Source organism: Pimelobacter sp. 30-1 (assembly GCF_018831735.1).
Taxonomy (GTDB): Bacteria; Actinomycetota; Actinomycetes; order Propionibacteriales; family Nocardioidaceae; genus Nocardioides.
Genome location: NZ_NHTS01000016.1, coordinates 167,470 through 222,767, shown reverse-complemented (window position 1 = coordinate 222,767; position 55,298 = coordinate 167,470). Strand labels below are relative to the sequence as shown.

The 55,298-nt window shown below is 73.2% G+C and carries 52 protein-coding genes (1 of these 52 running past the window's edge); 37 read left to right on the top strand and 15 right to left on the bottom strand.

Features of this window, described 5'->3' with window-relative positions; all coding sequences use genetic code 11:
- Positions 1-126: 126 nt before the first annotated feature.
- Positions 127-2,040, bottom strand: a complete 1,914-nt coding sequence (locus CCO04_RS27430; RefSeq protein WP_215817354.1) for a hypothetical protein — start codon at positions 2,038-2,040, stop codon at positions 127-129.
- 124 nt (positions 2,041-2,164) lie between these two features.
- Here CCO04_RS27430 and CCO04_RS30040 point away from each other — a divergent pair, with 124 nt between their 5' ends.
- Entirely contained in the window at positions 2,165-5,005 is a 2,841-nt protein-coding gene (locus CCO04_RS30040; RefSeq protein ID WP_215817353.1) for an AAA family ATPase, read from the top strand.
- On the opposite strand, the gene CCO04_RS27420 is transcribed toward CCO04_RS30040, so the two are convergent.
- Positions 4,995-5,300, bottom strand: coding sequence for a hypothetical protein (locus tag CCO04_RS27420; RefSeq protein WP_215817352.1), 306 nt, complete (start codon positions 5,298-5,300; stop codon positions 4,995-4,997). The two genes, CCO04_RS30040 and CCO04_RS27420, sit on opposite strands and share 11 nt — an antisense overlap.
- A gap of 125 nt (positions 5,301-5,425) precedes the next feature.
- Here CCO04_RS27420 and CCO04_RS27415 point away from each other — a divergent pair, with 125 nt between their 5' ends.
- Genes CCO04_RS27415 through CCO04_RS29015 form a run of 4 tightly spaced genes read left to right on the top strand, consistent with a single transcriptional unit; the run spans position 5,426 to position 9,832 of the window.
- Positions 5,426-6,505 (top strand): exo-alpha-sialidase, encoded by a 1,080-nt coding sequence (locus CCO04_RS27415; protein ID WP_215817351.1) that lies wholly within the window; start codon positions 5,426-5,428, stop codon positions 6,503-6,505.
- A gap of 25 nt (positions 6,506-6,530) precedes the next feature.
- Positions 6,531-6,977, top strand: a complete 447-nt coding sequence (locus CCO04_RS27410) for an SRPBCC family protein (protein ID WP_215817350.1) — start codon at positions 6,531-6,533, stop codon at positions 6,975-6,977.
- Between the two features lie 9 nt (positions 6,978-6,986).
- Positions 6,987-8,834, top strand: a complete 1,848-nt coding sequence (gene ilvD, locus CCO04_RS27405; protein ID WP_215817349.1) for a dihydroxy-acid dehydratase — start codon at positions 6,987-6,989, stop codon at positions 8,832-8,834.
- A 17-nt stretch (positions 8,835-8,851) separates the two neighbouring features.
- Positions 8,852-9,832, top strand: coding sequence for a pyridoxamine 5'-phosphate oxidase family protein (locus CCO04_RS29015; protein WP_252373960.1), 981 nt, complete (start codon positions 8,852-8,854; stop codon positions 9,830-9,832).
- Positions 9,833-9,990: 158 nt separating this feature from the next.
- Here the strand turns inward: CCO04_RS29015 and CCO04_RS27395 are convergent, their stop codons facing one another.
- Complete coding sequence (locus CCO04_RS27395; RefSeq protein WP_215817348.1) at positions 9,991-10,977, bottom strand: SGNH/GDSL hydrolase family protein; 987 nt, start codon at positions 10,975-10,977, stop codon at positions 9,991-9,993.
- 64 nt (positions 10,978-11,041) lie between these two features.
- On the opposite strand from CCO04_RS27395, the gene CCO04_RS27390 reads away from it, so the two are divergent.
- On the top strand, positions 11,042-11,764 hold the full coding sequence (locus tag CCO04_RS27390; protein WP_215817347.1) for a GNAT family N-acetyltransferase: 723 nt from the start codon (positions 11,042-11,044) through the stop codon (positions 11,762-11,764).
- Here CCO04_RS27390 and CCO04_RS27385 read toward each other — a convergent pair.
- Complete coding sequence (locus CCO04_RS27385; RefSeq protein WP_215817346.1) at positions 11,761-12,636, bottom strand: LysR family transcriptional regulator; 876 nt, start codon at positions 12,634-12,636, stop codon at positions 11,761-11,763. The genes CCO04_RS27390 and CCO04_RS27385 overlap by 4 nt on opposite strands.
- Before the next feature lie 106 nt (positions 12,637-12,742).
- Here CCO04_RS27385 and surE point away from each other — a divergent pair, with 106 nt between their 5' ends.
- From surE to ilvC, 6 genes are all read left to right on the top strand, one after another.
- Positions 12,743-13,792, top strand: coding sequence for a 5'/3'-nucleotidase SurE (gene surE / locus CCO04_RS27380; protein WP_215817345.1), 1,050 nt, complete (start codon positions 12,743-12,745; stop codon positions 13,790-13,792).
- Between the two features lie 32 nt (positions 13,793-13,824).
- Positions 13,825-14,640 carry a CHAD domain-containing protein gene (locus CCO04_RS27375; RefSeq protein WP_215817344.1) on the top strand — a complete coding sequence of 272 codons (816 nt, stop codon included), beginning with the start codon at positions 13,825-13,827 and terminating at the stop codon, positions 14,638-14,640.
- A 104-nt stretch (positions 14,641-14,744) separates the two neighbouring features.
- The gene (locus tag CCO04_RS27370) at positions 14,745-15,929 is read left to right on the top strand and encodes a hypothetical protein (RefSeq protein ID WP_215817343.1); all 1,185 of its coding nucleotides are present in this window, start codon (positions 14,745-14,747) and stop codon (positions 15,927-15,929) included.
- A 253-nt stretch (positions 15,930-16,182) separates the two neighbouring features.
- Positions 16,183-17,940, top strand: coding sequence for an acetolactate synthase large subunit (locus CCO04_RS27365; RefSeq protein WP_215817342.1), 1,758 nt, complete (start codon positions 16,183-16,185; stop codon positions 17,938-17,940).
- Entirely contained in the window at positions 17,940-18,479 is a 540-nt protein-coding gene (gene ilvN, locus CCO04_RS27360) for an acetolactate synthase small subunit (protein ID WP_215817341.1), read from the top strand. The genes CCO04_RS27365 and ilvN overlap by 1 nt, the downstream gene beginning before the upstream one ends.
- Positions 18,480-18,516: 37 nt before the next feature.
- Positions 18,517-19,542, top strand: coding sequence for a ketol-acid reductoisomerase (ilvC, locus tag CCO04_RS27355; RefSeq protein ID WP_215817340.1), 1,026 nt, complete (start codon positions 18,517-18,519; stop codon positions 19,540-19,542).
- A gap of 115 nt (positions 19,543-19,657) precedes the next feature.
- Here ilvC and CCO04_RS27350 read toward each other — a convergent pair whose 3' ends face one another.
- Positions 19,658-19,996, bottom strand: coding sequence for a hypothetical protein (locus CCO04_RS27350; RefSeq protein ID WP_215817339.1), 339 nt, complete (start codon positions 19,994-19,996; stop codon positions 19,658-19,660).
- Between the two features lie 167 nt (positions 19,997-20,163).
- Here CCO04_RS27350 and CCO04_RS27345 point away from each other — a divergent pair, with 167 nt between their 5' ends.
- Complete coding sequence (locus tag CCO04_RS27345) at positions 20,164-20,451, top strand: helix-turn-helix transcriptional regulator (RefSeq protein ID WP_308281580.1); 288 nt, start codon at positions 20,164-20,166, stop codon at positions 20,449-20,451.
- An 18-nt stretch (positions 20,452-20,469) separates the two neighbouring features.
- Here the strand turns inward: CCO04_RS27345 and CCO04_RS27340 are convergent, their stop codons facing one another.
- The 4 genes from CCO04_RS27340 to CCO04_RS27325 all read right to left on the bottom strand — a co-directional run bounded on the left by CCO04_RS27340 (position 20,470) and on the right by CCO04_RS27325 (position 25,712).
- Complete coding sequence (locus tag CCO04_RS27340; protein ID WP_252373959.1) at positions 20,470-20,910, bottom strand: EamA family transporter; 441 nt, start codon at positions 20,908-20,910, stop codon at positions 20,470-20,472.
- A gap of 42 nt (positions 20,911-20,952) precedes the next feature.
- Positions 20,953-23,832: a PKD domain-containing protein gene (locus CCO04_RS30035; RefSeq protein WP_215817337.1), complete on the bottom strand. Its 2,880-nt coding sequence runs from the start codon at positions 23,830-23,832 to the stop codon at positions 20,953-20,955.
- Between the two features lie 138 nt (positions 23,833-23,970).
- Positions 23,971-24,789, bottom strand: a complete 819-nt coding sequence (locus CCO04_RS27330) for an ABC transporter permease (RefSeq protein ID WP_215817336.1) — start codon at positions 24,787-24,789, stop codon at positions 23,971-23,973.
- Positions 24,786-25,712 carry an ABC transporter ATP-binding protein gene (locus tag CCO04_RS27325; protein WP_215817335.1) on the bottom strand — a complete coding sequence of 309 codons (927 nt, stop codon included), beginning with the start codon at positions 25,710-25,712 and terminating at the stop codon, positions 24,786-24,788. The genes CCO04_RS27330 and CCO04_RS27325 overlap by 4 nt, the downstream gene beginning before the upstream one ends.
- A gap of 131 nt (positions 25,713-25,843) precedes the next feature.
- On the opposite strand from CCO04_RS27325, the gene CCO04_RS27320 reads away from it, so the two are divergent.
- Positions 25,844-26,488 carry a DsbA family protein gene (locus CCO04_RS27320; protein ID WP_215817334.1) on the top strand — a complete coding sequence of 215 codons (645 nt, stop codon included), beginning with the start codon at positions 25,844-25,846 and terminating at the stop codon, positions 26,486-26,488.
- Between the two features lie 4 nt (positions 26,489-26,492).
- On the opposite strand, the gene CCO04_RS27315 is transcribed toward CCO04_RS27320, so the two are convergent.
- Positions 26,493-26,945: a MaoC family dehydratase gene (locus tag CCO04_RS27315; RefSeq protein ID WP_215817333.1), complete on the bottom strand. Its 453-nt coding sequence runs from the start codon at positions 26,943-26,945 to the stop codon at positions 26,493-26,495.
- A gap of 119 nt (positions 26,946-27,064) precedes the next feature.
- On the opposite strand from CCO04_RS27315, the gene CCO04_RS27310 reads away from it, so the two are divergent.
- Genes CCO04_RS27310 through efeB form a run of 4 tightly spaced genes read left to right on the top strand, consistent with a single transcriptional unit; the run spans position 27,065 to position 30,703 of the window.
- The gene (locus tag CCO04_RS27310; RefSeq protein WP_215817332.1) at positions 27,065-27,343 is read left to right on the top strand and encodes a hypothetical protein; all 279 of its coding nucleotides are present in this window, start codon (positions 27,065-27,067) and stop codon (positions 27,341-27,343) included.
- A 34-nt stretch (positions 27,344-27,377) separates the two neighbouring features.
- A complete protein-coding gene (gene efeU / locus CCO04_RS27305) occupies positions 27,378-28,244 on the top strand; it encodes an iron uptake transporter permease EfeU (protein ID WP_215817331.1) in 867 nt (288 codons plus the stop codon).
- Between the two features lie 3 nt (positions 28,245-28,247).
- Positions 28,248-29,438: an iron uptake system protein EfeO gene (gene efeO, locus CCO04_RS27300; RefSeq protein WP_215817330.1), complete on the top strand. Its 1,191-nt coding sequence runs from the start codon at positions 28,248-28,250 to the stop codon at positions 29,436-29,438.
- Between the two features lie 44 nt (positions 29,439-29,482).
- Positions 29,483-30,703, top strand: coding sequence for an iron uptake transporter deferrochelatase/peroxidase subunit (efeB, locus tag CCO04_RS27295; protein ID WP_308281577.1), 1,221 nt, complete (start codon positions 29,483-29,485; stop codon positions 30,701-30,703).
- Here the strand turns inward: efeB and CCO04_RS27290 are convergent.
- Positions 30,685-31,194, bottom strand: a complete 510-nt coding sequence (locus CCO04_RS27290) for a nuclear transport factor 2 family protein (RefSeq protein WP_215817368.1) — start codon at positions 31,192-31,194, stop codon at positions 30,685-30,687. The two genes, efeB and CCO04_RS27290, sit on opposite strands and share 19 nt — an antisense overlap.
- Before the next feature lie 130 nt (positions 31,195-31,324).
- Between CCO04_RS27290 and serA the strand changes: the two genes are divergently transcribed.
- Positions 31,325-32,914 carry a phosphoglycerate dehydrogenase gene (serA, locus tag CCO04_RS27285; protein ID WP_257751905.1) on the top strand — a complete coding sequence of 530 codons (1,590 nt, stop codon included), beginning with the start codon at positions 31,325-31,327 and terminating at the stop codon, positions 32,912-32,914.
- A gap of 11 nt (positions 32,915-32,925) precedes the next feature.
- On the opposite strand, the gene CCO04_RS30030 is transcribed toward serA, so the two are convergent.
- Together CCO04_RS30030 and CCO04_RS27275 are read right to left on the bottom strand one after the other, a co-directional pair.
- Positions 32,926-34,479, bottom strand: a complete 1,554-nt coding sequence (locus tag CCO04_RS30030) for a fibronectin type III domain-containing protein (protein ID WP_215817328.1) — start codon at positions 34,477-34,479, stop codon at positions 32,926-32,928.
- A 62-nt stretch (positions 34,480-34,541) separates the two neighbouring features.
- On the bottom strand, positions 34,542-35,987 hold the full coding sequence (locus tag CCO04_RS27275; RefSeq protein ID WP_215817327.1) for a PLP-dependent aminotransferase family protein: 1,446 nt from the start codon (positions 35,985-35,987) through the stop codon (positions 34,542-34,544).
- 62 nt (positions 35,988-36,049) lie between these two features.
- Here CCO04_RS27275 and CCO04_RS27270 point away from each other — a divergent pair, with 62 nt between their 5' ends.
- The 12 genes from CCO04_RS27270 to CCO04_RS27215 all read left to right on the top strand — a co-directional run bounded on the left by CCO04_RS27270 (position 36,050) and on the right by CCO04_RS27215 (position 49,705).
- The gene (locus CCO04_RS27270; RefSeq protein WP_215817326.1) at positions 36,050-36,736 is read left to right on the top strand and encodes a YitT family protein; all 687 of its coding nucleotides are present in this window, start codon (positions 36,050-36,052) and stop codon (positions 36,734-36,736) included.
- Positions 36,737-36,776: 40 nt separating this feature from the next.
- Positions 36,777-38,006 carry a toxic anion resistance protein gene (locus tag CCO04_RS27265; protein WP_215817325.1) on the top strand — a complete coding sequence of 410 codons (1,230 nt, stop codon included), beginning with the start codon at positions 36,777-36,779 and terminating at the stop codon, positions 38,004-38,006.
- A 13-nt stretch (positions 38,007-38,019) separates the two neighbouring features.
- Positions 38,020-38,541 carry a hypothetical protein gene (locus CCO04_RS27260; RefSeq protein WP_215817324.1) on the top strand — a complete coding sequence of 174 codons (522 nt, stop codon included), beginning with the start codon at positions 38,020-38,022 and terminating at the stop codon, positions 38,539-38,541.
- On the top strand, positions 38,538-40,073 hold the full coding sequence (locus CCO04_RS27255) for an AAA family ATPase (protein WP_215817323.1): 1,536 nt from the start codon (positions 38,538-38,540) through the stop codon (positions 40,071-40,073). The genes CCO04_RS27260 and CCO04_RS27255 overlap by 4 nt, the downstream gene beginning before the upstream one ends.
- Positions 40,070-41,362: a hypothetical protein gene (locus CCO04_RS27250; RefSeq protein WP_215817322.1), complete on the top strand. Its 1,293-nt coding sequence runs from the start codon at positions 40,070-40,072 to the stop codon at positions 41,360-41,362. Before CCO04_RS27255 ends, CCO04_RS27250 begins: the two co-directional genes overlap by 4 nt.
- Positions 41,359-42,306 carry a glutamate ABC transporter substrate-binding protein gene (locus CCO04_RS27245; RefSeq protein WP_215817321.1) on the top strand — a complete coding sequence of 316 codons (948 nt, stop codon included), beginning with the start codon at positions 41,359-41,361 and terminating at the stop codon, positions 42,304-42,306. Before CCO04_RS27250 ends, CCO04_RS27245 begins: the two co-directional genes overlap by 4 nt.
- A 17-nt stretch (positions 42,307-42,323) precedes the next feature.
- Positions 42,324-43,430 (top strand): hypothetical protein, encoded by a 1,107-nt coding sequence (locus CCO04_RS27240; protein WP_215817320.1) that lies wholly within the window; start codon positions 42,324-42,326, stop codon positions 43,428-43,430.
- A 163-nt stretch (positions 43,431-43,593) separates the two neighbouring features.
- A complete protein-coding gene (locus CCO04_RS27235) occupies positions 43,594-46,035 on the top strand; it encodes a serine/threonine-protein kinase (protein ID WP_215817319.1) in 2,442 nt (813 codons plus the stop codon).
- Positions 46,032-47,174, top strand: a complete 1,143-nt coding sequence (locus CCO04_RS27230) for a protein phosphatase 2C domain-containing protein (RefSeq protein WP_308281575.1) — start codon at positions 46,032-46,034, stop codon at positions 47,172-47,174. The genes CCO04_RS27235 and CCO04_RS27230 overlap by 4 nt, the downstream gene beginning before the upstream one ends.
- The gene (locus tag CCO04_RS27225) at positions 47,167-48,456 is read left to right on the top strand and encodes a VWA domain-containing protein (RefSeq protein WP_215817318.1); all 1,290 of its coding nucleotides are present in this window, start codon (positions 47,167-47,169) and stop codon (positions 48,454-48,456) included. The genes CCO04_RS27230 and CCO04_RS27225 overlap by 8 nt, the downstream gene beginning before the upstream one ends.
- Positions 48,453-49,238 (top strand): FHA domain-containing protein, encoded by a 786-nt coding sequence (locus CCO04_RS27220; RefSeq protein WP_215817317.1) that lies wholly within the window; start codon positions 48,453-48,455, stop codon positions 49,236-49,238. The genes CCO04_RS27225 and CCO04_RS27220 overlap by 4 nt, the downstream gene beginning before the upstream one ends.
- A 41-nt stretch (positions 49,239-49,279) precedes the next feature.
- On the top strand, positions 49,280-49,705 hold the full coding sequence (locus CCO04_RS27215; RefSeq protein ID WP_252373958.1) for a hemerythrin domain-containing protein: 426 nt from the start codon (positions 49,280-49,282) through the stop codon (positions 49,703-49,705).
- Between the two features lie 34 nt (positions 49,706-49,739).
- Here CCO04_RS27215 and CCO04_RS27210 read toward each other — a convergent pair whose 3' ends face one another.
- Positions 49,740-50,309 (bottom strand): O-methyltransferase, encoded by a 570-nt coding sequence (locus tag CCO04_RS27210; RefSeq protein ID WP_215817316.1) that lies wholly within the window; start codon positions 50,307-50,309, stop codon positions 49,740-49,742.
- Positions 50,310-50,747: 438 nt separating this feature from the next.
- Between CCO04_RS27210 and CCO04_RS27205 the strand changes: the two genes are divergently transcribed.
- The 4 genes from CCO04_RS27205 to CCO04_RS27190 all read left to right on the top strand — a co-directional run bounded on the left by CCO04_RS27205 (position 50,748) and on the right by CCO04_RS27190 (position 53,517).
- On the top strand, positions 50,748-50,930 hold the full coding sequence (locus CCO04_RS27205; protein WP_215817315.1) for a hypothetical protein: 183 nt from the start codon (positions 50,748-50,750) through the stop codon (positions 50,928-50,930).
- 10 nt (positions 50,931-50,940) lie between these two features.
- Positions 50,941-52,041: a 3-isopropylmalate dehydrogenase gene (locus CCO04_RS27200; protein WP_215817314.1), complete on the top strand. Its 1,101-nt coding sequence runs from the start codon at positions 50,941-50,943 to the stop codon at positions 52,039-52,041.
- A gap of 82 nt (positions 52,042-52,123) precedes the next feature.
- Positions 52,124-53,203 carry a branched-chain amino acid aminotransferase gene (locus tag CCO04_RS27195; RefSeq protein WP_215817363.1) on the top strand — a complete coding sequence of 360 codons (1,080 nt, stop codon included), beginning with the start codon at positions 52,124-52,126 and terminating at the stop codon, positions 53,201-53,203.
- 26 nt (positions 53,204-53,229) lie between these two features.
- A complete protein-coding gene (locus CCO04_RS27190; RefSeq protein WP_215817313.1) occupies positions 53,230-53,517 on the top strand; it encodes a hypothetical protein in 288 nt (95 codons plus the stop codon).
- A 3-nt stretch (positions 53,518-53,520) separates the two neighbouring features.
- On the opposite strand, the gene CCO04_RS27185 is transcribed toward CCO04_RS27190, so the two are convergent.
- The gene (locus CCO04_RS27185; RefSeq protein WP_215817312.1) at positions 53,521-54,306 is read right to left on the bottom strand and encodes an alpha/beta fold hydrolase; all 786 of its coding nucleotides are present in this window, start codon (positions 54,304-54,306) and stop codon (positions 53,521-53,523) included.
- Between the two features lie 28 nt (positions 54,307-54,334).
- Here CCO04_RS27185 and CCO04_RS27180 point away from each other — a divergent pair, with 28 nt between their 5' ends.
- Both CCO04_RS27180 and CCO04_RS27175 read left to right on the top strand, forming a co-directional pair.
- Complete coding sequence (locus tag CCO04_RS27180) at positions 54,335-54,736, top strand: MmcQ/YjbR family DNA-binding protein (protein ID WP_215817311.1); 402 nt, start codon at positions 54,335-54,337, stop codon at positions 54,734-54,736.
- Between the two features lie 9 nt (positions 54,737-54,745).
- A protein-coding gene (locus CCO04_RS27175; RefSeq protein ID WP_215817310.1) for a serine/threonine-protein kinase crosses the window boundary here: on the top strand, positions 54,746-55,298 show its 5' end (the start). The gene runs 1,208 nt beyond the window's last position; 553 of the gene's 1,761 nt are visible here — the first part of the coding sequence; the start codon lies at positions 54,746-54,748; its stop codon lies beyond the right edge, outside the window.

The window sequence follows — 55,298 nt, the reverse complement described above, 5'->3', positions numbered from 1 at the left end:
CCGGCGCCGAGCTGGACCGAGCAGATGCCGAGGATGACGAGACCGACCGCCACACCCAGCGGGGGGCCGTGGGTGGGGCGGTCGGTCTGCACGGGCTCACGGTAAGGGGCGGCCCGGGGTGGAGTGCTACTTGGCGACGACCACGCCGTCGATCATGATCTTGCGGCCGGTCTTGCTGACCACCTTGATCTTGAGGGTGCCGCCCTGGACGCTGCCGAAGGTGGCGATCGGGAGGACGACCTTGGCGCCCTTGCCCTTGAGGCTGATCCGGCGCACGACCTTGCCGTTCCAGATCACCGCGACCTTGCCGCCCTTGGCCGACCGGCCGGCGACGAGGGCGAGGCGCCGGGCCTGGACGCCCTTGAGCTTGAGCACCCGGCCGCGCTTCTTGGTGACCGAGAGCGTGCCGTCGTAGTGACCGGCATTGGCCGCCCGGCTCCAGCCGTGGCCGGCCAGGGCCCGGTCGTCGAGCGGGACGCTCGTGCACCGCTCGGCCGAGCGCAGGCCGAGGTTGGCGAGCTTGTCGACCGACTGCACCGCGAAGCAGTACGTCGACCCGCGGGTGCCGGAGAACTGCGTCGCCGAGCCGGTCAGGTCGTTGCCGCCGACCTGCGCGGTGCCGAGCGCCTGGGCGTTCCAGGCGGCCGAGCGGACCAGGAGGTCGGTGGTCTTGACCCCGGCCAGCGCGTCGGTCGCGGACCAGGTCACGGCGAACGACGGGGCCAGGACCTGCGGCCCGGGGCCGGTCACGGTGCCGCTCGGTCCGGCCAGGTCGAGGAAGTCGGCCTGCACGTAGGAGGACAGCCCGTTCTCGACGACACCGACGGTGACCACGTTGCCCTCGCGGTCCATGTCGGCCGCGATCGGGCCGTCGGCCGCGCCGCCCGGGTAGCCGCTGAAGAGGTGGATCGGGTTGGTCCGGTAGCGCAGCACGAGGTCGTCGTCGCCGTTGTGCGCGACGACCTGGGCGCCGCGGTCGGAGACCAGCGCGACGTGGCGCGCCTGGCTGGCGGTGTCGGGGTCGACGATGCCGGCCGGGCCGAACCCGGCGTCGGGCTTGGCGAGCGCGCCGCGCAGCAGGTAGTCGTTGCCGTCGAAGTCCGACCAGGTCGCCCAGGTCGTGCCGTTCGGGCTCACCGCGAGGCTGCGCTGGGCGGCGGAGGCGCCGGGGCCGGAGAGGATGCTCGGGGCGCCGGGCAGCCCGGTGCCGCCGACCTTGGCCACCGAGGCCCGGTAGACGCCGTCGTCCTGGCCCGCGAAGGCGACCGCGCCCCGGCCGTCGTCGGCGATGCCCACCTCGCTCTCCTGCTGCACCGAGCCGCTCCAGGCGACGGCGACCGAGGTGGACCACGAGGTGGTCGGGGTGCGGCGGGTGACCATGACGTCGCCGCCGTTGTTCGGGCTGTAGTACGACAGCAGCGCGGTGCCGGCCGGGTTCACGGCGAGCGACGGCGCGAACGCGTGGTCGTCGATCGTGGCGAACAGCGGACCGCCGCCCCGGGGCCACAGCGCGGTCTGCACCCGGTCGACGCCCTGGGTGCTGGTCGCGGTGGCGACGTGCACCCGGCCGGCGGCGTCCATGGCGACGTCGGTGGCCTGGACGCTGTCGGTCTGCACGTTGAGCGGCGTCGAGCCGTCCCAGGTGCCGTTGCCGAGGTAGCGCGTGCCGCGGACCCGCTCGTCACCGAGGATCGTCTCGCTCCAGACCACGGCGATGTCGCCCTTGTCGTTGGCCGCGACGTGGACGTCGTTGCCGTCGGTGACCGCGGTCGCGGTGACCGCCTTGGGGGAGGACCAGACGCCGTTGGTCGCGACCGCGGCATAGACCTTGTCGCCGCCGGGGACCGGGCGCACCCAGGCCGCGACGGCGTCGCCCGGGCCGGTACTGACGACGTCGACCGACTCCGGGACGTCGCCGCTGGTGCTGATGTTGCCGCTGTCGATCCCGCCGGCCGCCGTGGCGGGGGCGCCGGCCAGGCCGGCGGTCAGGGTGCCGGCGGCGAGAGCCGCGGCGGTCAGTCCGAGAAGCTGGGTGCGCATCGTGGTGCCTTTCGTGGTTCCTTGGGGTGGCACCACGCTCGCCGGGAGCGGGGGTGCCTGACATCCGCGCACACCACCGAGCCAACGCCCGGCGGCACGGAACCAAGAGATCTACGATGCCGAGGTGCGTTCCCCCCGGCTCGTGTCCCGCACTGCCGAGCGCGCGCGCCTGCACACCGCCCTCGACGGGCTGCGCGCGGGGCACGGCGGTCTCTGGGTGCTGCGCGGCGATCCCGGGGTGGGCAAGTCGCGGCTGGCCGGAGCGCTCGCCGCCGAGGCCGCGGACGCCGGGCTGGAGGTGCTCTCGGGCCGCGCCGTCCCCTCCGGTACGCCGACCCCGCTGCGCCCGCTCGGCGAGGCCCTGCTCGCGTGGCTGCGCACCCACGAGGTGCCCGACGACCGGCTGCTGGCGCCCTACCTGCCCACGCTGGCCCGGCTGGCTCCCCAGCTCGGCGCGGTCGCCCCCGACGGCGCGTCCTCGGTGATGCTGCTCGGCGAGGGCCTGCTCCGGCTCGCCCGGGCGGTCGAGGCGCCCGGGATGCTGCTGGTGATCGAGGACCTGCACTGGGCCGACCCCGAGACGCTGGCGCTGGTGGAGTACCTCGGCGACAACGCCCGGGAGGTGCCGCTGGCCGTCGTCACCACCTGCCGGCTGCACGAGTCGCCGGCGGCCAACGAGCTCGTCACCGCGCTGGAGTGGCGCCGCTCGGCCGAGCTCGTCGAGATCGCCCCGCTGGCCGACGAGGACGTCGCCGCGGTCGCGACCGCGTGCCTCGGGAGCGCGCCGCCGGCCGAGGTGGTCGCCTGGTTGCAGCGCTACAGCGCCGGCTACCCGCTGCTGGTCGAGGAGATGCTCGCCGACCTGCACGACGCCGGGGTGCTCGCGCAGGCTCCCGGCGAGGGTGCCTGGACGCTGGCCGGGCCGCTGCCGGTGCTCGTGCCGCGCCCGTTCGTGCGCTCGGTCGAGGGGCGGTTGGCCGAGGTCGGCGAGCACGCCCGCCAGGTCGCCACGGCTGCCGCGATGCTGGGCCCCGAGCTCGACTGGCGGCTGCTCGCCGCGGCGCTGGACCTGTCCGGGACCGAGGTGGCGGCGGCGCTGCACGAGCTGCGGGGCCAGCGGCTCGTCGTACCGGTGACGGCGGAGCGGTTCGCCTTCCGGCACGCGCTCACCCGCGAGGCCGTGCTGACCGGACTCCTCGCACCCGAGCGCGCCCGCCTCGCGGGGCTGCTGGCCGCGGCGCTGGCCGAGGGGGCCGAGGGCGCCGAGGACCACCTGCGCCTCGCCGAGCTGTACGAGGCGGCCGGCGACGACGAGCGCGCGGTCGCGCTGTGGCTGGCCACCGCCCGGGACGCGATCGGCCGCGGGGCCCTGGTCAGCGCCGGTGAGGCCCTGGGCCGGGCGCTGGCCCGGTGCGAGCCCGGCAGCCCGCTGGAGACCGAGGTCCGCGAGGCCGAGGTCGAGGTGCACGCCCTCGCCGGTGACGTCCCGCAGGCGCTGGCGGCCGGGGAGGTGCTGACCGCGGAGCTCGCCGGTGCGCCGGGCCGGCTGGCCGCCGTACGGCTGCGACTGGCGCGGGCGCTGCTGGCCGGGGGTCGCTGGGACGAGGCCGAGGCGATGCTCGCCGCGGCCGCGGGCCACGACCCGGCCGCGGAGGAGGTCCTCGCCGCCCGGCTCGCCCTGGGCCGCGAGGACGACGTCGCGGCCGCCGAGCGGGCCTCGGCCGCGCTCGCCGCCGTGGGGGAGGACCGCCCCGAGATCGCCTGCGAGGCGTGGGAGGTGCTCGGCCGGGCGGCCCGGGCCTGCGACTACGTCGCCGCCGAGGACGCCTTCGAGGCGGGCTTCCGGCTCGCCGACGCCCACGACCTGGCGCTGTGGCGCTGCCGCCTGCTCGCGGCGCTCGGCTCGCTCGACCTCGCCGCGCGCCGGCCGGTCGAGGACCGGCTCGTGGCGGCCCGGCGGGCCGCGCTCGACGCGGGTGCCATCGCGACCGCGGCCCGGATCGAGATCGAGCTCAACCTGGTCCGGATCCGCTACCTCGACCTCGACGAGGCGATGGCGGCGGTCGACAACGCGATCACGATGATGACCCGGCTGCGGCTGCCGGACCTCGCCACGGCGTACCTGCTACGGGCGGCGACGCACGGCCTGGCCGCGCGCACCGACGCGATGGAGGCCGACGTCGCCGTGGCGCTCGGTCTGCCGATGGACGAGGGGGTGCGCGCGGTCGGGGTCCCGGGCCACATCCGCTCGTTCGTCGCCCTCGCCCATGCCCGGTACGACGAGGCGCGGGCCCAGCTCGGCCTCGCGATGACCCACCACCGGCGCTCGCCGAGCATGCCGTTCTCGCTGCGCGGGTTCTGGGCGCTGCTGGAGACCGCCCTCACCGGTGACGGTGCCGCCGCCCGCGAGGAGGTCCGCACCGGCCCGCAGGCCAACAGCCCGCACAACTGGTTCGCGCTCCGGTACGCCGACGCGATCGCGCTCGGCCGGTCCGGGGACGCGGCCGAGGCGGAGCGGGTCTTCGCCGACGCCGAGTGGGGACTGCCCGGCCGCGAGCCCTGGCCCGAGCTCCACGCCCGGTTCCTCGTCGCCGTGGCCGCCGCCCGCGACGGTTGGGGGACGCCGGAGGCGTGGTTCCGCCACGTGCTCGACGGCCTGGTCGGCTACGGCCTGACCGAGGCGGCGTCGGCCTGCCGGGTGGCGATGCGCGAGGCCGGCTTCGCGGTGCCGCGCAAGTCCGCCGGTGCGGAGCGGCTCCCGCCCCACCTGCAGCGGCTCGGCGTCACCGCCCGCGAGCGCGACGTCCTCGTGCTGGTCGCCGAGGGGCTGCAGAACAAGCAGATCGCCGACCGGCTCTACCTCTCCGTGCGCACCGTCGAGACCCACGTCGCCCGGCTCCTCCAGCGCACCGGCGCCGCCGAGCGCGGCGAGCTGGCCGCGCACCTGGTGCCCCCTACGGCGTGACGCTCGGCCGGACGGCCAGACCCAGGTCCGCGACCGGCTCCAGCCGCTCGCACCACCACGAGCGGGCCCGGTCGCGGGTGCCGGGCCGCAGCGCCGCCTCGAGCTCGGGGACGGCGTCGGTGCCGTCGAGGTCGAGCACCACCGTGCAGCGGTCGTGCTCCGGGCTCAGCAGCCAGCGGCTGGTGACGAACCCCGGCAGCCGGCGCAGCCACGGCGCGACCTCGCCGCGCAGCCGGCCCAGCACCTCGTCGCTGCGGTCGGGGACCAGCACCAGGGTGACCAGCAGCGTCGTCATGGCGCCAGCGTGGGGGAGGCGCGGCCGGCGTACATCCGTGGTCGCCACGGATTCAACGTCCGGGCGATGACTTTTGCCCGCCCCCGGGGTCACAGTGGACAAGGCACCCCGGACGAGGAGGAACCATGACCACGATCCTGATGGTGGGCACCCGCAAGGGCCTGTGGGTCGGTACGTCGGCCGACCGGGTGGACTGGACGTTCACCGGGCCGCACCACGACATGGAGGAGGTCTACTCCTGCCTCGTCGACACCCGCGGCGCCACGCCCCGGCTGTTCGCGGGCGCCTCGTCGAGCTGGCTCGGGCCGCAGCTGCGCTGGTCCGACGACCTCGGCGCGACCTGGCAGGAGACCCCCAACGGCGCGATCCGCTTCCCCGAGGGCGCCGGGGCGACCGTGGAGCGGATCTGGCAGCTTGTGCCGGGGGTCGGCGAGGGCGTGCTCCACGCCGGCACCGAGCCGGGCGCGGTCTTCACCTCGACCGACGGCGGCGCGTCGTTCCGGCTCGAGGAGGGCCTCTGGAACCACCCGCACCGCCCCGAGTGGGACGCCGGCTTCGGCGGCCAGGCCTTCCACACCGTGCTCCCGCACCCCACCGACGGGCGCTCGCTCACCGCGGCGCTCTCGACCGGCGGGGTCTACCAGACGCGCGACGGCGGGCAGTCCTGGGCGCCGCGCAACCACGGCATCCGTGCGGACTTCCTGCCCGAGGACCAGCGCTACCCGGAGTTCGGCCAGTGCGTGCACAAGGTCACCCGGCACCCCTCGCGCCCCGAGCGGCTCTACGCCCAGAACCACGGCGGCGTCTACCGCTCCGACGACGAGGGCGGCTCGTGGACCTCGATCGGCGACAGCCTGCCCAGCGACTTCGGCTTCCCGATCGTCGTGCACCCCCACCGGCCCGACACCGTGTGGGTCTTCCCGCTCGGCGGCGGCGACCGCCGCTACCCGCCCGAGGCGCAGCCCCGGGTCTGGCGCTCCGACGACGCCGGAGAGACCTGGACCGCCTACGGCACCGGCCTGCCCGACGCCTTCTACGTCGGGGTCATGCGCGACGCGATGTGCGCCGACAGCCACGACCCGGCCGGGCTCTACCTCGGCGCCCGCAACGGCTCGGTCTGGGCCTCCGCGGACGACGGCGAGACCTGGCGCCAGATCGCGGCCGACCTGCCCGACGTCATGTCGGTCAAGGTCGGTGTCGCGTAGCACCCGGCGGTCCTAGGCTGCCGTCATGCCCGCTTTCGCGCAGACCCACGAGACGACGATCGCCGCGCCGGCCGCGACCGTCCACGCGCTCGTCGACGACTTCCACGAGTGGATCAAGTGGTCCCCCTGGGAGGGCCTCGACCCCGACCTGCGCCGCACGTACGACGGCGCGGGCGTCGGGGCGTCGTACGCCTGGGAGGGGAACAAGAAGGCCGGCGAGGGCCGGATGACGTTCACCTCGATCACGCCCCAGCAGGTCGTCGTCGACCTCGAGTTCCTCAAGCCGTTCAAGGCGCAGAACGTGGTGACCTTCGACCTCACCCCCGCCGGTGACGGCACCCACGTGGCATGGACGATGAGCGGTCAGCGCAACCTCGCCTTCGCGATCATGGGCCGGCTGTTCTTCGACAAGGCGATCGCCAAGGATTTCACCAGGGGACTCGCGTCCTTGAAGGCTGCGGCCGAGGCGTAGCCTTGGACCATGCCCACCCTCCGCTCAGCGACGTCCACCTCGGGCCGCAACATGGCCGGCGCGCGTGCCCTCTGGCGCGCCACCGGCATGACCGACTCGGACTTCGGCAAGCCGATCATCGCCATCGCCAACTCGTTCACCGAGTTCGTTCCCGGTCACGTCCACCTTCGTGACCTCGGCAAGATCGTCGCGGAGTCGGTCGTAGCGTCCGGCGGCGTCGCCAAGGAGTTCAACACGATCGCCGTCGACGACGGCATCGCGATGGGCCACGGCGGCATGCTCTACTCGCTGCCCAGCCGCGAGCTGATCGCGGACGCCGTGGAGTACATGGTCCAGGCCCACTGCGCCGACGCCATCGTGTGCATCTCCAACTGCGACAAGATCACCCCCGGCATGCTGCTCGCCGCGCTGCGGCTCAACATCCCGGTCGTGTTCGTCTCCGGCGGCCCGATGGAGGCCGGCAAGACGACGGCGATCGAGGGCATCGTGCACAGCAAGCTCGACCTGGTCGACGCGATGTCGGCCTCGGCCAACGACGCGGTCACCGACGAGCAGCTCGACACCATCGAGCGCTCCGCGTGCCCGACCTGCGGCTCGTGCTCGGGCATGTTCACCGCCAACTCGATGAACTGCCTCACCGAGGCGATCGGCCTGTCCCTGCCCGGCAACGGCTCGACGCTGGCCACGCACGCCAAGCGCCGCGCGCTGTTCGAGGAGGCCGGCCGGGTCGTCATGGACCTGTGCCGCGCCTACTACGAGAACGACGACGAGTCGGTGCTGCCGCGCAACATCGCCAGCCGCGAGGCGTTCGAGAACGCGGTCGCGCTCGACGTCGCGATGGGCGGCTCGACCAACACCGTGCTGCACCTGCTGGCCGCGGCCCGCGAGGCCGAGCTCGACTTCGACGTGCACCACATCGACGCGATCTCGCGCCGGGTGCCGTGCCTGTCCAAGGTCGCCCCCAACTCGCCGAAGTTCCACATGGAGGACGTCCACCGGGCCGGCGGCATCCCCGCCCTGCTCGGTGAGCTGCGCCGCGGCGGCGCGCTCCACGAGAACGTCCACTCGGTCCACTCCGCCGACCTCGACTCGTGGCTCGGCGCCTGGGACATCCGGGGCGAGAACCCGTCGGCCGAGGCGCTCGAGCTGTTCCAGGCCGCGCCGGGCGGCGTCCGCACGACCGAGCCGTTCTCGACCGAGAACCGCTGGGGCGAGCTCGACACCGACGCCGCCGAGGGCTGCATCCGCGACTTCGAGCACGCCTACAGCGCCGACGGCGGCCTGGCGATCCTGACCGGCAACATCGCCGTCGACGGCTGCGTGGTCAAGACCGCCGGCGTCGCCGAGGAGGCGCTGGTCTTCCACGGGACGGCGATCGTCTTCGAGTCCCAGGACGCCGCGGTCGAGGGCATCCTCGGCAAGAAGGTCGAGGCCGGCCACGTCGTGGTGATCCGCTACGAGGGTCCCAAGGGCGGGCCGGGCATGCAGGAGATGCTCTACCCGACCGCCTTCCTCAAGGGCCGTGGCCTGGGCGCGAAGTGCGCGCTGATCACCGACGGCCGCTTCTCCGGCGGCACGAGCGGGCTCTCCATCGGGCACGTCTCGCCCGAGGCGGCCGGCGGCGGGCTGATCGCGCTCATCGAGGACGGCGACCCGATCTCGATCGACATCCCGAACCGCACGATCCACCTCGACGTCGACGATCACACGCTGTTCGAGCGCAAGATCCTCCAGGAGAAGCGCGACAAGCCCTACACCCCGCTCGACCGGGAGCGCCCGGTCTCGGCGGCCCTGCGGGCCTACGCGTCGATGGCCACTGCGGCCTCCGACGGCGCCTACCGCCGCGTCCCGGACTGATCGGGAGGGCCGGGCGGATGGGCAAGGTCCACGCACGCGTCGACGGGCGCCTGCGCGCGTTCGTCGAGCGCCAGCAGGTGTTCTTCGTCGGTACCGCGCCGCTGTCCGGTGAGGGGCACGTCAACGTCTCGCCGCGCGGCATCCCGGGCACGTTCGGCCTGCTCGACGAGCGGACCTTCGCCTGGGTCGACACCTCGGGCAGCGGCAGCGAGACCATCGCCCACGTGCGCGAGAACGGCCGCATCGTGGTGATGTTCTGCGCCTTCGACGGCGCCCCGAACATCGTCCGCTTCCACGGCCGCGGCCGCGTGGTGACCCGCTACGACGAGGCCTACGCCGAGCTCGCCGGGCACTTCGAGGACGTACCGGGGGCGCGGGCGGTGATCGTCGTCGACATCGAGCGGATCTCCGACGCCTGCGGCTACGGCGTCCCGCTGATGGACTACGTCGGCGAGCGCGACCTGCTGCCGCGCTACTTCGGCCGCAAGGGCGTCGAGGGCTCCGCCGACTACCGGCGCCGCAAGAACCGCACGAGCATCGACGGCCTGCCCGCCTTCGACTTCGACCCGCTCGACGAGTGGACCACCCTGGCCGGCCTGGGCCGGATCCGGGTGCGCCTGGGCGAGCAGATCGAGGGCTGGCAGCAGCCGGCCGGCTACGGCCTCGCGCTCGACGGCGAGCCCGGCTACGTCAACGCCCCCGGCGGCATGCACGGCCTGCCGGCCGTCGTCCTGGCGACGGTGCTCAAGCACGACGGCACCACCGCCACCCTCGACGTGACGCCCCAGCAGCTCGACGAGGCGATCACCGCGCTCTCCCCGGCCGAGGCCTGCACCGAGGTCGACCACCCGAACCTGTGGGCCTGGCAGGCGCTGCGCGAGCGGTTGCGCGCCCAGGACGGCCGGGGCCGGCTGAGCGCCGTGTTCGTGCGCGACGTGGCCGACCCGGTCTCGTCCGAGGACGACGCCGCCCTGCGGGCCGCCTGGGACGCCTCCTAGGGCGCGTCTCTCAAGCCCCCGCCTGCTGCGCGGTGTTTGCGACTCGATCTGGCGGCGTTGTCGCAGACTCGACGGGCCTCCGGCCCGCCTTCGCTGCTCCGCCTTGCCAGATCGGCCGCAAACCCCGCTCGCGACGGCGCGGACTTGAGAGACGCTCCCTAGCGGCTGCGCACCACCCGCAGCACCGACGCCGCCTGCGCCCGCGCCCCGGCGGCGTTGGGGTGCGCCGGTACGGCGACCGCGAGGTCGTTGACGGAGACCACGCCGAGCCCCTCGACGTAGCGGGTCCGGGGGCCGGTGCAGACGCCGTGCCCGCGGCTGAGCGGGTGGGTGTCGACGAGCTCGGCGCCGCCGCGGCGCGCGGCCCGGGCGAGCATCGCGTTGAGCTTGACGAAGACGCCGTGCAGGTAGGCCATGTCGGGATTCGTGATCGGCACGATCGGCCAGCACCCCTTGGCCGGGATCGCGTCGAGGTAGTTGACGAGCAGCACCCGCGCCCGCGGCGAGCGCCGGTGGATCTCCTGGAGCGCCCGCACGACCTTGATCTCGGAGCGGGCGACGTTCTGGGCCAGCCGGTCCACCCCACCCTTGGTGAAGCGCTCCTTGCAGCCGCCCAGCGGCAGCTGACCCACGTCGATCAGGGGCAGCACGTCGGGCAGCGGGAGCCGGGGGAGCGGGACGCCGACCGGCAGCGCCGAGATGCACGACATCGCGCCGCTCGCGACGCCGGCGTCGTTGCCCCCGATGCCGACGGTGACCAGGTCCGTCGTCCTCGTGAGCCGGTCGAATTGGGGCCGGTTGACCCCGCCGAGCGGCAGCTTCTGGGGCTGGGTGAAGTGGTCGGTGGTCGCCGAGCCGCAGGTGGCGTCGCGGAACCTCGTCACGCCCAGCTGCTTCGCGACGAGCTTGGGGTAGTCGCGGTGCGACTGCGCGCAGTCGATCGGCACGTGGGTCCGGTCCGGCAGCCCGTCCTTGTCGAAGAACACGACGTCGGCCGACCACGAGTCGCCGAGCGCGACGTACTCGCGGTAGCGCGGCGGCGCCGCCGCCCCGGCGCTCGGCGAGGGGGCCGTCACCGCCACGGCGAGCGCGGGGGCGGCGAGGGCGAGGAGGCTCGCGACGACGGACGTACGACGGAGGCGCATGTCCTGCTCAACGAGCGGAGGTGACGCCGGTCACAGTCGACCGGCCGCGTGCTAGAACGGGCGGGTGCCCGAGACCAACCCCCACGGTCAGCAGGTCGGCGCCGTCGTGCCCGGCTGGACCCCGCGCCCGGCCCCGCAGGGCGTGCGGCTCGTGGGCCGCTACGTCACCGTCGAGCCCCTCGCCGACGCGCACGCCCCCGCGCTCCACGCGGCGCTGTGCGCCCCCGAGGACGCCCCGCTGTGGACCTACCGCCCCCAGGACGCCCCGGCGACCGTCGCGGCCATGCGCGAGCTCGTCGCGGCCCACGTCGCCGCCGTCGAGGCGGCCCCGCCGATGCTGACCTGGGCGCTGGTCCCGGCCGGCCGCGGCGCCGAGGGCATCGCGTCGTACATGAGGATCGAGCCGGGCCACGGCCAGGTCGAGGTGGCCGGCGTCCTCTACGCCCGCACGCTCCAGCGCACGCCCGCGGCGACCGAGGCGATCCACCTGCTGCTGCGCTACGCGTTCGACGAGCTCGGCTACCGCCGCTTCGAGTGGAAGTGCGACAGCCTCAACGAGCCCTCGCGGCGGGCGGCGGCGCGGCTGGGGTTCCGCTACGAGGGGCGGTTCCGCAACCACATGGTCACCAAGGGCCGCAACCGCGACACCGACTGGTTCTCGATCACCGACACCGAGTGGCCCGCCGTACGGGCGGCGCACGAGCGGTGGCTCGACCCGGCCAACTTCGCCCCCGACGGCACCCAGCGCACGTCGTTGAGCGCGCTCACCGTGCGGGACCGGGCCTAGCCCGACAGCAGCCCGCCCACCCGCCGCAGCACCTCCAGCAGGTGCCGCGGCAGCGGCGTCTCGTCGTCCGCCCGGTGCAGCGCGGTCAGCGTCCGGTGGATCGGCGGGTCGAAGCCGCGGGCCACGACGCCCGGGAGCGGTACGCGCGGGGTCTCGACGCTGTGCCACAGGCAGGAGGCGATGCCGTGGGTGACGGCGGCGAGCCAGGCGTGGCGCTCGTCGGTCTCGACGGCGACCTCGGGGGTGATGCCGCAGCCGGCGAAGAAGGCGTCGAGGGTGGCGCGGCGGGCGCTGCCGGCGGTGGGGAGGACGAGGGGGACGCGGCCGAGGTCGGCCAGGGTGACCCGGTCGGGCAGGTCGGTGGCGGCGGGGGAGTAGAGGCGGACCTCCGCCCGCCCGATCGGTACGGCGACGAGGTCGCTCGTCACGGCGCTGTCGCACAGCCCGAGGTCCGCACGCCCCGAGGCGACCAGGTCGGCGACCTCGGGGGAGCCGCTGCCGCCGAGCAGGCGGGTGTGGACGGCGACGCCGTGCTCGCGCAGCCCGGCCAGGATCGGGATGGCCAGGGCCGCCTGGAGGGTCGGTGAGGCGGCGATGACGAGCGGCGCGGACGCCGGGGTCGCGGCGGCGGTGGTGCGCAGGGTGGCGATGCTGGTGAGGACCGCGCGCGCCCGTCGTACGAAGGTCTCGCCGGCGGGGGTCAGCGCGATGCCGCGCCCGTCGCGGGCGAAGAGGGTCAGGTCCAGCTCGCGCTCCAGCTGGCGCACCGCGCGGCTCAGCGCCGGCTGCGCGACGAACAGCGCGGCGGCGGCCGCGGTCATGCTGCCGTGCTCGGCGGTCGCGACCACGTAGCGCAGCTGCTGGATGTTCATCGCGCCTCCCATGCCGAACGGGTCTTGGACGCCGTTCCCGGTGGCTCCGAATCTAGAACCTGTTCCTGCTCCGGCACGACATCCCGACACCCTCCGAGGAGAAGTCATGCGTCCTGTCCCGCTCGCCGCCCGTCTCGCCGTGGTCGGCACCGCGCTGGCCGCGGCCGTCGCCGCCACCGTCAGCGGCTCGTCCGCCGCCCCGGCCCCCGACCGCCCCGCCGCGGCCCCCGCCAAGCCCCTCGCCGGGCTCAAGGTGCTGATGACCAACGACGACAGCGCCCAGGGCCGCGATGCCGGCTTCGGCACCGACGGCAAGGGCCTCTACGAGCTGCGCCGGGCGCTCTGCTCGGCCGGCGCCGACGTCCTCGTCGTCGCGCCCTGGTCCCAGCAGAGCGGCGCCGGCGCCCGGATGACGCCGCCCGGCTTCAACCCGGTCTCGTTCACCGTCCAGGCGGTCACCCCGCCCGCGGCGTACGCCGGCGACTGCGCCACCGGCTCGACCGGGGGCGCCGTCTTCGGGGTCTGCATCGCCGCCGCCCCCTGCGCCTCCGGTACGCCGACCGCCTCGCCCGCCGACACCGTCAACGTCGCGCTGAGCCGGTTCGCCGCCACCTACTGGTCCGGCGGCCCCGATCTCGTCGTGTCCGGCACCAACTTCGGCCAGAACATCGGCGCCACCCTCAACCACTCCGGCACCGTCGGCGCCGCCGTCACCGCCCACGAGTACGGCGTCCCGGCGATCGCGTTCAGCGCCGAGGTCCCGCGCGACCTGGCCCAGATCCCGAACGTGCCGTTCGCCGCGACCGCCGACTTCGGCGTCCGCCTCATCACCGCCCTGCGCCAGCGCCGGGCCCTCGACCGCGGCCTGGTGCTCAACGTGAACCACCCGTTCGTCGGCGCCGGGGAGAAGCTCGGCCGCCCGGTCCTCACCGACGTCGGCGTCAGCAGCGACCTCGGGCTCACCTTCCTCGACGAGGTCCCGCGCACCGGTGGCACCTACCGCCTCGTCCCGGGCGCTCCGGCCACCGAGACCCGGCGCAACGCCGACACCACCGCGCTGGCCCAGAACAAGATCCCGATCAGCTCGCTGGACGGCGACTGGGGCCGGACCACCGGGCGCGGCAAGGTCGCCGGGGTGATCGCGCAGCTGCGCTGAGACCCGGCCGCGGCGTCCGTCACGGTGGGACGATGGGAGGCGTGACGGACGCCTCGGCTGCGGAGCTCCTCGCCGGAGCGGTCGGCGACCTCGTCGCCGACCTCCGCCGGCTGCGCGCCCCCGCCCTGGCCGACGAGCCGGACGCGGTGCACCAGCTCCGCACCACCGTGCGCCGGCTGCGCAACCTGCTGGCCGGCTTCCGGCGGTGCTTCCGCCGGGGGCCGGCCGACGAGCTCCGGACCCGCCTCGCGGCGTACGGGGCGCTGCTGGGGGAGGGCCGCGACCTGGAGGTCCGTGCCGACGACTGCCGCCGGGTGCTCGCCGAGCTCGGCCGCGACGACCTCGTCGACACCCTCGTCGCCCCGCTGCTCGCCGGCCACACCACCGAGCACGCCCGCCTCGTCGCCTGGCACGACTCCGACGAGGCCGCGGCGCTCGACGCCCTGCTCGACCGCTGGGCCACCCGGCTCCCGCTCCACCGCGAGCGCGCGGCCCGCCCGGCGCGGTCGACCGCGCGCCACGCCGTACGGCGGGAGGTCGGGCGGGTGCTCGACCGCGCCGAGGCCGCCGGCGAGACCTCCCACGAGGTCCGCAAGGCCGCCCGCCGGCTGCGCCACGTGGCCGAGGTCGCCGGCGACGACCGCGCCGCGCTCCTCGGCAAGGAGATCCAGGGCCGCCTCGGCGACCACCGCGACGCGGTGCTCCTCGCTGCGTACCTGTGGTCGGCCGGGGCGCCGGCGCTCGTCGTCGCGCACGTCGAGGCCCAGGCCAGCCGGGCGCTCGAGGACCTTCCGGACGCTCTCCGGCGCCTCCGCGCCGCTCCGGGCCGGACGGGCGTACGTCGTTGAGGTGAGCGCCACCGGTACTCGTTGACCTGTCCGCTGGGGAGGCCGGAGGCTCGTTCCAGATGCCCGGCGCCGGACGCCGGGGCGAGGGTTCGAGGAGCGTTGGCATGAGGATCTCCCGCGGTGTCCGCAGGCTGCTGACGGGCGTGCTGGCAACGACGGCTGCGGCACTGGCATTGGCCGTCGCGCCGGCACCTGCTGCCCACGCCACGGGCTACACCCCGATCGGTGGGCCGGGGATCAACCTGATCGGCTCCAGCATCGCTTTCACCAACATCTACGCAGCCCAGACGTTCACCTGCGCCACCGACAACCACGGTGGCGTCGTCGTCAGCCCCGGATCACCACGTGCCTACGGAAGCCCTGCCGCGACCTTGACCACGATGACGTCCAGCGGGTGCTCGAACCCCTGGTGGGGGGCGACGACGTTGACGCCGATCGGGTCGTGGGACCTTGCCCTCACCGGCCCTCCCGCCGCAGGGGGCACGACCTCGTGGCCCGCGCGCATCAGCAACGTGGCGATGACGGTCGGCATCGGGACGTGCACCTTCCGGATCCAGGGCGAGATCAAGGGCCGGTTCGACACAGCCACCCAGCGGTTCACGCCCATCACCGGAGAGTCCGGACTGGCCATCCCGACGAGCGGGCCGGGTGTGCCGACGGGTCCCATATGCGTCACGTTGGACATCCAGCCGGGGGATCCCTACGCCGTGGGTGGCTACTGGACCAACTACCCGCCGTCCGGGAGCACCGGGCTGACGGCCGCGGCGGCGTACACCGCCACCGGCACGAGCCTCGCGCTGACCGGGACCAACGTGAGCCTGCACGACCTCCCGGCCAACCAGCACCTGACCACCTGCCCCACGTTCACCCTCGACGGCACCGTGGACGCCAGTGGTGCTCCGCGCACCTACGGCACGGCGGCCGCGACCCTCGCCAGCATCGCCGCGAGCGGGTGCACGGGGTCGGCCACCCTCGCCCCCGCGGGGACCTGGTCCCTGGTGGCGACCGGCGCGCCGGACGCGACCGGTCAGCTCTGGCCCGCGCGGGTGACGAACGTGACCCTGGCGCTCGACCGTCCCGGATGGTGCTCGTTCACCGTCGCCGGATCGGTCAACGGCACCTTCGACGAGACCACCCAGCGCTTCACCCCGGTGGCGGGAGCGACCGGGCTGAGCATCGTCGACGTCCCCGCCGGGCCGATGTGCGCCACGCTGGGCATCGCGAGCGGACACCCCGTCGGCGTCGGCGGGTTCTGGACCAGCACCGGCCCGGCCCTCGACCTGTCCTAGGGCTTTCGTGCCGCCTGGAATCTGAGACCGGCGTCTTGCCATCTGGGACGCCGCGGTACGTTTTCGACGGCACGACGTACGACGGCGTACGGTGGTCTCATGCATGACCTGCTTCTCGTACGCTCCGGACGCGCCGGCTGAGGCTGACCCTCGTCAGACCCACCAGCGCGTCCACCCCTCGTTGCCCAGCAACCGAGGGGTTTTTTGTTGAGTACGACGTGACCACCCCCAGCACAGACAAGGAACGACTCGGATGAGTGAGCAGCAGGGCTCGGGCGAGACCATCACCGGAGCACAGAGCCTGGTCCGGTCGCTGGAGGCGGCCGGGGTCACCGACATCTTCGGCATCCCCGGCGGCGCCATCCTCCCGGCGTACGACCCGCTGATGGACAGCAGCATCCGGCACATCCTCGTCCGCCACGAGCAGGGGGCCGGCCACGCCGCCCAGGGCTATGCGGCGGCGTCCGGCAAGGTCGGCGTCTGCATGGCGACGTCCGGACCGGGGGCGACCAACCTGGTCACCCCGCTCGCCGACGCCCACATGGACTCGCTCCCGATGGTCGCGATCACCGGGCAGGTCGGCGCCTCGCTGATCGGGACGGACGCCTTCCAGGAGGCCGACATCCGCGGCATCACGATGCCGATCACCAAGCACAGCTTCCTGGTCACCGATCCTGCGGAGATCCCGACCAAGATCGCCGAGGCCTTCCACATCGCCTCGACCGGTCGTCCCGGGCCGGTCCTGGTCGACGTCACCAAGTCCGCGCTCCAGTCGGGTACGTCGTTCCAGTGGCCCACCGAGCTCAACCTGCCCGGCTACCGCCCGGTGACCCGGCCCCACGCCAAGCAGATCCGCGAGGCGGCCCGGCTCATCCTCGAGTCGCGCAAGCCGGTCCTCTACGTCGGCGGCGGCACCATCCGCTCGGGTGCCTCGAAGGAGCTGGCGGTCCTCGCCGAGCTCACCGGCATCCCGGTCGTGACCACGCTGATGGCGCGCGGCGCCTTCCCCGACAGCCACCCGCAGCACCTGGGCATGCCCGGCATGCACGGCACCGTGGCGGCCGTCGCGGCGCTGCAGAAGAGCGACCTCATCATCAGCCTCGGCGCCCGCTTCGACGACCGGGTCACCGGCAACCTCGACTCGTTCGCGCCCGGCGCCAAGGTGATCCACGCCGACATCGACCCGGCCGAGATCGGCAAGAACCGCCACGCCGACGTCCCGATCGTGGGCGACGTGCGCGAGGTGCTCGTCGACCTCATCACCACGCTGCGCACCGAGCAGGAGGCCGGCCGGACCGGCGACTACGAGGGCTGGGTGGCGTTCTGCGCCGGGGTCAAGAAGCAGTACCCCCTCGGCTACGAGGCCCCCGCCGAGGGCCTCGCCCCGCAGTACGTCCTCGAGCGCCTCGGTGCCATCTCCGGTCCCGGCACGATCTACACCGCCGGTGTCGGCCAGCACCAGATGTGGGCCGCGCACTTCGTCGGCTACGAGACGCCCAACACCTGGATCAACTCCGGTGGCCTGGGCACGATGGGCTTCTCGGTCCCGGCCGCGATGGGCGCCAAGGTCGCCATGCCCGACCACACCGTGTGGTCGGTCGACGGCGACGGCTGCTTCCAGATGACCAACCAGGAGCTCGCCACCTGCGCGATCAACAACATCCCGATCAAGGTCGCGGTCATCAACAACGAGTCGCTCGGCATGGTCCGGCAGTGGCAGACGCTGTTCTACAACAGCCGCTACTCCAACACCGACCTGCACTCCAAGCGGATCCCGGACTTCGTCAAGCTCGCCGACGCCTACGGCTGCGTGGGGCTCTCCTGCGACTCGCCCGCCGACGTCGACGCCACCATCGCCAAGGCGATGGAGATCAACGACGTCCCCGTCGTGGTCGACTTCCGGGTGCACCGTGACGCCATGGTCTGGCCGATGGTCGCCGCGGGCACCAGCAATGACGACATCAAGTACGCGCGCGACCTCGCGCCCCAGTTCGACGAGGACGATCTGTGATGGCCAAGCACACCCTGTCGGTCCTCGTCGAGGACAAGCCCGGCGTCCTGGCCCGGATCTCGGCGCTGTTCAGCCGCCGCGGCTTCAACATCGAGTCGCTCGCGGTCGGCCCGACCGAGCACGACGAGATCTCCCGGATGACCATCGTGGTCAACGTGGACTCCTCGCCCCTCGAGCAGGTGACCAAGCAGCTCAACAAGCTGGTCGAGGTCATCAAGATCGTCGAGCTCGACCCGACCGCCTCGGTCGCGCGCGAGCTCGTCCTGGTCAAGGTCGGCGCCACCGCGGACAACCGCGGCGAGGTGCTCGACGTCGTCCAGCTGTTCAAGGCCAAGGTCATCGACGTCTCCGCCGACGCCGTGACCATGCAGATCGTCGGCAACGACGGCAAGATCGCCGACTTCCTGCGCGTGCTCGAGCCCTTCGGGATCCGCGAGCTCGTGCAGTCCGGCATGGTGGCCATCGGCCGCGGGTCGCGCTCGATCTCCGAGCGCAGCAAGCCCGTCGCCGTCCCGGTGCCGCCGGCCGCCAACGACTGAAATTCCCACCACCCCAACCAGCAAGGAGTAGCCACCAGTGGCTGAGATCTACTACGACGACGACGCTGACCTGTCCCTGATCCAGGGCAAGCACGTCGCGGTCATCGGTTACGGCAGCCAGGGCCACGCCCACGCGCTCAACCTCCGCGACTCGGGCGTCGACGTCCGCGTCGGCCTGCCCGAGGGCTCCAAGAGCCGTCCCAAGGCCGAGGAGGAGGGCCTGCGCGTCCTCACCCCGCGCGAGGCCGCGGAGGAGGCCGACGTCATCGTCATCCTCGCTCCCGACCAGTTCCAGCGGCACCTGTACGCCGACGAGATCGCCCCCGCGCTCACCGAGGGTGACACCCTGGTCTTCGGCCACGGCTTCAACATCCGCTTCGGCTACATCAAGCCCCCGGCCGGCGTGGACGTCGTCCTCGTCGCCCCGAAGGCCCCGGGCCACACCGTGCGCCGCGAGTACGTCGCGGGTCGCGGCATCCCGGACATCATCGCGGTCGAGCAGGACGCCTCGGGCCAGGCCTGGGACCTCACCAAGTCCTACGCGAAGGCGATCGGCGGCACCCGCGCCGGCGTCATCAAGACCACCTTCACCGAGGAGACCGAGACCGACCTGTTCGGTGAGCAGGCCGTCCTCTGCGGTGGCGTCTCGCACCTGGTCCAGGCCGGCTTCGAGACCCTCACCGAGGCGGGCTACCAGCCCGAGATCGCCTACTTCGAGGTGCTCCACGAGCTCAAGCTGATCGTCGACCTCATGTGGGAGGGCGGCATCGCCAAGCAGCGCTGGTCGGTCTCCGACACCGCCGAGTACGGCGACTACGTCTCGGGCCCCCGCGTGGTCACCCCGGCCGTCAAGGAGTCGATGCAGACCATCCTGGCTGAGATCCAGAACGGCGCCTTCGCCGAGCGGTTCATCGCCGACCAGGACAACGGCGGCGCCGAGTTCCTCAAGCTCCGCGAGGAGGAGGCGGGTCACTCGATCGAGGCGACCGGCAAGGCGCTGCGCGCGCACTTCTCCTGGAAGCAGGTCGACGACGACTACACCGAGGGCACGGCCGCGCGCTGACCTGACCTCGCCCACCGCGTCGCTCCGAACGGGCGGACCTGGTCGCACCTCGTGCGGCCGGGCCGCCCGTTCGGCGTCTCCGGCTCAGCCGCTCAGCGCCCCGCCGCTCGGCGGCTCAGCGCCCCGCCGCCGCCAGCTCGAGCTGGGCCCCGAGCGCCCGGTGCAGCGCCCCGGCCGACTCGGTCGTCAGCACCAGCCGGGGCCGCGGCGCCTCCAGCGCCTCGACCACCAACCAGGTCAGGTCGTCGCCGACGTGGCGCCCCACCCGGACCCCGAGCGTGGTCGCCGCGAGCGTGGCGGTGAGGGGGACCGCCTCACCGCTGCCCGCGACCGCGGGCACGAGCTCCGCCTCGCTCTGGTGGTAGCGATCGTCGGGATGGTCCTCCTCCCGGTGCTCGCGCGTGCACCAGCGCGGGCAGGGCTCCTCGAGCCAGCTCGGTCGCCGTACCGTCATCGTCACCGCCCCCCACGTCCATCGCCATCGTGTCCCGGGACCCTACGACGAACCACGGACAGAACCCCCTTGCCGCCCCTCGGTCGTCCACAGCCGGCCGGTCCGGCGCCCGAAAGACCACATCAGTATGGTCGTCCCTGCATGGTCATCCGGGAATGATGACAGGCGTGGCGGATCCGGATCTTCACGTCGACCTCGTCTGGGGGCCCTACGCCCGCGCCCTCGGCATCAACCTCCAGCGGGCCCGCGCGGCCCGGCGCCTGAGCCAGGAGGAGGTCGCCCGCCGGGCCGGCATCTCCGGCTACACCTACTACAAGTACGAGCAGGGGCGCTCGCGCCCGGACACCCCGATGAACCCCCAGCTGCGGGTGCTGCTCGCGCTCTGCCAGGTGCTCGAGGTGCCGCTCACCGACCTGCTCCCGCCCGACTGCCCGGACCTGCGCGCGGGCGCCTAGACCCGCCCTAGGTACGCCCTAGCCGCTGACCGCCAGCAGCACCGCCCCGCCGCCGACCAGCGCGACCCCGACCCACTGCAGGCCCGAGAGCCGCTCGCCGAGCAGGGTGACCCCGAAGATCGCGACCAGGACGACGCTGAGCTTGTCCACCGGCGCGACCAGGGCGGCGTCCCCGATCTTGAGCGCGCGGAAGTAGCAGATCCACGACGCCCCGGTGGCCAGCCCGGAGAGCACGAGGAACACCCACGTCCGCGTCCCGATCTGGCTGAGCCCCCCGGTGTGCAGCTTGCCGAGCGCGAGCAGGATCAGCCCGAGCGTGACCAGGATGACCACGGTCCGCACGAACGTCGCCACGTCGGAGTCGACGTCCTTGACCCCCACCTTGGCGAAGATCGCGGTCAGGGCGGCGAAGGCCGCCGACAGCAGTGCCCAGAACCACCAGGCCGACGTCAGGTCCATGCTCCACCTCCGGGGTCGAAGGCGAACCTACTCCGATCCGGCTCAGTGCAGCGCCAGCGTGACCGAGGTCCCCTTCGCGGCCGCGTCGGTGGTGGCCACCTGGTCGCCGTACGGCCCGGACGCGACCGGGCCCGCGGTGTCGGCCACCAGCTGGTCGGCGTGCCCGCCCCCGGTCCCGATCAGCCGCTGGCGCACGGTGGCCCCGGCCGGTTCGGTGAACGTCGTGGTTGTCGAGGAGCGGTCGGCCCACACGGTCACCACCCAGTTGCCGGGCGAGACGACCGACGGGCTGCGGTGCGCCGTGGTGGCCGTGGTCTCGCCGCTCCCGGCCAGCGCCGCGACCGGCCCGCCGGGATCGGTGCCGGAGTAGGCGAGCACGGTGAGGGTCGCCTTGACGGCCGTGGTCCCGAAGGAGACCGTCACGTTGCGCCCGGCGTCGTCCGCCGCGGCCACCCGCTGCCACACGACGGTCGTCATCGCGTCCGTGGTGGCGGGCGCGCCGACCTGGGTCCACCCCGGCGGCGCCGCCGGTACGACGGTCGTGCCCGCCGAGACGACCGCGATCAGCCCGTCGCCGGCCTGGGCGCTCGCCGGCACCGGGGTCACGATGCTCGTCGCGTTGGTGACCTTGCCGGTGGCGTCGCGGAAGCCGATCGTGCTGGCCGGGGCGGCGATCGTGACCGGCTGGACGAGCGCGGTGCTCGCGCCGTCGTCGTCGGTCACGGTGAGCGTGACCTGGTAGGTCCCGGGCGCGGAGTAGACGTGGTCGGGCTGGGCACCGGTGCCGGTGCCGCCGTCCCCGAAGGTCCAGGCCCACGAGGTGACCGTGCCGTCGGCGTCGTCCGAGGCCCGGCCGTCGAAGCCGCAGGTCTGACCGGTGCAGGCCGAGGTGAACGCGGCGGTGGGCGCCTGGTTGGCCAGCGGCCCGAGGAAGACCGTCCCGCTCGACCACTGCGGGTTGGTGTCGACGCCGCCGCCGGTGATCTTGGTCCAGCCGCCGCTCGCGATGCCGTCGGTGACCGGCATGCTCCACAGGTCGTTCGTGGTCATCCCCGCCCACAGCTTGCCGTCGGCGTAGAAGAGGTTGCGGGCGTCGCGCAGGAGGGGAAAGCCCGACGACGGGACGCTGAACTCCGCGGCGCCGACGACCATGCTGTCGGGGGAGAACCACCGCCAGAACACCTTGCTGTTGCCCGAGCGCGTGTAGTACAGCCGGTGGTTGGCGTAGGCCATGCCGGTCACGCCCGAGAGCTGGCCGTAGAGGGTGGGCACCCGGCCGCGGTAGGTCGCCGTACCGCCGCTGCTGACGACATCGCTCCACACCGGGTCGTTGTAGGGGTCGATCACGGTGTCGGGACCGAAGGCGGTGCCGTTGAACGTGCGGTAGTGCAGCTTGTTGTCGGTCGCGCCGTAGACCAGCTTGGAGCCGATCATGAAGGCGCCGCGCACGCTGTTCCAGTTGGCCCCGCCCGTGGTGGTCACCGTGGCCGGCACGGTCGCCGTCGTCCCGGTGAACTGGCGGGTGGTCACCGTGTTCTGGGAGAGCCGGTAGAGGCTGCGCGGCAGCACCGGGTCCGGCTCCGCGACCGGCGCGGTGCCGCCGTCGACGGGGAAGAACGCGAGCCGCGCGCGGTAGTACTGGCGGTTGCCGATGTACTCGGTGTCGCTGCCGACGTAGAGCCCGTTGTCGGTGGCGAGCAGCTCCTCGGCGCCGTCGCCGCGCGGGTGCCGCCCGGGGTTCCAGGCCAGCGGCATGCCGTTGGCCGGGTCGAGCGCGGCCAGGCCGGGCCGCGGCACCTGGCCGGCCTGCTGGTCGGCGCCGCTCTGGATGGCGTTCATCCACTTCTGGTGGCCACCGACGTAGACCGCGTTGTCGGCCACGGCGACCGAGAGCAGCGAGTCCTGGCCGGTCGCGGCCTGCCAGGTGGGCTCGACGGCGGTCCCGGTCGCGGCGACGTCGAAGCGCGAGGCGGAGTCGCACAGCGTGCCGTTGTAGCCCGCGCCGCTCGCGGCGATCACGAAGTAGGTGCTGTCGGGGGAGAAGTCGACGTCGCGGACGTAGGAGTCGAAGGCGTTCTTCTGGCAGGCCGGCGTGTAGCGCTGGGTCGCCCACGTGGGGTCGACGTAGGCGTTGTCGGGCCCGAGCCGCAGGAGCGCGACCTGGTCGCGGTCGAGGCCGTCGGCGTGCTTGAAGTTGCCGATCGCGACCAAGCGCGTGCCGTCGGGGCTGGCCGCCAGCTTGGCGACGCCGACCGGGGCCTTCGCCGTACCGGAGGGCCAGTTGTGGTTGGTGTCGACGGCGACCTTGAGGTAGTCGTCGACGGCTCCGGTGGTGGCGTCCAGCGAGGCCAGGCCGGCCCGGGGCAGTGTCGCGACGGTGGTGAAGCTGCCGGCCAGGAGCAGCCGGTTCCCGACCAGGGCGAGGTCGAGGACGCTGCCGTTGGGGCTCGGGTTCTTGAACGCGGTGACCAGCGCGCCGGTGCTCGTGTCGATCTTGATGACGTTGCGGACCTTGGTGGTCCCGGCGAGCTTGAACGTGCCGGCGACGTAGAGCGCACTGCCGTCGGGGGACGGGACCACCGCGACGACGCTGCCGTCGAGCGCGGGCTTGAACGTCTGGTCGACCAGGCCGGTCACCCGGTCGTACGCGAACAGGTACGGCGTCGCGAGCTGCGCGCTCGTCCCGGAGTTCTGCGTCGTGGTGAACGTGCCGCCCACGAACACCTTGCGGCCGACCTCGGCGATGGCCAGCGTCTTGCCGTCGAGGATGTTCGGCGTGGTCGCCGGCACTGCCGACGGGATCAGCCGGTGGTGGGCGGGCTGCGCCGTGGCCGGCGGTCCCGCGGCGCCGGTCGCGAGGAGAGCGGCCACCACGGCCGCGACGAGCAGGAAGATCCGGACGTGGTGGTGTCGACGTCGCACAGTTGCCCCCAGGTGAGTCGGTCGAGACAGCACGAGATTCGCACCAAACACCGGGGCGCGACTCACCGATTTGGGGCAACTACGACGACGGCCCGCCCTGCATCGCAGGACGGGCCGCCGGTGGGGGTGGAGGAGTGGCTACTTGACCTCGGAGCGCAGCACCAGCCGCAGGCCGAGGAGGAGCGGGAGCGCGATCCACAGCACGGAGGTCAGGCCCAGCTGGGCCCACTCCTGGCCGCTCAGCCCGCCGTCGAAGAGCAGGAACCGGGTCTGGTTGAGGTCGAACCAGCCGGCGTTGTCGGCCCACCAGTCCTGGGCGGAGGCCAGCGCGCCGGACAGCGTCGGCAGCACCAGGATGACCACGAAGTACCCGACGATCGCCGCGGGGGAGTTGCGGAACAGCAGGCCCAGCGCGAAGCCGAGCAGCATCCCGAGCTCGTTGGCGAGCACGATCTGGGCGAAGGTGCCGGCCGAGATGTTCCAGACCGCGTCGTTGCCGGTGATCATCGCGGTGAGCAGGTTGCCGAGCGCGCCGACGCCGAGGGCGATGACCATCGAGACCAGGCCGATGGCCAAGGTGTTGAGCACCTTCGCGCTGAGCACCCGGCTGCGGTGGGGGACCAGCGTGAACGTCGTCAGCGCGGTGCGCTGGCTCCACTCGCTGGTCACCGCGAGGACGCCGATGATCGGCAGCACGATCGACATGGGGGAGCCGATCGCCGCGGCGAAGTCCTCGAAGTCGAGGGTGTCGCGGTTGCCGAGGATGACCGTGAGGGCGGTGGCGATGACCGAGGTGATGACGATGCTGGCCATCAGCCAGAAGCCCGAGCGGGTGTCGAACATCTTGCGCAGCTCGACCCGGAGCACCCGGCGGAACGGGGTGGGGGCGGGCACCGGACGGGTCCGGGTGGCGGTGGGGGCGACGTCGGGGACGGCGTCCACGGTGGTGGCGGTCATGCCGCTGCTCCTTCGGGGTTCGTGGTGTGGCTGACGACGTCGCGCTGGCTCTCGGCGGTGAGCGCCAGGAACATCTCCTCCAGGCCGGCGCCGTCGGCGGCGCGCAGTTCGGTGACGGCGATGCCGGCGGCGAACGCGGCCTGGCCCACGCGGGTCAGGTCGGCCTCGGCGAGCACGGCGCCGCCGGAGGTGGGCCGCGCGGCGATGCCGGCGGCGGTGAGCGCGGCGGCCAGGCTGCCGCCGTCCGCGGCACGGACGAGCGTGCCGGCACCGGCCAGCAGCTCCTCCTTGGTGCCCTGCGCGACGATCCGGCCGTTGCCGATGACCACCAGGTCGTCGGCGATGACCTCGATCTCGTGCAGGAGGTGCGAGGAGAGCAGCACGGTGCCGCCCTGGTCGGCGAAGTCGCGCAGCAGGTCGCGCATCCAGCGGATGCCGGCCGGGTCGAGTCCGTTGGCGGGCTCGTCGAGGATGAGCACCTCCGGGTCGCCCATCAGCGCGGTGCCGATGCCGAGCCGCTGGCGCATGCCGAGGGAGTAGTTGCGCACCCGGCGGCTGGCCTCGTCCGGCGTGAGGCTGACCCGCTCGAGCATCTCGTCGACCCGGGTCCGGGGCAGGCCCATGGTCAGCGCGGCGATGGTCAGGATCTCCCGGCCGGTGCGCCCCGCGTGCTGGGCGGAGGCGTCGAGGAGGACGCCGACCTCGCGGCCGGGGTCGGGCAGCTCGGCGAACCGGCGACCGAGCACGCGGACCTCGCCGCTGCCCGGACCGGTCAGGCCGACCATGACCCGCATGGTGGTGGACTTGCCGGCCCCGTTGGGCCCGAGGAAGCCGGTGACCCGGCCGGGCCGTGCGGTGAACGACACGTCGTCGACGGCGGTGAAGCTGCCGTAGGACTTGGAGAGGGACTCGACGGTGATCATGGGCCTCAGCCTGTCCGCGGGGGGCCTCCCGCCGCTTCCGGCAGATCCCTTGACCTGCCCCTGACGCCGCCCCGGGGTCCCCTAGGGGGTGACCGGGGAAGCATTCAGGGGTCCGCGGCGTTGGGCCCGTCGTGCGTATCGAGATCTGGGCCGACGTCGTGTGTCCGTGGTGCTACATCGGCAAGCGCCGCTTGGAGAACGCCCTGGCGGACTTCGAGCACCGCGACGACGTCGAGCTCGTCTACCGCTCCTACGAGCTGGACCCCTTCGCCCCCGAGGTCGGCACCGAGTCCACCGTGACCGTGCTCGGCCGCAAGTTCGGCGCCGACGAGGCCGGCACGCGCGAGATGATGGCGCGCGCCGACGAGGTCGCCGCCGCCGAGGGCCTCCACTTCTCCCACGCCGACGCGCTCCACGCGCGCACCCTGACGGCGCACCGCCTGCTGCACCTCGCGAAGTCGGTGGGCCGGCAGGAGGCGCTGCTCGAGGAGCTCCTCGCGGCGTACTTCACGCGGGGGGAGTCGCTCGGCGACCACGACGTGCTGCGCCGTGCAGCCGCGGCGGCCGGCCTCGACGCGACGCGCGTGGACGAGGTGCTGAGCAGCACGGAGTACCGCGACGACGTCATGGCCGACGTCGCCCAGGCCCAGGCGTACGGCTCGTCCGGCGTACCGTTCTTCGTGGTCGACGGCCGCTACGGCATCTCCGGCGCGCAGCCGACCGAGCTGTTCGCCCAGGCGCTGCAGCAGGCGTGGGAGACCCGCGAGAGCGCCTGAGCGCCTAGGGGAGCAGCAGCACGACCGTCTCGGCGACGCAGGCCGGCTTGTCCTCGCCCTCGATCTCGACCGTGTGCCGCACCGTCAGCTGCTTGCCGCTGGGGATGTCGACGACCTCACCCATCTGCACGTGCAGCCGGATGCGCTTGCCGACCAGCAGCGGGTGGGGGAAGCGGACCTTGTTGACGCCGTAGTTGAGCTTGGCGCCCGGCGTGCGCAGGGTGAAGACCTGGCTGCCCAGCCACGGCACCAGCGACAGCGTCAGGTAGCCGTGCGCGATCGTCCCCCCGAACGGCCCTTCCTTGGCCCGCTCCAGGTCGACGTGGATCCACTGGTGGTCACCGGTCGCGTCGGCGAACTGGTTGACGCGGCGCTGGTCGACGGTGACCCAGTCACTGGCTCCCAGGTCGGTCCCGGCCGCCTCGGCGACCTCCTCGAACGTCGTGAAAACCCGCATGGCAGTGACTCCTTCGTCGCCGGCAACCGTTACCGCCGACCTTAGCCGGATCGGACGGACGCGCCGACAGACGGAGGTGCTCCGGACGTGGCGGCAGGCTGGGCTCGGCGGTGGCGCTCATGTCCGACCTGGTGCTCAGCTGGTCGCGTCTGCCCGACGCGACCGGCAACCGTGCTCGGCCCTGCGTCGTGGCCTTCCTCGACGGCTTGTCGGTGCCGCAGGTGGATGCGGTGGTGGCCGCCGTCGAGGAGACGTCCGTGGCGAGTCCGGCCGACACGGTCGCGCTCGTCGTCGATCAGCGGCTGCTGGACGGCGCGAGCGCGAGCTCCTGGGACCGGGATCGCCCGGCGGTCGGTCTCGCAACGAGGCGCGACGCCCCGTCAGGCGGGTCGCATTAGGCAAGGCTAACCATGCGGAGTACGCTCGCCGTTTGTGCTCGCCAACTTCCTGATCGGACTGCGCGAAGGCCTCGAGGCCGCGCTGGTGGTCAGCATCCTCGTGGCGTACCTGGTCAAGTCCGGGCGCCGTGAGCTGCTGCCCCGGATCTGGGCGGGGGTCGCGCTGGCCGTGGCGATCTCGCTCGCGTTCGGCGCCACCTTGACCTTCGGCCCGCGCGGGCTGACGTTCGAGGCGCAGGAGGCGATCGGGGGCGGTCTCTCGATCCTGGCCGTGGTCTTCGTGACGTGGATGATCTTCTGGATGTCCAACGCCGCGCGCGGGCTCGGGTCCGAGCTGCGCGGTCAGATCGACCGGGCGGCGGACGCCGGGCGCTGGTCGCTGGCGTTCGTTGCGATGCTCGCGGTGGGCCGTGAGGGTCTGGAGACGGCGCTCTTCCTCTGGGCGGCGACCAAGGCGGGCACGCGCGAGGACATCGGGACCGTCACGCCGACCTGGGAGCCGCTGCTCGGGGCCCTGCTCGGTCTGCTCGTCGCGGTGGCGCTCGGCTACCTGATCTACCGGGGCGCGATCCGCCTCAACCTCAGCGTCTTCTTCACCTGGACGGGCGCGTTCCTCATCATCGTGGCCGGCGGCGTCCTCGCCTACGGCGTCCACGACCTGCAGGAGGCCGGCATCCTGCCCGGCCTGCACGACCTCGCCTTCGACGTCTCGTCGGCGATCCCGCCGTCCTCCTGGTACGGCACCCTGCTCAAGGGCATCTTCAACTTCTCGCCGGCCACGACCAAGCTCGAGGCCCTCGTCTGGACGCTGTACGTCGTCCCGGTCGGCGCGATCTTCCTCCTCCGCACCCGCACCCGGACCCGGACGCCTCGTCCGGCCCCTCAGTCTCAGGAGCACTGATCCATGCGCAAGACCCTGCTCGCCTCGATCGCGGCCCTCGCCGTCGTCCCGGCCCTCGCCGCCTGCACCGAGAACGCCTCGGACAAGGACGGCGCCAAGGGGGGCAACGAGCGTGCCCTCACCGTCACCTCCAGCGCCGACGGGTGCGAGGTCTCGGCCGGCAAGGCGCCGGCGGGGACGCTGACCTTCGACGTGACCAACACCGGCTCCGACGTCACCGAGTTCTACCTGCTGGGCAGCGACGGGCTGCGGATCGTGGGTGAGGTCGAGAACATCGGGCCGAGCCTGACCAAGAAGCTCACCGTCAACGCTCCGGCCGGCGAGTACTTCACCGCCTGCAAGCCGGGCATGGTGGGCGAGGGCATCCGGGCGGCGTTCACCGTCGACCCGTCCGACGACGAGCAGAAGACGAGCGCCTCGGACCAGGAGCTCATCGACCAGGCCCAGGCCAACTACCGTGCCTACGTGCAGGACCAGTCCGGCCAGCTGCTGGAGAAGACCCAGCAGTTCGTCGACCTCTACGAGGCCGGCAAGGACGACGAGGCCCGCACGCTCTACCCGGACGCCCGCGTCCACTGGGAGCGCATCGAGACCGTCGCGGAGTCGTTCGGCGACCTCGACCCGCTGACCGACGCGCGCGAGGCGGACGTCGACTTCGCCGCCGGTGAGAAGTGGACCGGCTGGCACCGCATCGAGAAGGACCTGTGGCCGCCGGCCAAGGGCTACCAGACGCTGGCCCCGGCCGAGCGCAAGACGTTCGGCGACGACCTGCTCAAGAACGTCACCGAGCTCAACCGCCGCATCCAGGCCACCGGCGCCGACGCGCTGACCTACCCGATCGACGCGATCGCCAACGGCTCGATCGGCCTGCTCGAGGAGGTCGCGACCGGCAAGATCACCGGCGAGGAGGAGGCCTGGTCGCACACCGACCTGTGGGACTTCCAGGCCAACGTCGACGGCGCCCGGGTCGCGTACGAGGGCGTGCAGCCGCTCCTGGAGAGCAAGGACGCCGCGCTCGCCACCGAGCTGACCACCAAGTTCGCCGCGCTCCAGAAGCTCCTCGACCAGCACAAGTCGGGCGACGGCTTCGTGCTCTACACCGAGCTCACCAAGCCCCAGGTCCGCGAGCTGTCGGACGCCGTGAACGCCCTGTCCGAGCCGCTGTCGCGGCTGACCGCGGCGGTGACTTCCTGACCGGCGGGTCGCGCGTCAGCCGGCGCGGTCTCCTCGGCGGCGGCGTGGCCGCCGCCGGGGCCGCCGGCGCGTTCGCGGTGGGGCGTGCCACCGCCCCCGACGGTACGACGGCCGCGGCGGCCGGCTCGACGACGTACCCCTTCCGGGGGGTGCGGCAGGCCGGCATCGTCACGCCCGCGCAGGACCGGCTCCACTTCGTCGCGCTCGACGTCACCACCGACGACCGCGACGCGCTGGTGCGCCTGCTGACGGCGTGGACCGAGGCCGCCGAGCGGATGACCCAGGGCGGCTCGGCCGGCCCGGTCGGACCGGTCGAGGGCGCCGCCGACGCGCCCCCGGACGACACCGGCGAGGCGATCGGGCTGCCGGCCAGCGGGCTGACCATCACGTTCGGCTTCGGCCCGTCGCTGTTCCGCGACGCCGACGGCAACGACCGCTTCGGCATCGCCGATCGCCGTCCGGCCGCCCTCGAGCCGCTGCCGCTGTTCTCCGCCGACGTGCTCGACCCCGCCCGCAGCGGCGGTGACCTGTGCATCCAGGCCTGCGCGGACGACCCGCAGGTCGCCGTGCACGCGATCCGCAACCTGGTCCGGATCGGCTTCGGCACCACCGCGGTGCGCTGGTCCCAGCTGGGCTTCGGCCGCACCTCGACCACCTCGACGAGCCAGTCCACCCCGCGCAACCTGTTCGGGTTCAAGGACGGCACCGCCAACATCAAGGCCGAGGAGGGACCCGCCCTCGACGAGCACGTGTGGGTCGCCGAGGACGACGACCCGGCCGCGGCCTGGCTGAGCGGCGGCTCCTACCTCGTCGCCCGCCGGATCAACATGACCATCGAGGTCTGGGACCGCCAGTCGCTCGACGCCCAGGAGCAGTTCGTCGGGCGCACCAAGGGCAGCGGTGCGCCGCTCTCGGGTGGCAAGGAGTTCACCGAGCCCGACTTCGGCATCAAGGGCAGCGCCGGCCCGCTCATCCCGGTCGACGCGCACGTGCGCGTCGTGCACCCCGACCAGTTCGACGGGGTCCGGATGCTGCGCCGCGGCTACAACTTCGTCGACGGCAGCAATGACGTCGGCGGTCTCGACGCCGGGCTGTTCTTCATCGCCTACGTCCGCGACCCGCGCACCCACTTCATCCCGCTGCAGCGGGCGATGTCGAAGTCGGACGCGCTGATGGAGTACCTGCGGTTCACCAGCTCGGCACTGTTCGCCGTGCCGCCGGGCGTCGGCAAGGGCGAGTACGTCGGTCAGGCGCTGTTCGCCTGATCCGCCTGCTCGTGCACGACGACGTCGTCGCCGAGCGGCCGGGTGATCGACCACTGCGCCCGGAAGGTGCAGGTGGCGATCTTCCACGCGCCGTCCTCGCGGCGGTACTCGTCGGCGTACTCGCCGCTGAGGACGCGCTCGACGCCCTGGGCCAGGTCGACCTGGCGGAAGCGCAGGGTCCAGGAGCCGGTGGCGTGACCGGCGTCGAGGACCGCGATGTCGGGGTGCACGCCGTGGTGCATGTCGAGGATGACGTGGCGCCCGTCCTGGGGATCGCGCTCCAGGGCGATCTTCGCGAAGACCGCGGCCATGCCGTCGGCGTCGGTCCGGCCGAGGTCGCCGTAGTCGAGGGAGGAGCCCGTCGCGACGAAGCAGGAGCGGAACGCGGCGGGGTCCTTGGCGTCGCAGGCACGGAAGTAGCGGTGCTTGACCGCCTCGATGGCGGCGACCGCCTCGAGACGGGCGAGCCGGGCGGAGATGTCGTCGGGCATGGCGGCGACCGTACGAAGGGTCCACGGTGGTCGGGGACCTGCTCCCGGAGGGCGGGATCGAGTATCGTGGACGGCACGCACAGCGCCGTGCCGCAACCCCCACCCGCACGAATCCTGCAAGGACATCGCTGTGACCGTTCGACCCGTCGTCCTGATCGCCGAAGAGCTGAGCCCCGCGACCGTCGAGGCGCTCGGGCCGGACTTCGAGATCCGCCACTGCAACGGCGCGGACCGGGCCGAGCTGCTCGCGGCCATCGTCGACGTCGACGCGATCCTGGTGCGCTCCGCGACCAAGGTGGACGCCGAGGCGCTCGCGACCGGCCAGCGGCTCAAGGTCGTCGCGCGCGCGGGTGTGGGCCTCGACAACGTCGACGTCAAGGCCGCGACCCAGTCGGGCGTCATGGTCGTCAACGCGCCGACCTCCAACATCATCTCCGCCGCCGAGCTCGCCGTCGCGCTGATGCTCGCCGCCGCCCGCCACGTCTCGCCGGCCCACGCGGCCCTGCGCAACGGTGAGTGGAAGCGTTCGCGCTACACCGGCATCGAGCTGTTCGAGAAGACCGTGGGCATCGTCGGGCTCGGCCGGATCGGCGTCCTCGTCGCCCAGCGGCTCGCGGCGTTCGGCATGAACGTCATCGCCTACGACCCCTACGTCCAGGCGGGGCGCGCGGCCCAGGTCGGCGTCCGCCTCGTCGACCTCGACACCTTGATGGCCGAGGCGGACTTCATGTCCGTGCACCTGCCCAAGACCGCCGAGACGATCGGCCTCATCGACGCCGACGCGCTCGCCAAGGCCAAGCCGTCGCTGGTCCTGGTCAACGCCGCCCGGGGCGGGATCGTCGACGAGGCCGCGCTCTACGACGCCCTCAAGACCGGCCGGATCGCCGCCGCCGGCCTCGACGTCTTCGCCAAGGAGCCGTGCACCGACAGCCCGCTCTTCGAGCTCGAGAACGTCGTCGCCACGCCCCACCTCGGCGCCTCCACCGACGAGGCCCAGGAGAAGGCCGGCATCGCCGTGGCCAAGTCGGTCCGGCTCGCCCTGTCCGGTGAGCTCGTGCCCGACGCGGTCAACGTCCAGGGCGGCGTGATCGCCGAGGACGTGCGCCCCGGCATCCCGCTCACCGAGAAGCTCGGCCAGGTCTTCACCGCCGTCGCCGGCGAGGTCGCCCAGCAGCTCGACGTCGAGGTGCGCGGCGAGATCGCCGACCACGACGTCAAGGTGCTCGAGCTGGCCGCGCTCAAGGGTGTCTTCGGCAGCGTCGTCGAGGACCAGGTCTCCTACGTCAACGCCCCGCTCCTCGCCGCCGAGCGGGGGATCGCGGTCCGCCTGGTCACCGACAGCGACAGCGTCGACCACCGCAACCTGATCACGCTGCGCGGCACCCTCGCCGACGGCAACCAGGTCTCGGTCAGCGGCACGCTCGTCGGCATCGCCCAGCACGAGCGCCTGGTCGAGGTCAACGGCTTCAGCGTCGACATCGAGCTGACCGAGCACCTCGCGTTCTTCACCTACGTCGACCGCCCGGGCATGGTCGGCACCGTCGGCCAGATCCTCGGCGAGGCCCAGGTCAACATCGCCGGCATGCAGGTCTCGCGCGAGACCAAGGGCGGCGAGGCGCTCGTCGCGCTCTCGGTCGACTCCGCCATCCCGGCCGACTCGCTCGCCCAGATCGCCGCCGCCATCGAGGCGACGTCGATCCGGGCCGCCGACCTGGTCTGAGCCCCCCCGGATCAGCGGATCCGGAACCGGACCGACGGGCTCGCGGGCGACGTACCGATCGCGTTGGTGGCGGTGACGACGACCCGGTAGCGGCCCGGCTTCAACCCGCGCAGCACGGTACGACGAGCCGCGGGGCCGACCTGGCGCACGATCGTGCGCTTGCGCCCGGCGACGGTGCCGCGCACCGTCAGCGTGTAGCCGGTGATCGTGGCTCCGCGGTCGGCCGGTACCCGCCAGGTCACCACGGCCGTGCGGTGGCGGACCTTGACCGTGGGCCGGGCGGGGGCCGCGGGCGCGGTGGCCGTCGTGTCGAGGGCGTAGGAAACGGTGAACGCGGCCGGGCTGCGCCAGTCGGCGAGGATCCGGTACGTCGTCCCGCGGGTCACCGGCACCGACCGGACGACGCCACCGCCGGGCGCGGCGGTGCGCGTGCCGAGGCCGGTCTCGTCGAGCAGCCAGGGATAGGCGACGTCCTTCCACGCCAGGACGGTCTGGAGGCCGTCGGGGACGGTGAGCCGCAGCGTCCCGCTCGACGGCGCGGTCCAGCGGTACCAGGCCGAGTGCAGGCCGGTCCGGGAGCCTCCGTAGAGCGGCCACTCGAAGGCCTCGGTGGTCAGCTGCCCCGCGGGGACGGCGACGGAGCCCCGGGTGCCGCCGAGCCGGGCCGGGGTCGCGAAGGAGTCGTTGGCCGGCTGGGCGCCCGGGGTGAATCCGGCCGCGATCGTGGTCCGCTCGGCGGTGACGCCGGGCGGCGCGCCGACCTGGAGCAGGTAGGTCCGGCCGGGCCGGACGTACTGGTTGATCGTGCCGAACTGACCGGTGTCGCCGTCGTGGTAGCTGTCGCACACGAGTGCCTGGGGCGTGCTGGTGGTGGCGTCGAACAGGCGCATCCGGGCGGCCCAGGTGTTGCCGTTGCCGATGGTCAGCCGGCCCGCCTGGGTGGGCACGTAGCGGTACCAGACGGTGCTGTGCAGGCCGGCCTCGCACTCCGCGGAGGGCTCGTCCGGTTCGGTGCTCGCCTGGAGCAGGCCGACCTCGCGGCTGCCGTTGAAGGTGAGGTTCGCCGCCGCGGCGCGGTCGTCGTTGGCCGGTGCCTTGGCGAGCAGGTACATCAGGAAGTTGCCCGAGGCGTTGCCGTAGCCCGCCACCCGCACGTAGTAGGTCGCCCCGCTCGTCATCGCGATCTCGAGCCGGGACCCGGAGACGCCGCGCTCCACGTCGTCGTTGCAGCCCAGGGTGGTGCCGGTGGAGTTCTCGACCGAGACCACCGTGTCGAGCGGACTGCCGACGGTGTCGAGCACGTAGAACCCCGACACCGAGGGGGAGAAGCGGTACCAGACCGAGTGCCCCGACGGGACCCCGCACGGCTGCGCCTCGCCGGCCTCGGTGGTCGCCTCGGTGGTGGTCACCCCATAGCTGTGGCCGTACTGCATGGTCGTCGCGTCGGAGCGGTTGTCGTTGCCGGGTGCCGCGGCCTGGGCCGGGGCCGGGACGGCGAGTGCGACGAGGCCGGCCGGGAGGGCCGTGAGGAGCAGGAGCGCGCGGGCGCGGCGAAGGAGGTCCACGTCCCGATCGTGGGCGCGGGGAGGACCACCCCGCGATGGGGATTCGACGTAATCGCGCTCGCTCAGGCGACGAGCACGGGCGCCGCGCCGCCGGTCGCGGGGGCACCGCCCGCGCCGACCACGGCCCACGCGTCGGCGATCCGGTCGACGGCCTCGACGAGCAGGGGAGTGGCGACGGCGTAGGGGATCCGGACGTAGCGGTCCAGGCCGCCCTCGGGCGCGAACGACGGCCCCGGCGCGAGCAGCACGCCGTGCCGCTCGGCCTCGACCGACAGGGAGGTCGCCGCGGCGACGGGGAGCCGGCACCACAGCGCCATGCCGCCGGCCGGCATCCGGAAGGTCCAGTCGGGAAGCCGCCGGGTGAGCGCGGCCGCCAGGGCGTCGCGCTGCTCGCGCAGCCGCTCGCGCTGGGTGCGCACGACGCTGTCGAGGTCACCCTCGAGCAGCCGGGTCAGCACCAGCTGCTCCAGCACGGGCACGCCGAGGTCGAGCCCGACCCGGGCCCGGGTGAGCCGGTCGACGAGGGCGTGCGGGGCGCGGATCCAGCCCATCCGCAGGCCGCCCCAGACCGACTTGCTCGCGCTGCCGACGCACACCGCGTCGCTTGCGTAGGAGGCGAACGGCGGGTGCCCGGGGGAGTCGTCGAGCGCCAGCAGCTGGTGGGCCTCGTCGACGACCGCGGTCGCGCCGTGGCGCCGCAGCAGCCCGGCGTACGCCGCGCGCTCGTCGTCGTCGAGCACCAGGCCGGTCGGGTTGTGGAAGTCGGGCATCACGTGCACGAGCCGCGGGGCGTGCCGCCCCAGCGCGGCCGCGACCGCGTCGAGGTCCCAGCCGGACGGGTCGAGGGGGATCGCCGCGATCCGGCCCCCGCCGGCCTGGAGCGCGCGGACCGCGTTGGGATAGGTCGGCGACTCGACCAGCACCTTGTCGCGCGGCCCGGCGAGCGCGGCCCCGACGACGGCGGTGGCGGCGAGGGCGCCGGGGGTGACGATGACCTGCTCGGGGGCGGTCGGCAGCCCGCGGGCGTCGTACGTGGCGGCGATGGCGGCCTGGAGGTCGGGCATGCCGGCCGGGAAGTAGCCGTGCCCGCCCAGGTGGGCCGGCAGGTCCGCGGCGGCCTCGGCGTAGACGGCGGCGATCCCCGGCGGCGCGGTGGCCGCGGCGCAGACCAGGTCGATGACGCCGTTGCCGACGTCGCTGGGCCACAGCGCGCGGTCGAGCGCCCGGGTCCGGCCGCCGGGCAGGCGGGTGAACGTGCCCGAGCCCTGGCGGGCCTCGGCGTAGGCGGACTCGCGCAGCACGGCGTACGCCCGGGTCACGGTGGTGCGCGAGACCCCGAGCGCCTCGGTCAGGTCGCGCTCGCTGGGCAGCCGGGTGCCGTAGCCGATCCGCCCGTCGCCGATGAGCTCGCGCAGGGCGTCGGCCAGGCCGGCGTAGGCGGGGGAGCGGTCGAAGCCCTCGACCAGGCTCGCGAGCCGGGACGCGGAGAGGGAAGTGGCCTGCACCATGCAGGCCAGTACATCACGATTGGCTATTTCAAGACAGTCCAATCTGCCGCACGCTGGAGACCATGACCACCGTCCAGCTCGCCGACCTCGGACCGCTCACCCAGCTCCGCGCGGGACGCCTGCCCCGCCGTCTCGTGCAGCTGTACGTCGGCCTGTGGCTCTACGGCGTCAGCCTGGCCCTGATGGTGCTCGGCGACATCGGTCTGGCGCCGTGGGACGTGCTGCACTCCGGCGTGATCCGGCACATCCCGATCACGCTCGGGCAGGCGGTCGTGCTGTTCAGCTTCGTCGTGCTGGTCTTCTGGATCCCGCTGCGTGAGAAGCCCGGCCTGGGCACCATCTCCAACGCGCTCGTCGTGGGCATCTCCGCCGACGTGACGCTGGGGACCTTCGACGCCCCCGAGCCGATGGCAGCCCGGTTCGCGCTCATGGTGGGTGGCATCGTGCTGTGCGGCCTGGCCACCGCGCTCTACATCGGCGCCCAGCTCGGACGCGGGCCGCGCGACGGGCTGATGACCGGCCTCGCGCGTCGTACCGGGCTCTCGATCCGGCTGGTCCGGACCGGCCTGGAGGTCACCGTCGTGGTGCTCGGACTGCTCCTCGGCGGCACCCTCGGTCTGGGCACCGTGGTGTTCGCGCTGACGATCGGACCGATCACCCAGTGGCTGCTGCCCTGGTTCATCGTCGACCTCCCGGGTACCGCGCAGGTCGGTGGGATCCCTGAGCCGGACCCTGAACTTCCGCGCTGACCCTGCATGAACGTCGGGTCGGCTGGATAGGCTCGCTTCCATGACCACCGACGGTTCCCAGGCTGCCGCCCCCGAGCCCACCCCGCTCGCACCCCCCGAGCCCGTCATCACGCTCACCGCGCCCGAGGCTCCGGCCCCGGTCGTGGAGACCCAGGCGCCCAAGATGGCGCCCCAGGTCGAGGCGACGATGGTGCCCGAGCTCGACGCGAAGGTCGACAGCTTCCTGACCTCGCTGACCAACACCAAGGCGGGGAGCCCGGAGTTCGCGGCGCAGGCCGAGAACGTGCGCACGATGGGCTCCGCCGACATCCGCAAGGCGGCCGAGACCTCCAACCGGATGCTCGACAAGCCGGTCAGCGCGCTCAAGCAGGGCGGCATCGCCCAGGGCTCCGACGTCGGCAAGACCCTGCTCGCGCTGCGGCGTACCGTCGAGGACCTCGACCCGGGCCAGGCCACCGGCGTCAAGAAGTGGTGGGACAAGCTGCCCTTCAACGACAAGGTCGAGGACTACTTCCGCAAGTATCAGTCCTCCCAGAGCCAGCTCAACGGCATCCTGCACTCGCTGCGCAGCGGCCAGGACGAGCTGACCCGCGACAACGTCGCCCTCAACCTCGAGAAGACCAACCTCTGGGGCGTGATGGGCCGGCTCAACCAGTACATCTACGTCGCCGAGAAGCTCGACGCCAAGCTCTCGGCCAAGATCGCCGAGCTCGAGCTGAGCGACCCCGAGACGGCCAAGACGCTCTCCCAGGACGTGCTCTTCTACGTCCGCCAGAAGCACCAGGACCTGCTCACCCAGCTCGCGGTCTCGATCCAGGCCTACCTGGCGATCGACATCATCATCAAGAACAACATCGAGCTCATCAAGGGCGTCGACCGGGCCACCACGACGACCATCTCCGCGCTGCGGACCGCGGTCATCGTCGCCCAGGCGCTCAACAACCAGAAGCTCGTGCTCGATCAGATCACCGCGCTCAACACCACGACCTCGGCGATGATCCAGCGCACCTCGGAGATGCTCAAGGAGAACTCCGCGGCGATCCAGGAGCAGGCCGCGTCGTCCACGATCGGCATGGAGCAGCTGCAGGCCGCGTTCGCCAACATCTACGCGACCATGGACTCCATCGACGAGTTCAAGCTCAAGGCGCTCGACAACATGTCCACGACGATCGGCGTCCTCGAGACCGAGGTGCAGAAGTCGAAGGCCTACCTCGAGCGGGTCCAGCAGCACGACGCCCGCAACGCCGCCGGCACCCTCGACATCGGCTGACCTGAGGCATCGGGTGGGGTTGAAGACGTGGTGGCGCCGCAAGGGTCGGGGCGGCGCCCCGGACGAGGCGGCGTACGTGGTGCCGGCGCCGCCGACCGAGCAGGACATCCGGGCTGCGCTCAACCAGGTCTACGCGATGCTGCGTGAGGCCAACGCGCCGCCGGTGGTCGTCTCGCGGGTGGAGCGCATCGCGCGCACCATCAACCAGACGCTGCCGCGGCTGAGCCAGCTCGGCCTCGGCAGCGAGGAGGGGTACTCGGTGGTGGCGACCGCGACCGACTACCTCCCCGAGGCGCTCCAGTCCTACCTGCGGCTGCCGCGCGACTGGGCCGACACCCGGCCCATCGACGGACCCAAGACGGCGCTGCTGATCCTGATCGAGGCGCTCGAGCTGCTCGGCGTGACGATGGACCAGATCCTCGACGCGGCCAACCGCGCCGACGCCCAGGCGCTCATCGCCCACACCCGCTTCCTCGACGCCAAGTTCGGCCACTCCTCCTCGGGCGGCCCCGACCTCACGCTAGGAACCCCATGACCTCCCTCGCCGACGCCCTCGACGCGCTCGTCGCCGCGGCCCGCAAGGCCGGGCTGGACGAGAGCGCCGCGCGCGCCGAGGGCGAGGCCGTCGCGGCCACCGTCTCCGAGCGCTCCCGGGGTGCCTTCGTCGACTGGTGCGCCCAGACCGGACGCGAGCGCTCGGCCGAGGACCACATGCTCGCCGCCAAGCGCGGCAACCGCTTCCGGGCCGGCCCGACGCCCCTCATGGCCGCGCTGCTGCTCGCCAAGTCGGCCGACTCGGCCGACTACGCCGGCGCGCTCGCCGACGTCGCCCTGGCCGGCTCCCAGCTCGGCGAGCCGGGCCCGGACGCCGTCGGCGCGGCCACCACCGTCACCACCGCCCAGCTCGGGGGAGGCGCGTCGCTGACGCCGTCCTCGGCCGCGCCGGGCGCGTTCGACCTGCCGGCCCGGCAACCGGTGCCCGGGCTCGGCGACCAGGTCCTCGACCAGGTACGCCGGGTGGGCGACCAGGTCCGCCGTCAGCTCGGCGCGCTCAACACCGCGGCGCCCACCGGCACGCCGCCGCTCCCGGAGCCGACCGAGCCCGAGCCCGAGCCCGCGGCCGCCGACGGCGTCCAGACCCAGGCGGCGGAGCCGGCCACCCCGCCCGCCGCGGAGGCGAAGCCCGAGGAGCCGGTCAAGTCGGTCGAGGAGCTCCTCGCCGAGCTCGACGCGCTCATCGGCCTGGCCGACGTCAAGGGCGAGATCCACCGCCAGGCCGCCGTCCTGCGCGTCGAGGGCCTGCGCAAGAAGGCCGGCCTGGAGTCGCCGACCATCACCCGCCACCTCGTCTTCAACGGCAACCCCGGCACCGGCAAGACCACGGTCGCGCGCCTGGTCGCCGGCATCTACCGCGCCCTCGGCCTGCTCTCCCAGGGCCAGCTCGTCGAGGTCGACCGCTCCGAGCTGGTCGCCGGCTACCTCGGCCAGACCGCCGCCAAGACCGCCGAGGTGGTCAAGTCCGCCGAGGGCGGCGTGCTCTTCATCGACGAGGCCTACTCGCTCTCCGGCGACCAGTACGGCAAGGAAGCCATCGACACCCTGGTCAAGGAGATGGAGGACAAGCGCGACGACCTCGTCGTCATCGTCGCCGGGTACCCCCTGCCGATGGCCGTCTTCATCTCCGAGAACCCCGGTCTCGAGAGCCGCTTCCGCACCACCATCGACTTCGCCGACTACACCGACGACGAGCTCACCGCGATCTTCTCCTCGATGGTCGGCGCCGCCGACTACGACGCCGGTGAGCCGGTCTGCGAGCGGCTCCGCGAGATCCTCGCCGTCACCCCGCGCGGCCCGTCGTTCGGCAACGCGCGCTTCGTCCGCAACCTCATGGAGGCCGCCATCGGCCACCACGCCTGGCGCCTGCGCGACATCGCCGAGCCCACCCTCGACGAGCTGCGCACCCTCCTGCCCGAGGACCTCGTGGCCGACACCGAGCTCGAACCGCCCGCCGAGGCCCCAGCGGCCGAACCGGTCGACCCGTTCCCCACTCCCGAGGAGGAGTCGTGAGCCAGACCGCCACCCCCCAGGCGGCCCCGCCGCCCCCGCCGCCGGCCCCGGCCGCCGCCGTCGCGGCGCCCGCACCCGCCGCGGTCGCGCAGGCCGCGCCGTCGTACGTGGACACGCCGGCGCTGCTCAACCGCTGGCAGCTCATCGGGATGAGCGTCGCCATTGTCTTCGGGTTGGTCAGCGCGCTCGTGCAGTTCGTGGGCTGGCAGTCCGACGGACGGGCGGCGGACGACACGGCCCAGCTCGTCCGGATCCAGAAGATCCAGGCCTCGCTGCTCAACGCCGACGCGCTGTCCACCAACGCCTTCCTGGTCGGCGGCCTCGAGAACACCACCCAGCGTGCGCAGTACGACGCCTCGATCAACGAGGCGCTCAAGGGCATCGCCGCGGCCGCCGAGGCGCAGCCGGCCGACCAGAAGCTCCTGGCCGAGCTCAACCAGATGGTCAACGACTACGTCGCCAACATCGCCCAGGCCCGGGCCAACAACCGGCAGGGCTTCCCGGTCGGCGCCGCCTACCAGAACCTCGCGAGCGCCCAGCTCCGCGCCGACGCGGTCCCGCGGCTCGAGGCGCTGGTCGACGAGAACAACAAGCGGGCCGAGGACGCGATGGGCGGCCAGCACCCGTTCTGGCTGCTCGGCCTCGGCATCCTCGCGCTGGTCGGGCTGTGGTGGCTCAACCGCGAGCTCGCCCAGACCTTCCGGCGCCGGATCAACAAGGGCGTGGCCGTCGCCGCCGCCATCGTCGCCGGGGTCAGCGTGGTGACCATCGCGGGCGCCTGGATCCGGGACAGCTCCAACGACTCCCTGCGCGACGGGGCCTTCGCCGACGCGGTCTCGGCCGCGACCGCGCGGACCGCCGCCAACGACGCCAAGGCCAACGAGAGCCTGCGCCTGATCAAGCGCGGCTCCGGTGCCGACAACGAGACGGCATGGGCGGAGAAGGCCCAGGTGGTCGACAAGAACGCGCCCGACAAGCTGCTCGGTGACTGGAACACCTACACCGGCCGGCACGCCGAGATCGTCAAGCTCGACACCGACAACAACTGGGAGGGCGCGGTCCGGCTCGCGACCACCGCCGACGACAAGACCGGCAGCACCGCGCCGTTCGAGGCGTTCGACAAGGCGCTCGAGGGCGCGATCAAGGAGGACAGCGACAAGGCGGTCGGCGACCTGCGCAGCGGTCGTTGGCTCGCGCTCGTGCTGAGCGGGCTCACCGTGCTGCTCGGCGTCGGGGCGGCGGTCAGCGTCGCCCGAGGTATCGGCGTACGACGGAGGGAGTTCTCATGAGCCGCGTCCCCACCACGATCCGCGGCGTCGTCGTCGCGACGCTCGCCGCGCTGGCCCTCGGCGCGTGCTCCTACTCCACCACCAGCCTGCCGCCGGCGAAGCCGCCCACGGACACGTCGAGCCCCGCCGCGGCCGCGTCCTGCACGACCACGGCGGCCGACCTGCGCTCCTACGACCCGAGCCGGGCCGGCGGCACGGCCGTCAACCGGATCAAGAAGGCGGGCGTCCTCAGGGTCGGCGTCTCGGCCGACACCTGGCTGCTCGGTGCGCGCAACGCCTCGACCAACAAGATCGAGGGCTTCGACATCGACATCGCCCAGCGGATCGCCGACGAGCTCGGCGTCAAGATCCAGCTCCGGGTGATCAACGCCGGCCAGCGGATCAAGCTGCTGGACGACCGCGAGCTCGACATCGTCGTGCGCAACATGACGATCAACTGCACCCGGTGGAAGGACATCGCCTTCTCGGCGGAGTACTACCACGCCGGCCAGAAGGTGCTGCTGCGCTCCGACCTCGCCGCGAAGTACACCGGCCCCCAGGACCTCGCCGAGGTCAAGGTCTGCGCGCCGGCCGGCACCACCAGCATCGACAACATCCGCGAGATCCAGCCCGAGGCCGTCGCCGAGCCCGCCGACACCCACACCGGTTGCCTGGTGAAGTTCCAGCAGGGCGGCGTCGACGCCATCACCGGCGACGACACCGTGCTGGCCGGCCTGGTGGCCCAGGACAAGATCTACGCCGCCGTTCCCCAGCAGGAGGCGCTGACCGACGAGCCCTACGGCGTCGGGGCCAACCAGGACGACGTCGACCTGGTCGCCTTCATCAACGCCGTGCTCCAGCAGATGCGCTCCGACGGCACCTGGCAGAAGTCCTACGACAAGTGGCTGCGGCCCGCGCTCAAGGTCGACCCCGCTCCGTTCCAGCCTGCCTACGGCCGACGGTGACCGTGGACCAAGCCACCATGCCCACCACCGCACCCACCGCCCCCGGCAAGCTCGGGGACGCGCTGGACCCTGCGGCGATCCAGACCTACCTCGGCGCGCTCGACACCTGGCTCCGGGTACGCCGCTCCGAGCTCGACGAGCTCGACCAGGCCGCACTGGCGGTGGGTCGCGGGGGAGAGCTGGCCGGGGACATGTCGCTGGCGCTGGCGCTGTGGAAGGCGATCGCCGACCGCCACCAGCTGGTCTTCGCGACCTGGGACGGCGGCCGAGTGCTCCAGCAGGAGCGGGAGCGGATCTCGGCGCTGATCTGGGGTCGGCTCGACGGGGCCACCGAGCTGCCGGGCGGGCTGGCGGTCTCGCTGCCCGAGGCGGGGCGGTTGTGCGACGCGCTGACCGGTCAGCTGCGCAGCCGGCTCTCGCTGGTGCCGGGTGCCGATGCCCAGTCGGCGCGGATCCGCGAGCTGCGGGCCCAGCTGGAGCGGATCCGGGACCAGGTCGGGCTGGAGCCGGCGATCAGCCGGGACGGCGCGATCCAGCGGCTGGCCGAGCTGATGTCGCGGCTCGAGGGGATCACGGCCAAGGCCGAGCGCGGTGGTGACGTGGGCGGGATGCTCGGGCCGCTGGAGACCGAGGCGACGACCTTCGAGCGCGACCTCATCGTCGGCAACGCCCGGCGCCGCGACGCGCGCGACCAGGTGATCTCGGCGCGCGAGCTGCGGGCCGACCTCGAGGCCCGCGAGGCGGCGCTGCAGAAGCTCGCCGAGACCTGCGTGGCGACGGTCGACCCGGCGCCGCGCTACGCGGTGCCCGACGTCGGTGCGCTCGGTCCGGTGCCGGTCACCCCCGACGCGATCGGGCCCTACCTGCAGCGTCTCGACCGGGTCTCCCAGGCGCTCGAGATCGCCCAGCACGCCTATGCGGCGGCGCTCGACGAGCACGCCCAGCTCGTCGGCCTGCTCGATGCCTACGTCGCCAAGGCCCGCGCCGCGGGTCTGGCCGACCACCCCGACCTCGCCGCGAGCGAGCAGGCCGCCCGGTCGGTCCTGCAGCGCTCGCCCGCACCGATGAGCGTGGCCCAGCAGCTCGTCACGACGTACCAGACCTGGCTGGTGTCCCAGACATGAGAGCCGCACGCGACCTCGCGGCCCGAGCGCGCACCTCGCCGCGCCGGCCCCGCTCGACAGACGCCCGGTCTGCCTTCGCAAGTCCGTCTTGCGATGCACGCCCTCGGACCACGATCTCACCCACGGCTCTCATGCCCGGGCCACTGACCAAGGAGAGCACCCCATGAGCGCAGGCGCCTGCACCCAGCCCGGCTGCACGGGCAGCATCGTCGACGGCTACTGCGACGTGTGCGGCATGCCCGGCACCGGCGGTACGTCGACCCCCGCCGCCACGGCGAGCGCCCCCGCGAGCCCGCCGGTCAGCACCCCCGGCAGCACCCTGACCGGCGCGACGGTCAGCACCTCCCCGCGCGCGGTCCCTGCTCCCAACGGCAGCCCGTGCCAGCAGCCCGGCTGCACCGGCAAGATCCTCGATGGCTACTGCGACGTCTGCGGCACCCCGGCCGTGCCGGGGGCCCGGGTCGCCGAGGCGGCCGCGATCGCCGAGTCCCAGCCGCTCTCGGGTCGCGAGGGCACCTCGGCGACGGCGGCGAGCCGGGTCCAGTCCGCGGCGATCGGCTCCAAGCGCGCCGGCGCCAGCGGTACGTCGTCGACCCGGCGCACCCGCACCGGCTCCCAGCGGATGCGCTCCGCGCGCCTCGGCGCCGGCCTCACCGTCGTCCCGCCCGCGCCGCCGGTCGACGCGGCCCGCGCGATCATGGCCGACCCGCAGGTGCCCGAGGACAAGCGCAGCTGCGCCAAGTGCGGCAACGCGGTCGGCCGCGGCATCGACGGGACGCCCGGGCGCAGCGAGGGCTTCTGCCCCAACTGCGGCCAGCCGTTCTCGTTCACCCCCAAGCTCCAGCCGGGCGACCTGGTCGCCGGTCAGTACGAGGTCGCCGGCGCGCTCGCCCACGGCGGTCTCGGCTGGATCTACCTCGGCCGCGACCGCAACGTCTCCAACCGCTGGGTCGTGCTCAAGGGCCTGCTCAACTCCGGCGACCCCGACGCGCTCGCCGCGGCCATCGCCGAGCAGCAGTTCCTCGCCCAGGTCGAGCACCCGCTCATCGTCGAGATCTACAACTTCGTCACCCACGAGGGTGCCGGCTACATCGTCATGGAGTACGTCGGCGGCAAGTCGATCAAGCAGATCCTCAAGGAGCGGATGTCGGCCAACGGCGGCCAGTACGACGCCCTGCCGGTCGACCAGGCGCTCGCCTACATCCTCGAGCTGCTGCCGGCGTTCCAGTACCTGCACGACCTCGGCCTGGTCTACTGCGACTTCAAGCCCGACAACATGATCCAGGTCGGCGACGCGATGAAGCTCATCGACCTCGGCGGCGTCCGGCGCATCGACGACGAGGAGTCGGCGATCTACGGCACGGTCGGCTACCAGGCGCCCGAGGTCGCCGAGGTCGGCCCGTCGGTCGCCTCGGACATCTACACGATCGGCCGCACGCTGGTCGTGCTGTGCATGGAGTTCCGCGGCTACCAGGGCACCTACCTGCACAGCCTGCCGCCGGTCGACAGCACGCCGCTGTTCCAGCAGAACGACTCGCTCTACCAGCTCATCGCCAAGTGCTGCGCGCCCGACCCGGCCGACCGGTTCGCCTCGGTCGACGAGATGCGCACCCAGGTGCTCGGCGTCCTGCGCGAGGTGGTCGCCCGCCGCCGCCAGGGCACGGCGAGCACGTCGGCCGCCTCGGTGCTCTTCGAGTCGCCCGCCACGGCCCGGCCGATCACCGGCTGGAGCCAGCTGCCCGCGCTGCGCGAGGACACCACCGACGCCCAGTACAGCTGGCTGAGCACCATCGGCGACGACGACCCCAAGCGGCGCCTGGCCGACCTGGAGTCCGCGCCCGAGGACTCCGCCGAGGTCTGGCTGGCCCGGGCCCGCGCGGCGCTCGACCTCGGGGACCCGGTGCTCGCCAAGGGCCACGCCCAGCGGCTGCTCACCGACGACCCGTGGGAGTGGCGGGCGCTGTGGGTCGAGGGCCTCGCCGCCGTCCAGGCCGAGGACTGGGAGACCGCCAAGGCCTCGTTCAACGCCGTCTACCAGCAGGTCCCCGGTGAGCTGGCGCCCAAGCTGGCGCTGGCGTTCGCCTGCGAGCGCGGTGGCCTGCCCGAGGTCGCCGAGGGGCTCTACCAGGTGTGCGCGTCGACCGACGCGGCGTACGTGCCGCCGGCCGCCTTCGGGATGGCCCGGGTCCGCGCGGCCCGCCAGGACACCGTCGGTGCCGTCGCGGCGCTCGACCTGGTCCCGACCACGAGCCGCGGCTACACCGAGAGCCGCCAGCTGCGGGCCGAGGTGCTGCTCTCCGGCGGTGCGCACGACATCACCGTGCTCGACCAGGCGATGCGCACGATCGAGGCCTCCAGCGTCGACCAGCAGACCCGCCAGCAGTTCACGGTGCGGATCCTCACCGAGGCGCTGCCCGTGGTCAGCCAGGCCGCCAACGCCGTCCCCGCCGGTACCAAGATCGGCGCGGTCACCGCGACCGAGGCGGGCGTGCGCGACGGGCTCGAGAACGCCCTGCGCCTGCTCGCCCGCGACGCCGTCGACCTCAAGGAGCGGGTGAACCTGGTCAACCAGGCCAACGCCGTCCGGAACTGGAGCCTCACGTGACCTGTCCCTCCTGCGGTGCGGCGCTCGCGCCCGGCGCGCGGTTCTGCGAGGGCTGCGGTGCCCCGGTCGGTACGGCGGACGCCGCGCCCGCCCCGGTCGCCCCGGCCTCCGCCGACCACCCGCTCGGCGACGCGCCGATCAGCGCGCCGACCCGCAAGCCGGCGGGCACGCTGCCCGACCCGCCGGCGCCCGCGGGCCGGCGGCCCTGCACCGAGTGCGGGGGAGAGGTCGGTCCCGACCTCTACTGCGTGGAGTGCGGCACCAAGGCGCCCAGCGAGCGCGACCACTTCGAGGAGCAGCCGGCGCCGTGGGTGGCCGGCGTGTGCGACAAGGCGATCCGCAAGAACCGCAACGAGGACGCGATGGCGCTCCTGGCCGGTGCCGAGCCCGGCTCGCGCGCGGTGCTCATCGTGATGGACGGCGTCTCGAACTCCATCGACTCCGACGTCGCCTCCCTGGCCGGCGCCCGCGCGGCGCGCGAGGTGCTGCGGGTGCCGCTGCCTGCGGGCATGGGGACGCCGGAGAGCCGCGACGCTGCCGTGCGCAAGGTGATGGCGGCGGCCGCGGCGGCCGCCAACACCGCGATCGTGGCGGTCACCGACCCCGACTCGCCCAACCCCGCGTCGGCGACGTTCACCGCCGCCGTGCTCGAGGGGCGCCGGATCACCTGGGCCAACGTCGGCGACTCCCGCTGCTACTGGGTGCCCGACGCCGGTACGGCGGTCCAGCTGACCACCGACGACTCGCTGGCCCAGGCCCAGATCGCCGAGGGCATCGCCCGCGAGGTCGCCGAGTCCGGGCCCCAGGCGCACGCGATCACCAAGTGGCTCGGGCGCGACTCCGAGGACTTCGTGCCCTCCGTCGGCACCCTCGACGTCGCCGAGCCCGGCTGGCTGCTCGCCTGCTCCGACGGACTGTGGAACTACGCGTCCACGCCCGAGGAGATGCACACCCAGGTGCGCGCCGCCGCCACGGCGGACCCGCTCGCCCTCGCGGGGGCGCTCGTCGCCTTCGCCAACGCCGCCGGCGGCCACGACAACATCACCGCCGCCGTCGCCCGGGTCGATCTCGGGCAGAATGACCAGACCCCGACGCCCGCACCGGCGGGCACCTCAGGAGGAGAGCCGAGCGATGGCTGAGTTCAGCGCCGCCGTCTACCAGAACGAGTTCCTGCCCGACGGCGGGACCGACGTCAACGCGATCGTCACGATCACCTGCCAGGGGGCCGGCACCGCCGGCCAGTCCGGCGCGGGCAGCGCGGGCGAGATCATCATCGTCGACACCTCGGGCTCGATGGGCCCCTCGACGATGGCCGCCGCCAAGGAGGCCGCGCAGGCCGCGCTGGCCGAGATCGTCGACGGCACCTACTTCGCCGTCATCGCCGGCGCCGACCGCGCCATGCTGGCCTACCCCCAGGTCTCCAGCGGCCCGGGCATGGTCCGGATGGACGCCCGTACCCGCCAGGACGCCGCCGCCGCGATCGGCCGCTTCGTCGGCAGCGGCGGCACGGCGATCAGCACCTGGCTCGACCTGGCCGGCCAGCTCTTCGGCTCCGTCGCCGAGGTCACCCAGCGCCACGTCCTGCTGCTCACCGACGGCGAGAACCGCGAGCGCCCCGGCCGGCTCGACGACGCGATCAACCGCGCGACCGGCTACTTCCAGGCCGACTGCCGTGGCGCCGGCACCGACTGGCAGGTCGCCGAGATCCGCCGGATCGCCCAGGCCCTGCTCGGCACCGTCGACATCATCCCGCGCCCGGCGGAGATGAAGGCGCAGTTCGAGGAGATCATGCGCAACGCCATGTCCCGCGGGGTCGCCGACGCCTCGCTGCGGGTGTGGACGCCCCAGGGCGCCGAGGTGCTCTTCGTGCGCCAGGTCTCGCCGACCGTCGAGGACCTCAGCAACCGCCGGACGCCGGTCAACCCGCTCACCGGCGACTACCCGACGGGTGCCTGGGCCGACGAGTCCCGCGACTACCACGTCGCGATCCGGGTCCCGGCCAAGGCGATCGGCCAGGAGCAGCTCGCCGCCCGGGTCCAGCTCGCGCTCGGCAGCGACGTCGTCACCCAGGCGCTGGTCAAGGCGACCTGGTCGGGCAACTCCGAGCTCACCACCCGGATCGACCAGCAGGTCGCCCACTACACCGGGCAGGCCGAGCTCGCCCAGATGATCCAGGAGGGGCTCGCGGCCAAGGCCGCCGGCGACGAGGCGACCGCGACCACCAAGCTCGGCCGCGCCGTCCAGCTCGCCGCCGAGACCGGCAACGACGAGGCGACGTCCAAGCTCCGCAAGGTCGTCGACGTCGACAGCGAGGAGACCGGCACCGTCCGGCTCAAGCGCGCGGTCGACAAGGCCGACGAGATGGCCCTCGACACCGCCTCCACCAAGACCACGAGGATCCGCAAGGAGCCCACCTCATGAGTACCTGCCCGTCCGGGCACGAATCGGCCGCCGACGACTACTGCGACGTCTGCGGTCTGCCGATCCCGGCCGGCGGCGGTGCTCCGGCACCAGCCGCCGACCCGGCCGCGGACGCCGCTGCCTCGGCCGCTCCGGCCGCTCCGGCGGCCCCTGCCGAGCCGACCACCACCGCGTGCCCGAACTGCCAGGCCGCGAACCCGCCGAGCGCGCTGTTCTGCGAGGCCTGCGGCTACGACTTCACGACCGGCTCGATGCCGCGGCCGATCACCCCGCTCGCCCCGCCCTCGCCGCTCGACCTCGACGCGCCCTCGGCGCCGTCCGCGCCCTACGTGCCGGACGCCCCGCCGGCGCCGCCGGTCTCGGTCGCGCCGCCGCTGGCCGAGGCCTGGGTGGCCGAGGTGTGGATCGACCCCGACTGGTACGCCGACCAGGAGTCCACCGACCCGCTGCCCTCCGCGGGCGTGCCGACCGTCGTACCGCTGCGGTCGACGTCGATCCTGGTCGGGCGCACCTCCCGCAGCCGCGGGATCCACCCCGACATCGACCTCGGCTCCGACAACGGCATCAGCCGGCGCCACTGCCAGCTGACCACCGACGGCAGCCGCTGGTGGGTCGAGGACCTGGGCTCCTCCAACGGGACCTACCTCGGCTCGGCCGTCGGCCCGCTGCCCAAGGACCCGGTGCCGGCGGGGGAGAAGCGCGAGATCGCCCCGGACGCCCGGGTCTACCTCGGGGCGTGGACCCGGCTGGTGGTCCGGCGGGCCCAGCCGGGCGAGGTCTGATCCTGTCCGACCCCACCCGGCTCGTCGCCTGGCGCGACGAGATGACCGCGGTCCACGCGCGCCTGCGCGCCGCGCTCGCCGTCACCCGCACGGCGCTCGCCGAGGGCGCCGCCGTACCCGAGCCGGAGCGCGAGCTGCTGCTCTACTGCCACGGCTTCTGCGTGGCCCTCGACGGCCACCACGGCGCCGAGGACGACGCCCTGTTCCCGGCGCTCGTGTCCCGCCGGCCCGAGCTCGCACCGGCCGTTGCCAAACTGCGCCAGGACCACAGCATGCTCGGCCACCTGCTCCACGCGCTGCGTGCGGCCACCGAGCGGGCCGAGGAGCCTGCCGCGCTCGCCGCGCACCTCGACGGGATCGAGGCGATCATGGAGTCGCACTTCCGCTACGAGGAGCGGGTGCTGCTCGACGTCCTGGCCCGGATCGAGCTGCCGCTCAGCGTGCCCGAGGCGTTCGGGCCGCTCTGAGCCGGTCGGGCCGGCGAGGGCCGGACGCGCTGGGTCAGCGGCGGGTGGCGATGAGCGCCGAGGCGTCCGCGGCGACCATCACCTCGACGGTGGTGAACCGCTCGTCGGTCAGCCACTCCTCGCGCAGCGTGTCGACCCGGCCGCCGGTGATCGGCGGCCACATCTCGCACGGCACGAAGTCGTCGAGCACCACGATGCCGCCCGGCTCGACCAGGTCGGCGATCTTGTCGACGCCGACCGCCGAGGGGTCACCGGAGTCGAGGAAGAGCAGCGAGAACGGGCCCTTGTCCATCAGCGTCGACCAGTCCGCGGCGAGGACGTCGACCTGGGCGTCGTCCTCGAAGATCTCGGCCGCGGCCGCGGCGAGCTTGGGGTTGAGCTCGGCGGTGAGGATGCGCGCCTTGTCGTTGCGCACGCCCGAGCGCAGCCACGCCGTACCGACGCCGCAGCCGGTGCCGAACTCGGCCATCGTGCCCTCACGGGTCGCCGCGAGCGCGGCCAGCAGGCGGCCGGTCTCGTTGCGGCAGAACGACACGTAGCCGGCGCGCCGGGACACGTCGAACGCGCGGTTGACGACGTCGGGAAGCTCGGGAGGCGCGCTCATAGATCGAGTCTTACATCCGGTGTCTCAGATGCTGACGGTGGGTCTCGGCCCCTGGACGGCCGGTCCGGCCCTCCGCCATGCGAGACGGTGCTGGCCTCCGCGTCTCACCTGTCGTAGGATCTGTCCACCATGCGGAGCGCTCTTCTCGTAATCGTGCGCCGCGGCGAGGCCTGAGAGAGGCCACCTCGCCGCGGTGAACGCGGCGTTCCCTTGTATCGGCGCCCAGGCCGCTCGTCCAACTCGACAGTCCTGGCGCTTTCTCCGCAGAGCACCGCGACGGGCCCACCGGCCGGCATACCGCGTGATCCGCACCCCCGTCGCAGTCGACATCGTGAGACCCACGAGCTGACACCCACCCGTCGCGGTGGGAGGAGCCCAGGACGGCAATACCCGCTCCCCTCCACCCGCGCAGCTCCTCCTCACGAAAGACAACCAGCGATGTTCACGACCACCGACCGCCGGACCAACCCGACCGGCTACGCCTCGCACACCGACGCCAGCAGCACCGAGTGGGGCCCGGCCAAGCACAACCCGGAGCACCCCTTCCACCGCGAGCTCGACGAGGTCGCCGTGGCGGTTGACCTGCGAGACGGTGACGCCGCGCGCCCCGACGACAACTAACCTCGCCGTCATGACCGACACGTCCTCTGCCTCCTTCACGCCCGCGACCGGCCAGGTCGACCTCGCCGTCATCCCTGGTGACGGCATCGGTCCCGAGGTCACCGCCGAGGCGCTCAAGGTGCTCGAGGTGGCGGCGCCGGCCGAGCTGAAGTTCTCCCGCACCCAGTACGACCTCGGTGCCGAGAACTACCTCAAGACCGGCGAGGTCCTGCCCGACGCGGTGCTCGCCGAGATCAAGGGCCAGGACGCGATCCTCCTCGGCGCCGTCGGCGGCAAGCCCAACGACCCGAACCTGCCCCCGGGCATCCTCGAGCGCGGCCTGCTGCTCAAGCTCCGCTTCGAGCTCGACCACTACGTCAACCTGCGTCCCTCGCGCCTGTTCCCGGGCTCGGTCGCGCCGCTGTCCGACGCGGTGCTGGGCAAGGGCGAGATCGACTTCGTGGTCGTCCGCGAGGGCACCGAGGGCCCCTACACCGGCAACGGCGGCGCCCTGCGCGTCGGTACGCCGGCCGAGGTCGCCACCGAGGTCTCGGTCAACACCGCCTACGGCGTCGAGCGCGTCGTGCGCGACGCCTTCGAGCGCGCCCGCAAGCGCCCCCGCAAGAAGCTCACCCTCGTCCACAAGACCAACGTGCTCGTGCACGCCGGTCAGGTCTGGTGGCGGCTGTTCGAGAAGGTCGCGGCGGAGTACCCCGACGTGACCACCGACTACTGCCACATCGACGCGGTGATGATCTTCCTCGCCACCGACCCCCAGCGCTTCGACGTCATCGTCACCGACAACCTGTTCGGCGACATCGTCACCGACCTCGCCGCCGCGATCACCGGCGGCATCGGCCTGGCCGCGTCGGGCAACGTCAACCCCGACCGCACCGCGCCGTCGATGTTCGAGCCCGTGCACGGCTCGGCCCCCGACATCGCGGGCCAGCTCATCGCCGACCCGACCGCGGCGATCCTGTCCGGCGCGCTCCTGCTCGACCACCTCGGCCACCCCGAGGCGGCCGCCCGGATCGAGACGGCGGTCCTCGCCGACCTCGAGGCGCGCACGCCCGGCCAGCAGCGTCGTACGCCCGAGGTGGGCGACGCGATCGCGGCACGAGTAGCGGGCTGACCCGCGTTCGGAGTGCTCCCCTCCGGAACGCGGGCAGAATGCCCCCTGCCGACCCGCGTTAACGAGGACTAACCTGATGACCATGCAGATCACCACCACGCTCTCTGCGAACCCCACCGACGACACCCGGCTGGCGGAGATCCTGGCCAACCCCGGCTTCGGCTCGCACTTCTCCGACCACATGTTCACCGTCGAGTGGACCCCGGAGCAGGGCTGGTACGACGCGCGGATCACGCCCTACGGCCCGATCACGCTCGACCCCGCGGCCGCCGTCCTGCACTACGCGCAGGAGACCTTCGAGGGCATGAAGGCCTACCGCCACGACGACGACTCGCTGTGGCTGTTCCGCCCCGAGGCCAACGCCGAGCGGATGATCCGCTCCAGCCACCGCCTCGCGCTGCCCGTCCTGGAGGTCCCCGACTTCCTCCAGGCCGTCGAGGAGCTCGTCAAGGCCGACGCCCGCTGGGTGCCCGGCAACCCCGACGGCGGCGAGAAGAGCCTCTACCTGCGCCCGTTCATGTTCGCCTCCGAGAAGTTCCTCGGGGTGCGCCCGGCCCAGCACGTCACCTTCATGGTGATCGCGAGCCCGGCAGGCGCCTACTTCAAGGGCGGCGTCAAGCCGGTCACGCTGTGGCTCACCGAGGAGTACACCCGCGCCGGCCGCGGCGGCATGGGCGCGGCCAAGACCGGCGGCAACTACGCCTCGTCGCTGGTCGCCCAGCAGGAGGCCTACGCCGCCGGGTGCGACCAGGTCGTCTTCCTCGACGCCCAGGAGGGCACCTACGTCGAGGAGCTCGGCGGGATGAACATGTACTTCGTGTTCGACGACGGCTCGATCGTCACCCCCGAGACCGGAACGATCCTCGAGGGCATCACCCGCTCCTCGATCATCGAGCTGGCCGGCAAGATGGGCCACCACGTCACCGAGCGCCAGTTCGGCATCGACGAGTGGCGCGAGGGCGTGGCCAGCGGCCGGATCACCGAGATCTTCGCCTGCGGCACGGCCGCGGTCGTGACCCCGGTCGGCGCGCTCAAGTGGGCCGGCGGCGAGACCGCCGCGCCCGCCAGCCAGGACCTGACCATGCGGATCCGGCAGGCGCTCGTCGACGTCCAGCTCGGCCGGGCCGACGACACCTTCGGCTGGATGCGCAAGATCGACTGAGCACGCCCGCCTCGTAGGGTCGCGTCATGGACTCCTACCTGGACGCGCGGATCGCCAAGCTCGAGGAGCACGTCAACTGGCTCTACGCGCAGGCCGGGCACCCGCCGCCGTACACCGCGCCGAGCGCGGGCGCGGCCGGGCACGCGGTGCCCGGCCCGCTGCGGCCCTCCGAGGAGGTGCTGGCCTTCATCCGCGCCGACCGGGTCGTGCACGCGGTCAAGCAGTACCGGCGCGAGACCGGAGACGGGCTGCGCGAGGCCAACCGGGCGGTCGAGAGCTTCGTGGCCGAGTACCGCGCCGGGCGGCTGCGCTGAGGCTCAGCCGCGGGGCACCGCCGTCCTGATCGCCGCGGCGACCTCGGCCGCGTGGGTGAGCACCAGGCCGTGGTCGGCGCAGGTGACCACCACGTCGGCGGCGCCGGGGAACCACGCCCGCACCCGGCGGCGCACGGCCGCCCACCAGGGACCGCTGCCGTCGGCACCGACGTGGAGCACCGGGCAGCGGACCCGGGCCGCGTCGGCGTCCTCGAAGGACCAGGCCAACAGGGCTGGGAGGTCGGCGTCGAGGAAGCTCGCGGCGTCGCGGCGCATCTGGTCGCGCGCGCCGGGCACCTGCGCGTCGAGCGCGGCCCACCACGCCGGCGTCCCGAGCATCGCCCAGAAGGCGTCGATCGCCGCCGTCACCCCGGACTCCCGGCGTACGGCGAGCAGCCCGGCCACGGTCGCGACGAACTCCTCGCGCACCTCCGGCGCCAGTGTCGGCGGCGGCTCGACCAGCACCAGCCCGGCGACCCGGTCCGGGTGGTCGGCGGCGAGCTGGAGGGCGACCGCGCCGGAGTAGGAGTAGCCGAGGACGTGCGCCCGCTCGTGCCCTCGCTCGTCGAGCAGCGCCAGGCAGTCGGCGACGTCGGCCGCGATCCGGTGGGGGAGCGCGACGGGGCCGCTGCCGGCGTACCCGCGCCGGTGCGGGACCAGCCGCTCGCACCCGTCGAGGACCGGCTGGCGGGCGAGGGGGAGGAGCTCGTCGGCGGTGAGCCCGCTCTGGACGAGGAGCAGCGGCGGCGCCCCCGCACCCAGGCGGTGCACCTCGAGGGCCGAGCCCATGGTCCATGGTGGCACGCATACTGGCCCCATGGCGCACCCGATCATGTTCTCCGACGACGACCCGGGCCTCGCCGGGCTCCGTGCGATCTGCCTGGCCTTCCCGGGCGCCGAGGAGCGGGTGAGCCACGGCCGGCCGACCTTCCGCGCAGGCAAGATCTTCGCGGCCTTCGGCGGCAGCGAGAAGATCCGGCCCGGGGAGCACCGGATGGTGCCCAGCGCCTTCATCTTCACCCCCGACGCGGTCGACCTGCCGGCCCTCGACGAGGACGAGCGCTTCTTCGTGCCCGCCTACTACGGTCCCTACGGCGGGCGGGCGATCGACCTCGCCGCCCCGGACGTCGACTGGACCGAGATCGCCGAGCTCGCCGATGCGTCGTACCGCCGCGTGGCACCGAAGCGCCTCATCGCTGAGCTCGACGCCCGCAGGTAATCTCGGGCCGTGACGACCCGACCGGACAGCAGCGCGCCCACCCAGGTGGGCGCCTACACGCTGCTGACCAAGCTCGGCGAGGGCGGCATGGGCATCGTCCACCTCGCCCAGGGTCCCGACGGGCGCCGGGTCGCGCTCAAGGTGCTGCGCCACCAGGTCGTCGGGGACGACGAGGCGCGCGGCCGGCTCGCCCGTGAGGTCAGCTCGCTGACCCGGGTCCGCAGCCCCTGGATCGCCGAGATGCTCGCCGCCGACCCCTGGGCCGACGTGCCCTACGTGGTCACCCGCTACGTGCCCGGGCTCTCGCTGCACGACCACGTCGCCCGCGAGGGGCCGGTCTCCGGCAGCGACCTGTACTGGCTCGCCGGGTGCCTGGCCGAGGGACTCGCCGCGGTGCACACCGTCGGCGTCCTGCACCGCGACGTCAAGCCCGGCAACGTGCTGATGGAGGGCCGTACGCCGATCCTCATCGACTTCGGGCTGGCCCGGGTCGCCGACGACGTCCGGCTCACCCAGACCGGGTGGCTGCTGGGGACGCCGGGCTACCTCGCCCCCGAGATCC

Excerpts from the sequence above, each read along its gene's own strand:
- CCO04_RS27430 (WP_215817354.1), bottom strand. The coding sequence starts at position 2,040 with ATGCGCACCCAGCTTCTCGGACTGACCGCCGCGGCTCTCGCCGCCGGC.
- CCO04_RS27420 (WP_215817352.1), bottom strand. The coding sequence starts at position 5,300 with ATGACGACGCTGCTGGTCACCCTGGTGCTGGTCCCCGACCGCAGCGAC.
- CCO04_RS27415 (WP_215817351.1), top strand. The coding sequence starts at position 5,426 with ATGACCACGATCCTGATGGTGGGCACCCGCAAGGGCCTGTGGGTCGGT.
- CCO04_RS27410 (WP_215817350.1), top strand. The coding sequence starts at position 6,531 with ATGCCCGCTTTCGCGCAGACCCACGAGACGACGATCGCCGCGCCGGCC.
- ilvD (WP_215817349.1), top strand. The coding sequence starts at position 6,987 with ATGCCCACCCTCCGCTCAGCGACGTCCACCTCGGGCCGCAACATGGCC.
- CCO04_RS29015 (WP_252373960.1), top strand. The coding sequence starts at position 8,852 with ATGGGCAAGGTCCACGCACGCGTCGACGGGCGCCTGCGCGCGTTCGTC.
- CCO04_RS27395 (WP_215817348.1), bottom strand. The coding sequence starts at position 10,977 with ATGCGCCTCCGTCGTACGTCCGTCGTCGCGAGCCTCCTCGCCCTCGCC.
- CCO04_RS27385 (WP_215817346.1), bottom strand. The coding sequence starts at position 12,636 with ATGAACATCCAGCAGCTGCGCTACGTGGTCGCGACCGCCGAGCACGGC.
- surE (WP_215817345.1), top strand. The coding sequence starts at position 12,743 with ATGCGTCCTGTCCCGCTCGCCGCCCGTCTCGCCGTGGTCGGCACCGCG.
- CCO04_RS27375 (WP_215817344.1), top strand. The coding sequence starts at position 13,825 with ATGGGAGGCGTGACGGACGCCTCGGCTGCGGAGCTCCTCGCCGGAGCG.
- CCO04_RS27370 (WP_215817343.1), top strand. The coding sequence starts at position 14,745 with ATGAGGATCTCCCGCGGTGTCCGCAGGCTGCTGACGGGCGTGCTGGCA.
- CCO04_RS27365 (WP_215817342.1), top strand. The coding sequence starts at position 16,183 with ATGAGTGAGCAGCAGGGCTCGGGCGAGACCATCACCGGAGCACAGAGC.
- ilvN (WP_215817341.1), top strand. The coding sequence starts at position 17,940 with ATGGCCAAGCACACCCTGTCGGTCCTCGTCGAGGACAAGCCCGGCGTC.
- CCO04_RS27350 (WP_215817339.1), bottom strand. The coding sequence starts at position 19,996 with ATGACGGTACGGCGACCGAGCTGGCTCGAGGAGCCCTGCCCGCGCTGG.
- CCO04_RS27340 (WP_252373959.1), bottom strand. The coding sequence starts at position 20,910 with ATGGACCTGACGTCGGCCTGGTGGTTCTGGGCACTGCTGTCGGCGGCC.
- CCO04_RS27330 (WP_215817336.1), bottom strand. The coding sequence starts at position 24,789 with ATGACCGCCACCACCGTGGACGCCGTCCCCGACGTCGCCCCCACCGCC.
- CCO04_RS27325 (WP_215817335.1), bottom strand. The coding sequence starts at position 25,712 with ATGATCACCGTCGAGTCCCTCTCCAAGTCCTACGGCAGCTTCACCGCC.
- CCO04_RS27315 (WP_215817333.1), bottom strand. The coding sequence starts at position 26,945 with ATGCGGGTTTTCACGACGTTCGAGGAGGTCGCCGAGGCGGCCGGGACC.
- CCO04_RS27310 (WP_215817332.1), top strand. The coding sequence starts at position 27,065 with ATGTCCGACCTGGTGCTCAGCTGGTCGCGTCTGCCCGACGCGACCGGC.
- efeO (WP_215817330.1), top strand. The coding sequence starts at position 28,248 with ATGCGCAAGACCCTGCTCGCCTCGATCGCGGCCCTCGCCGTCGTCCCG.
- CCO04_RS27290 (WP_215817368.1), bottom strand. The coding sequence starts at position 31,194 with ATGCCCGACGACATCTCCGCCCGGCTCGCCCGTCTCGAGGCGGTCGCC.
- CCO04_RS27275 (WP_215817327.1), bottom strand. The coding sequence starts at position 35,987 with ATGGTGCAGGCCACTTCCCTCTCCGCGTCCCGGCTCGCGAGCCTGGTC.
- CCO04_RS27270 (WP_215817326.1), top strand. The coding sequence starts at position 36,050 with ATGACCACCGTCCAGCTCGCCGACCTCGGACCGCTCACCCAGCTCCGC.
- CCO04_RS27265 (WP_215817325.1), top strand. The coding sequence starts at position 36,777 with ATGACCACCGACGGTTCCCAGGCTGCCGCCCCCGAGCCCACCCCGCTC.
- CCO04_RS27255 (WP_215817323.1), top strand. The coding sequence starts at position 38,538 with ATGACCTCCCTCGCCGACGCCCTCGACGCGCTCGTCGCCGCGGCCCGC.
- CCO04_RS27245 (WP_215817321.1), top strand. The coding sequence starts at position 41,359 with ATGAGCCGCGTCCCCACCACGATCCGCGGCGTCGTCGTCGCGACGCTC.
- CCO04_RS27240 (WP_215817320.1), top strand. The coding sequence starts at position 42,324 with ATGCCCACCACCGCACCCACCGCCCCCGGCAAGCTCGGGGACGCGCTG.
- CCO04_RS27235 (WP_215817319.1), top strand. The coding sequence starts at position 43,594 with ATGAGCGCAGGCGCCTGCACCCAGCCCGGCTGCACGGGCAGCATCGTC.
- CCO04_RS27225 (WP_215817318.1), top strand. The coding sequence starts at position 47,167 with ATGGCTGAGTTCAGCGCCGCCGTCTACCAGAACGAGTTCCTGCCCGAC.
- CCO04_RS27220 (WP_215817317.1), top strand. The coding sequence starts at position 48,453 with ATGAGTACCTGCCCGTCCGGGCACGAATCGGCCGCCGACGACTACTGC.
- CCO04_RS27215 (WP_252373958.1), top strand. The coding sequence starts at position 49,280 with ATGACCGCGGTCCACGCGCGCCTGCGCGCCGCGCTCGCCGTCACCCGC.
- CCO04_RS27210 (WP_215817316.1), bottom strand. The coding sequence starts at position 50,309 with ATGAGCGCGCCTCCCGAGCTTCCCGACGTCGTCAACCGCGCGTTCGAC.
- CCO04_RS27205 (WP_215817315.1), top strand. The coding sequence starts at position 50,748 with ATGTTCACGACCACCGACCGCCGGACCAACCCGACCGGCTACGCCTCG.
- CCO04_RS27200 (WP_215817314.1), top strand. The coding sequence starts at position 50,941 with ATGACCGACACGTCCTCTGCCTCCTTCACGCCCGCGACCGGCCAGGTC.
- CCO04_RS27195 (WP_215817363.1), top strand. The coding sequence starts at position 52,124 with ATGCAGATCACCACCACGCTCTCTGCGAACCCCACCGACGACACCCGG.
- CCO04_RS27190 (WP_215817313.1), top strand. The coding sequence starts at position 53,230 with ATGGACTCCTACCTGGACGCGCGGATCGCCAAGCTCGAGGAGCACGTC.
- CCO04_RS27185 (WP_215817312.1), bottom strand. The coding sequence starts at position 54,306 with ATGGGCTCGGCCCTCGAGGTGCACCGCCTGGGTGCGGGGGCGCCGCCG.
- CCO04_RS27180 (WP_215817311.1), top strand. The coding sequence starts at position 54,335 with ATGGCGCACCCGATCATGTTCTCCGACGACGACCCGGGCCTCGCCGGG.